Annotated in this window: 50 protein-coding genes and 1 pseudogene (2 of these 51 cut by a window edge); 4 read left to right on the top strand and 47 right to left on the bottom strand. The window is 37.9% G+C overall.

Annotation, left to right across the window (positions count from 1 at the left end):
- The 7 genes from ACSU6B_RS15520 to ACSU6B_RS15550 form a co-directional block, all read right to left on the bottom strand.
- A protein-coding gene (locus ACSU6B_RS15520; RefSeq protein WP_410886505.1) for a cytochrome P450 crosses the window boundary here: on the bottom strand, nt 1-111 show its start. Its footprint begins 1,098 nt before the window's first position; 111 of the gene's 1,209 nt are visible here — the first part of the coding sequence; its start codon is at nt 109-111; its stop codon lies off the left edge, out of view.
- A gap of 167 nt (nt 112-278) precedes the next feature.
- Nucleotides 279-980, bottom strand: a complete 702-nt coding sequence (gene bioD, locus ACSU6B_RS15525; protein ID WP_215002128.1) for a dethiobiotin synthase — start codon at nt 978-980, stop codon at nt 279-281.
- Nucleotides 977-2,149: an 8-amino-7-oxononanoate synthase gene (bioF, locus tag ACSU6B_RS15530; protein WP_410886507.1), complete on the bottom strand. Its 1,173-nt coding sequence runs from the start codon at nt 2,147-2,149 to the stop codon at nt 977-979. Before bioF ends, bioD begins: the two co-directional genes overlap by 4 nt.
- Complete coding sequence (gene bioA, locus ACSU6B_RS15535; RefSeq protein WP_410886509.1) at nt 2,139-3,497, bottom strand: adenosylmethionine--8-amino-7-oxononanoate transaminase; 1,359 nt, start codon at nt 3,495-3,497, stop codon at nt 2,139-2,141. The genes bioF and bioA overlap by 11 nt, the downstream gene beginning before the upstream one ends.
- The gene (bioW, locus tag ACSU6B_RS15540; RefSeq protein WP_410886511.1) at nt 3,478-4,263 is read right to left on the bottom strand and encodes a 6-carboxyhexanoate--CoA ligase; all 786 of its coding nucleotides are present in this window, start codon (nt 4,261-4,263) and stop codon (nt 3,478-3,480) included. Before bioW ends, bioA begins: the two co-directional genes overlap by 20 nt.
- 249 nt (nt 4,264-4,512) lie before the next feature.
- Nucleotides 4,513-4,935: a CBS domain-containing protein gene (locus ACSU6B_RS15545; RefSeq protein WP_215016824.1), complete on the bottom strand. Its 423-nt coding sequence runs from the start codon at nt 4,933-4,935 to the stop codon at nt 4,513-4,515.
- A gap of 351 nt (nt 4,936-5,286) precedes the next feature.
- Nucleotides 5,287-6,720 (bottom strand): alanine/glycine:cation symporter family protein, encoded by a 1,434-nt coding sequence (locus ACSU6B_RS15550; RefSeq protein ID WP_410886513.1) that lies wholly within the window; start codon nt 6,718-6,720, stop codon nt 5,287-5,289.
- An 88-nt stretch (nt 6,721-6,808) separates the two neighbouring features.
- Here ACSU6B_RS15550 and ACSU6B_RS15555 point away from each other — a divergent pair, with 88 nt between their 5' ends.
- Nucleotides 6,809-6,976: a hypothetical protein gene (locus ACSU6B_RS15555; RefSeq protein ID WP_215002116.1), complete on the top strand. Its 168-nt coding sequence runs from the start codon at nt 6,809-6,811 to the stop codon at nt 6,974-6,976.
- 314 nt (nt 6,977-7,290) lie between these two features.
- Here ACSU6B_RS15555 and ACSU6B_RS15560 read toward each other — a convergent pair whose 3' ends face one another.
- Nucleotides 7,291-8,583, bottom strand: a complete 1,293-nt coding sequence (locus ACSU6B_RS15560; protein WP_410886515.1) for a Glu/Leu/Phe/Val family dehydrogenase — start codon at nt 8,581-8,583, stop codon at nt 7,291-7,293.
- Between the two features lie 148 nt (nt 8,584-8,731).
- Nucleotides 8,732-9,715, bottom strand: a complete 984-nt coding sequence (locus ACSU6B_RS15565; protein WP_410886517.1) for a glutaminase — start codon at nt 9,713-9,715, stop codon at nt 8,732-8,734.
- 263 nt (nt 9,716-9,978) lie between these two features.
- Between ACSU6B_RS15565 and ACSU6B_RS15570 the strand changes: the two genes are divergently transcribed.
- The gene (locus ACSU6B_RS15570) at nt 9,979-11,298 is read left to right on the top strand and encodes an ATP-binding protein (RefSeq protein WP_410886519.1); all 1,320 of its coding nucleotides are present in this window, start codon (nt 9,979-9,981) and stop codon (nt 11,296-11,298) included.
- Nucleotide 11,299: 1 nt separating this feature from the next.
- Nucleotides 11,300-11,464, top strand: coding sequence for a hypothetical protein (locus tag ACSU6B_RS15575; protein WP_215002110.1), 165 nt, complete (start codon nt 11,300-11,302; stop codon nt 11,462-11,464).
- Nucleotides 11,465-11,573: 109 nt separating this feature from the next.
- Here ACSU6B_RS15575 and ACSU6B_RS15580 read toward each other — a convergent pair whose 3' ends face one another.
- The 14 genes and pseudogenes from ACSU6B_RS15580 to ACSU6B_RS15645 all read right to left on the bottom strand — a co-directional run bounded on the left by ACSU6B_RS15580 (nt 11,574) and on the right by ACSU6B_RS15645 (nt 31,182).
- Nucleotides 11,574-12,080, bottom strand: a complete 507-nt coding sequence (locus ACSU6B_RS15580) for an acyl-CoA thioesterase (RefSeq protein ID WP_410886521.1) — start codon at nt 12,078-12,080, stop codon at nt 11,574-11,576.
- Between the two features lie 623 nt (nt 12,081-12,703).
- A complete protein-coding gene (locus tag ACSU6B_RS15585; protein ID WP_410886523.1) occupies nt 12,704-13,669 on the bottom strand; it encodes a carbohydrate kinase family protein in 966 nt (321 codons plus the stop codon).
- Nucleotides 13,670-13,734: 65 nt separating this feature from the next.
- A complete protein-coding gene (xylB, locus tag ACSU6B_RS15590; protein ID WP_410886525.1) occupies nt 13,735-15,213 on the bottom strand; it encodes a xylulokinase in 1,479 nt (492 codons plus the stop codon).
- A 177-nt stretch (nt 15,214-15,390) separates the two neighbouring features.
- Entirely contained in the window at nt 15,391-16,293 is a 903-nt protein-coding gene (locus ACSU6B_RS15595; protein ID WP_410886645.1) for an ABC transporter permease, read from the bottom strand.
- Between the two features lie 89 nt (nt 16,294-16,382).
- Nucleotides 16,383-17,942 (bottom strand): sugar ABC transporter ATP-binding protein, encoded by a 1,560-nt coding sequence (locus tag ACSU6B_RS15600; protein WP_410886527.1) that lies wholly within the window; start codon nt 17,940-17,942, stop codon nt 16,383-16,385.
- 84 nt (nt 17,943-18,026) lie between these two features.
- Entirely contained in the window at nt 18,027-19,007 is a 981-nt protein-coding gene (locus ACSU6B_RS15605; protein WP_410886529.1) for an ABC transporter substrate-binding protein, read from the bottom strand.
- 748 nt (nt 19,008-19,755) lie between these two features.
- Complete coding sequence (locus ACSU6B_RS15610) at nt 19,756-21,174, bottom strand: NAD-dependent succinate-semialdehyde dehydrogenase (RefSeq protein ID WP_410886647.1); 1,419 nt, start codon at nt 21,172-21,174, stop codon at nt 19,756-19,758.
- Between the two features lie 40 nt (nt 21,175-21,214).
- Nucleotides 21,215-22,582: a 4-aminobutyrate--2-oxoglutarate transaminase gene (gene gabT, locus ACSU6B_RS15615; protein ID WP_410886531.1), complete on the bottom strand. Its 1,368-nt coding sequence runs from the start codon at nt 22,580-22,582 to the stop codon at nt 21,215-21,217.
- A 44-nt stretch (nt 22,583-22,626) separates the two neighbouring features.
- Nucleotides 22,627-24,000 carry a putrescine aminotransferase gene (locus ACSU6B_RS15620; protein ID WP_410886533.1) on the bottom strand — a complete coding sequence of 458 codons (1,374 nt, stop codon included), beginning with the start codon at nt 23,998-24,000 and terminating at the stop codon, nt 22,627-22,629.
- Nucleotides 24,001-24,102: 102 nt separating this feature from the next.
- Nucleotides 24,103-25,596 carry an aldehyde dehydrogenase family protein gene (locus ACSU6B_RS15625; RefSeq protein WP_410886535.1) on the bottom strand — a complete coding sequence of 498 codons (1,494 nt, stop codon included), beginning with the start codon at nt 25,594-25,596 and terminating at the stop codon, nt 24,103-24,105.
- Nucleotides 25,597-25,788: 192 nt separating this feature from the next.
- Nucleotides 25,789-27,708 (bottom strand): annotated as a pseudogene (locus ACSU6B_RS15630) (sigma 54-interacting transcriptional regulator); the annotation flags it as partial.
- Nucleotides 27,709-28,037: 329 nt separating this feature from the next.
- Nucleotides 28,038-28,286 (bottom strand): biotin/lipoyl-binding protein, encoded by a 249-nt coding sequence (locus tag ACSU6B_RS15635; protein WP_410886537.1) that lies wholly within the window; start codon nt 28,284-28,286, stop codon nt 28,038-28,040.
- Nucleotides 28,287-28,317: 31 nt separating this feature from the next.
- Nucleotides 28,318-29,616 (bottom strand): Glu/Leu/Phe/Val family dehydrogenase, encoded by a 1,299-nt coding sequence (locus tag ACSU6B_RS15640; protein ID WP_410886539.1) that lies wholly within the window; start codon nt 29,614-29,616, stop codon nt 28,318-28,320.
- Nucleotides 29,617-29,835: 219 nt separating this feature from the next.
- Nucleotides 29,836-31,182, bottom strand: coding sequence for an APC family permease (locus ACSU6B_RS15645; protein WP_410886541.1), 1,347 nt, complete (start codon nt 31,180-31,182; stop codon nt 29,836-29,838).
- A gap of 362 nt (nt 31,183-31,544) precedes the next feature.
- Between ACSU6B_RS15645 and speB (ACSU6B_RS15650) the strand changes: the two genes are divergently transcribed.
- Nucleotides 31,545-32,516, top strand: a complete 972-nt coding sequence (speB, locus tag ACSU6B_RS15650; protein ID WP_410886543.1) for an agmatinase — start codon at nt 31,545-31,547, stop codon at nt 32,514-32,516.
- A gap of 177 nt (nt 32,517-32,693) precedes the next feature.
- Here the strand turns inward: speB (ACSU6B_RS15650) and ACSU6B_RS15655 are convergent, their stop codons facing one another.
- The 24 genes from ACSU6B_RS15655 to ycaC all read right to left on the bottom strand — a co-directional run.
- Nucleotides 32,694-33,593 carry a carbon-nitrogen hydrolase gene (locus ACSU6B_RS15655; RefSeq protein ID WP_410886545.1) on the bottom strand — a complete coding sequence of 300 codons (900 nt, stop codon included), beginning with the start codon at nt 33,591-33,593 and terminating at the stop codon, nt 32,694-32,696.
- A 31-nt stretch (nt 33,594-33,624) separates the two neighbouring features.
- Nucleotides 33,625-35,250, bottom strand: a complete 1,626-nt coding sequence (locus ACSU6B_RS15660) for an amidohydrolase (protein ID WP_410886547.1) — start codon at nt 35,248-35,250, stop codon at nt 33,625-33,627.
- A gap of 27 nt (nt 35,251-35,277) precedes the next feature.
- Nucleotides 35,278-36,633 (bottom strand): APC family permease, encoded by a 1,356-nt coding sequence (locus ACSU6B_RS15665; protein WP_410886549.1) that lies wholly within the window; start codon nt 36,631-36,633, stop codon nt 35,278-35,280.
- Between the two features lie 112 nt (nt 36,634-36,745).
- A complete protein-coding gene (gene pdxS / locus ACSU6B_RS15670) occupies nt 36,746-37,627 on the bottom strand; it encodes a pyridoxal 5'-phosphate synthase lyase subunit PdxS (RefSeq protein WP_410886551.1) in 882 nt (293 codons plus the stop codon).
- A gap of 319 nt (nt 37,628-37,946) precedes the next feature.
- The gene (locus ACSU6B_RS15675) at nt 37,947-39,266 is read right to left on the bottom strand and encodes an MFS transporter (RefSeq protein WP_410886553.1); all 1,320 of its coding nucleotides are present in this window, start codon (nt 39,264-39,266) and stop codon (nt 37,947-37,949) included.
- 38 nt (nt 39,267-39,304) lie between these two features.
- On the bottom strand, nt 39,305-40,135 hold the full coding sequence (locus ACSU6B_RS15680; RefSeq protein WP_410886555.1) for an adenylyltransferase/cytidyltransferase family protein: 831 nt from the start codon (nt 40,133-40,135) through the stop codon (nt 39,305-39,307).
- Nucleotides 40,136-40,285: 150 nt separating this feature from the next.
- Nucleotides 40,286-40,633 carry a cupin gene (locus ACSU6B_RS15685; RefSeq protein ID WP_410886557.1) on the bottom strand — a complete coding sequence of 116 codons (348 nt, stop codon included), beginning with the start codon at nt 40,631-40,633 and terminating at the stop codon, nt 40,286-40,288.
- A 1-nt stretch (nt 40,634) separates the two neighbouring features.
- Nucleotides 40,635-41,309 (bottom strand): DUF2848 family protein, encoded by a 675-nt coding sequence (locus ACSU6B_RS15690; RefSeq protein ID WP_410886559.1) that lies wholly within the window; start codon nt 41,307-41,309, stop codon nt 40,635-40,637.
- Between the two features lie 25 nt (nt 41,310-41,334).
- A complete protein-coding gene (locus ACSU6B_RS15695; protein WP_410886561.1) occupies nt 41,335-42,105 on the bottom strand; it encodes a carbon-nitrogen family hydrolase in 771 nt (256 codons plus the stop codon).
- Between the two features lie 45 nt (nt 42,106-42,150).
- Nucleotides 42,151-43,611 carry a 4-hydroxyphenylacetate 3-hydroxylase family protein gene (locus ACSU6B_RS15700; RefSeq protein ID WP_410886563.1) on the bottom strand — a complete coding sequence of 487 codons (1,461 nt, stop codon included), beginning with the start codon at nt 43,609-43,611 and terminating at the stop codon, nt 42,151-42,153.
- A gap of 33 nt (nt 43,612-43,644) precedes the next feature.
- Nucleotides 43,645-44,097, bottom strand: a complete 453-nt coding sequence (locus ACSU6B_RS15705) for a hypothetical protein (protein ID WP_410886565.1) — start codon at nt 44,095-44,097, stop codon at nt 43,645-43,647.
- 66 nt (nt 44,098-44,163) lie between these two features.
- Nucleotides 44,164-44,835, bottom strand: a complete 672-nt coding sequence (locus ACSU6B_RS15710; RefSeq protein ID WP_168241904.1) for a GntR family transcriptional regulator — start codon at nt 44,833-44,835, stop codon at nt 44,164-44,166.
- Nucleotides 44,836-45,338: 503 nt separating this feature from the next.
- Nucleotides 45,339-46,181, bottom strand: coding sequence for a YitT family protein (locus tag ACSU6B_RS15715; RefSeq protein ID WP_410886567.1), 843 nt, complete (start codon nt 46,179-46,181; stop codon nt 45,339-45,341).
- A gap of 317 nt (nt 46,182-46,498) precedes the next feature.
- Nucleotides 46,499-47,080 (bottom strand): TetR/AcrR family transcriptional regulator, encoded by a 582-nt coding sequence (locus tag ACSU6B_RS15720; RefSeq protein WP_410886569.1) that lies wholly within the window; start codon nt 47,078-47,080, stop codon nt 46,499-46,501.
- Between the two features lie 141 nt (nt 47,081-47,221).
- Nucleotides 47,222-48,844 (bottom strand): amidohydrolase, encoded by a 1,623-nt coding sequence (locus ACSU6B_RS15725; RefSeq protein WP_410886571.1) that lies wholly within the window; start codon nt 48,842-48,844, stop codon nt 47,222-47,224.
- 25 nt (nt 48,845-48,869) lie between these two features.
- A complete protein-coding gene (locus ACSU6B_RS15730) occupies nt 48,870-50,225 on the bottom strand; it encodes an APC family permease (protein ID WP_410886573.1) in 1,356 nt (451 codons plus the stop codon).
- 61 nt (nt 50,226-50,286) lie between these two features.
- Entirely contained in the window at nt 50,287-51,234 is a 948-nt protein-coding gene (gene speB / locus ACSU6B_RS15735; protein WP_410886575.1) for an agmatinase, read from the bottom strand.
- 469 nt (nt 51,235-51,703) lie between these two features.
- Entirely contained in the window at nt 51,704-52,333 is a 630-nt protein-coding gene (locus ACSU6B_RS15740) for an AmiS/UreI family transporter (protein WP_215006696.1), read from the bottom strand.
- A gap of 123 nt (nt 52,334-52,456) precedes the next feature.
- Nucleotides 52,457-53,638 carry a NupC/NupG family nucleoside CNT transporter gene (locus ACSU6B_RS15745; protein WP_215006701.1) on the bottom strand — a complete coding sequence of 394 codons (1,182 nt, stop codon included), beginning with the start codon at nt 53,636-53,638 and terminating at the stop codon, nt 52,457-52,459.
- A 77-nt stretch (nt 53,639-53,715) separates the two neighbouring features.
- Nucleotides 53,716-53,856 (bottom strand): hypothetical protein, encoded by a 141-nt coding sequence (locus ACSU6B_RS15750; RefSeq protein WP_410886577.1) that lies wholly within the window; start codon nt 53,854-53,856, stop codon nt 53,716-53,718.
- A gap of 64 nt (nt 53,857-53,920) precedes the next feature.
- Nucleotides 53,921-55,222: a pyrimidine-nucleoside phosphorylase gene (locus tag ACSU6B_RS15755; RefSeq protein ID WP_410886579.1), complete on the bottom strand. Its 1,302-nt coding sequence runs from the start codon at nt 55,220-55,222 to the stop codon at nt 53,921-53,923.
- Nucleotides 55,223-55,727: 505 nt separating this feature from the next.
- Entirely contained in the window at nt 55,728-55,871 is a 144-nt protein-coding gene (locus ACSU6B_RS15760) for a hypothetical protein (protein ID WP_215006707.1), read from the bottom strand.
- 365 nt (nt 55,872-56,236) lie between these two features.
- A complete protein-coding gene (locus ACSU6B_RS15765; protein WP_410886581.1) occupies nt 56,237-56,614 on the bottom strand; it encodes a Gp49 family protein in 378 nt (125 codons plus the stop codon).
- Between the two features lie 416 nt (nt 56,615-57,030).
- A protein-coding gene (ycaC, locus tag ACSU6B_RS15770; protein ID WP_410886583.1) for an isochorismate family cysteine hydrolase YcaC crosses the window boundary here: on the bottom strand, nt 57,031-57,671 show its 3' portion. It continues 4 nt past the right edge of the window; 641 of the gene's 645 nt are visible here — the last part of the coding sequence; its start codon lies beyond the right edge, outside the window; it ends in the stop codon at nt 57,031-57,033.

Here is a 57,671-nt window from a genome sequence, read left to right on the forward strand (position 1 = left end):
CCAATAGATCGGATGAATGGAACGCAGCTTATCGTAAAATGGATAAGGATTTTTAAAAAACTCAGGAGAAGTAAATGTAAATGGTATGGTTTGATTTAAATCGGTTGTCATGTCACGCCCCCTAAAATACGATCACGATCGTTTAACCGAGCTGTGTAACTCACATCTCTGTTAAACTCTTAAATTTATCTCATCTGGACATTCTAAGATTGAAAGGGCCTCCTAATTTGTTACTTCCTTCCCATCTAACACTTGATCTGCAAGTTCCATCCATTTATTCATTTTCCTACCTCCATTTGATTGATTAGTAATGTCACATCTATGTGATCCTTTACCATTTTTTGAATGTTATCTTTTGTTATTTCTTTAAGTTTAGGTGTGATGCCTAATATAGGCACACCACATAACTCTTCAATTAGTTTCGGGTTTGTTTTTTCCGCAAGATCAGGACATTCACTTATGCCGTTGATCACGATTCCGGCAATCGTCAGACCTAGGCTTTTTGCGTATTGAACCGTTAGAAAAATATGATTTACTGTACCAAGATTAGGTCGGGCTACAAGCACAATTGGCAACTGTAACGCCTGAATTAAGTCACTAACTAAGAAATGTTCACCCAGTGGGACTGAAATACCGCCAGCACCTTCTACGATGAAAAATTCATGTTTTCCTCTAATCTTTTCCCAGTGACTTAATACATCTTCAATCCCCACTATCTTCCCTTCTAGCTTCCCTGCAACATACGGTGCAAGTGGTTCTTTAAATTCAAAAGGGGTAATCTCTTCATAGGATAAAGATGTTTGTGACAATTGCTTCAGTAAGCTTGTATCACTTTCTGGATCTTCACGTGAAGTACCGCTCAACAATGGCTTAAATACGCCAACATCCACATTTTTCTCTTTTAATACAGCTGCAAGTCCACTAGAAATAATGGTTTTTCCAACTCCTGTATCTGTTCCTGTTACAAAAAAACCGTTCATTTAATCATATTCAACTCTTTTCCGATGAAATTAAAGGACTCTAGCAAGTAATCGATTTCTTTTGAACCATGGTCGGAGGAGACTGTTAACCGGATACGACTTTCTCCAATTGGGACGGTTGGTGGACGAATCGCTGGTGCATGTATTCCTTTTTCCTGTAATTTTTCCGCAAATTGTACAGCCTTTTCGGTATCCCCAATGATTACAGGAATAATCGGTGTAAGATCCCCCTTCACGGTATAACCCATTTCTTCAAGACTGATTTTTATTTTTTTTACATTTGAAAATAACAGTTGGCGTATTTCTTTACTATCTTCAATTATCTCTATGGCTGCATACGAAGCAGCACATATTGCCGGCGGCATGGCTGTTTGAAAAATAAAGGTTCTCGCATGGTTTAACAGAAAATCAATTAACACCTTCGAACCAGCAACAAAACCACCCTCCGTACCAACAGCCTTGCTTAAGGTTCCAATCAACACATCAGGATGAACACCAAAATATTCACTTGTACCCCTGCCATTTTCCCCCAAAACACCTGTTGCGTGTGCATCATCAACAATAACGTAGGCATGATAGCGTTTAGCAAGTGAGAGCATCTGATCAAGAGGTGCAATCGTACCATCCATACTAAATACTCCATCTGTTACAATAAAACGCCGCTGATATGACGCTGTTTCCTTCAACTTTTCTTCAAGATCACCCATATCGACATGGCTATAAATGACTGTGTCAGCATTGGATAGCCGGCAGCCATCGATAATACTGGCATGATTTAATTGATCACTTAAAATGACATCCCCTTTTTCAGGCAATGACGATAGCACACCGACATTCGCTAAATAACCGCTTGAAAACAGGAGAGCTTTCTCCGTTTGCTTGAAGCTTGCAATTCTTTCTTCAAGTTTTTGATGCCATTCAGTGTGACCTGTCGTTAACCTTGAGCCACTGCTTCCTACTCCAAAATCATGTAGGCTCGTTTCTGCCGCATAAACCAATCGTCGATCATTCGCCAGCCCTAAATAATTATTTGATGAAAAGACGATCTGTCTCTGACCATCAATCAACATCTCAGGAAGCGGAGCCGTATTCATTGTTCGAAACTTTCGATACAAACCAGCCTTTTTGGTCTTGTCTAATCGATGGCTTAACCATCTATCAAGCTCCAACACTCGTCACCCCATTTGTTACCTCATTGATGGCTTCTTTCATGATCATGACCATCGCTTTAATTTCTTCCCTAGTACTAACAAGCGGAGGAAAAAATACAATGACATCACCTAATGGTCTCGTTAACATACCAAGCTCTCTCATTTTTAAAGTAACCTGATAACCTACTCGTTTATGAGCAGAAAAGGGCTCCTTTGTTTCCTTTGAGTAAACAAGCTCTATTCCACACATAAAACCAAGTTGCCTAATATCCCCAACGTGCGGAAGCGATTGCAGCTCTTGTAGGAGTAAATGGAGATACTCTGCCTTTTTGGCTACCTGTTCTACAATATTTTCAGATTCAAACAAACGTAAATTTTCAATTGCAACTGCACATCCAAGCTGATTTCCTGTATAAGAATGACCGTGGAACAACGTTTTTAACTTTTCGTAGTCATCATAGAATGCCATATAGATTTCCTCTGTTGTCAATGTAGCAGCAATTGGCAAATAGCCTCCTGTAATCCCTTTCCCAACTGCCATTATGTCTGGTTGAACACCTTCGTGTTCACAGGCAAACATTTTCCCCGTACGTCCAAATCCCGCTGCTACTTCATCAACAATCATTAAAACATCATATTTTGTACAAAGCTTACGTACACCTGCCAAAAATCCTTCTGGCATCACAATCATACCTCCGGCTCCTTGGACCATTGATTCAATAGTAAGTGCAGCTATTTCTTGGTGATTTTCAATCAGGAGCTGTTCAAGTATATCTAAACATTCATCGCGGCACTGTACAGGATCACCACTCTTAGAGTGATATGTGTTAGGAATTGGTGCTTTAAAGCTCTCAAACATTAATGGGCCGTACACTTGATGGTAAAGCTCGATTGAACCAACACTAACGGCCCCAATCGTATCGCCATGATAGCCATTTTGCATCGCTATAAATTTTTGTTTCTCTGGCCTACCAATATTCATCCAATATTGAAACGCTATCTTAAGAGCAATTTCCATCGCTTCTGCTCCACTATCTGAATAAAAGACACGTGTTAACTTTTCAGGACTTATTTCAATTAGTTTTTCAGCAAGCTCTGTTGCTGGAACATTTGTCATCCCCAACAATGTAGAGTGGGCTATTTTTTCAAGTTGTTTCTTAATCGCTTGATCCAATTCTTTTTTTCGGTGGCCATGTATATTGAGCCACAAAGCAGAAAATCCATCATAATATTCCTTACCATAAATGTCTTTTACTTTAATTCCGTTTCCACTCTCAATAATGAAAGGATTTTCATCATAATCTTTCATTTGAGTGAAAGGCAGCCAAAGATACTTTTTACTTTTTTCAATTAGCTCTTGTGTCATTCTCTTCCTCCCATTGAATAAAAATTGGCTGTTTTTCTAGGTAGTGTATGTATGAATGAAGATCGCTTAAGCCATCCACAAAGAAGATTCGACAGCCGTGTTCATCTCCGTATTTTTTTAATTTTGTAATGCGTTGATAGCCTATCTTTTTACTAGCTACATAGCCTGTTATGTACTCAGGATCATCTGACCAACATAATTCTGCGACAGTAGCTGGATGCTCATTCACCTTTGTTGCAAGTACAAGTGCCTCCCTCACTCTGGAATTCTTAGGCATCTTATAGTAGTCAGCCCATTTTTCAAAATTCGTGTCCAACCAGTCCATTCTGGAAACACGCAAGCCCTTTTCTTTCCGTTCATCAATTCGTTCACCTGAATGAATATCAATCAAAATAGCACCCCTGATTACTGAATATTCAGTCATCAGTTGATACGCTTTTTCAATGCTCTTTCTTGGGATCCCCTCTCTCTCCAAAAGTCTCCTGGCGAATGATTGCCCTTCATCTACTGATTCCACTTCATTTGTCGCAATTTGTAATGGCTTAACTAGTTTTATAGGCTCGTTAATAGATTCAAACTGAATCTGCATAAAATCTGGGTTTCCTCTTGAATGAGTTAAGCCCTTTTCCAATAAAGCATTCACTCCATGTTTCATATTGCTATATGTTGAAAGTAGTTCTCCACCGGATATATGCTTTCCTCCATGTTCATGAGGTCCATTCTTGGAAGCTCTCATTCTAATGCTATAATACTTTCCCTCTTGCATATCTTCTACCTCCCAACCTGGGTAATACTAATTGTAAACCAAAATCAACAATAGGTTAACAATTAGAATAATAAGATAGTTACTCTTTTCTGTCAATATTGTTAACAAAATTGTATTGGTAATTTAAAAGTTATTAAAGAAAAAAGGAATAAACCATTTTTAAGTACTTTTAGGTTTATCCCAATTATTGTCTTGTTTTGGTTTTTCTTTAATAGCTTTTTACAGGTGGAATGGATGTAACTAACATTCCTATTGAATCTGTTCAGAAATATGACTTAATGCTTCTCCAGCTTCGTTTACATGAATGTTGACTGTTGATAGATCACCAATAGCACAAATACCAATCATTTCACCATTTTGTACAACTGGAATGCGACGGATTTGATGGTCTGCCATCATACGAGCACATTCATGTACATCTGTATCAGGCGAGCAAGTGATTACATCCGAAGTCATACAATCATGGCAATGAACGGAATTGCAGTCTTTCCCATCAGCTACACAATTCAATACAATATCACGATCTGTAATCATTCCAACAACTTTTCTACCTTCACAAACTGGAACAGAACCACAGTTGATATCACGCATTATTTTTGCGGCTACTGTCACAGAGTCATGTGATGCACACACCTTAACATCCTTTGTCATAATGTCTTGTACCATTGTCATTGTTTTTTCCTCCTATTGGTGATTGATTTTTCCTTCTTATTTTCTCCATGTGAATCTAAATTATTACTCAAAGCAAGATTTCATTTTTACTAAAAGGAACTCCGTTTTAGAATTTTGAATACACGTTAGTAGACATTAAGATATATAAATATATAAAGCTGGTGATTATGATAAAGTATTCCCAATTAATAAAAGCCTTTGCTCTCGTTGAGCAAAGGCAACTTTTTTTTACGAGTTCCTTCTATTATATAATGTTATTTTTCTCGCCTTCACAGCTGTCATCTCTCCCGTTTTCCATCGATGATAAGCTTGTTGGCCCGTGTTCTGTATCTGAACATCTTTTTGTATTATTTACATCGCTTTTTCCTTTTTTGAACTTGAAGTAGCTGGAGTGTGCTCCCAACATTCAATGCCTTCATGATTTTTAATACAATCTTTATAAAAGACAGGATCTTTACCAGCTTTTTTCTGTTTCATGTAATCCGTTAAAGTAGCAAAGGCTATTTTTGCTAGTAATGTAATAGCAATCAAGTTTATGATAACCATAAAGCCCATAAATAAATCCGCTAAATCCCATACAAACTGGACCTTTGCAATGGAACCGAATACAATCATGGCTAACACGCTTATTCGGTATAGTATCACCCATACTTTACTTTTGTGTAAAAATCGAATATTTGTTTCCCCATAATAATAGTTACCAATTAACGCACCGAATCCAAATAGGAAAACAAAGATAGCAAGACAGCCTGATGCCCAGGAACCGATGTGTTCACTTAATGCTGCTTGTGTAAGGGCAATACCACTTAGCCCTGGTTGTTTGTAAGCATCAGAAAGCAAAATAATAAATGCTGTGCTTGTACAGACGACCAGTGTATCCGTTAATACGCCAAATGCTTGAATAAGTCCTTGTTTCACCGGATGACTTGTTGTTGCTGTTGCGGCAACGTTTGGCGCACTCCCCATACCAGCTTCATTCGAGAATAAACCACGTTTAACTCCATTCATGAGCGCTGCGCCGATTGAACCGCCTGCTATTTGTTTAAAGCCAAATGCGTTTTGAACAATAAGAGAAAGAATTTCCGGCATTTTTGTTATGTTCGTAGCTACAACAAATAATGCAACACCGATGTATAACACAGCTAGAATCATTACCTTGTATTCAGCCATTTTTGCAATACGCGTCACACCGCCAAAGATAATCGCAGCGAAAGCAAGTGCCATGATAATCCCTACAGTTAAACGATCTGTACCGAATGAGTTCTCAAAAGCAATTGTAACGGTATTTGATTGTACAGAATTGAATACAAGACCGAAAGCAAGCGTAATTAAAATGGAGAATAATACTCCCATCCAACGTTTGTTTAATCCTTTTTCCATATAATAGGATGGGCCGCCGCGGAAACCATTTTTATCTTTTACTTTATATACTTGCGCTAACGTACTTTCGATAAAGCTGGATGCTGAGCTAATAATAGCAATAATCCACATCCAGAATACCGCTCCAGGACCGCCTAATGCAATCGCAATCGCAATTCCTGTGATATTACCTGTTCCAACCCGAGCGGCCATACCGATACAGAACGCTTGAAATGGGGAAATGCTGTCTTTAGAGCCAGTTTTCCCTTCCATTAAAACACGGACCATTTCCTTTAACATGCGGAATTGTACAAATTTCGTTTTAAATGTGAAATAAATCCCGCAAGAAACAAGCATAATAATTAATAATTTTGACCAAAGGAAATCATTTGTTACACTAACCATATTTTGTAGTAATTGTTGCATTTTACCACCCCTTTTTAAAATTTAGTAGTTTATATTGAAGTAATTAGGACATCAGTTTGATAGAAATGGTTCGAATCGAAGTAGGTCAGTGCCGGCGATGGTGCCACCTGCTGCTGGAATCTTAATAAAAGATCATTTTTTAACAGGGTTTATTGCATCAGCATCATTTGCAGCGTTAGCTGATCTCCGTATAGACATGGATGCTTATGCAGCGGAAGAAAATGTTTCTTTTTTCGCTGTGGAAAGAAACCATTGAAAAAAAGACCCCATTTTGTTAGCTTAATGGGCATGTGAGATGACCCTCTAACCTAACCAATTTGGGGCTCATTGATTTGTTCCCTTTAATATAGTCTACAAAACTTGTCTTACGTTGAATATCTAGACCCGCTAGTGGATCTTCGACATTTAAAGGATCTCAGTAAGAATTTTAGAGCCCTTCATTTTTTCGAAAGCTTCTTTTGCTTCTTCTTCAGTGTCAAACTCAAACATGTTTAGATTGTTTTTTGAATGGACAGTGATAATCCACAAGAAAATCTCCTTCTTCCATATAATTGTAAAAAATCTCGCATTTTAGATCCAGCCCCGGAAATGTGAGGCTTCAGCCAGTTTTCTTATACCAACCATATACGCTGCTAGGCGCATATTAACTTGATGGTCATGTGTTGTTTGATAAATATTTTCAAAAGAATCGACCATTACTTTTCGTAATTTTTCAGCCACCTCTTCCTCTGACCAATAAAATCCTTGATTGTTCTGAACCCATTCAAAGTAAGATACGGTGACACCACCTGCACTTGCCAATATATCCGGAACAAGGAGGATTCCTCTTTCATCCAAAATTTTGGTTGCTTCAAGGGTTGTTGGCCCGTTAGCTGCCTCCACTACGATGGAAGCTTTAATACGATTAGCGTTTTGTGCTGTAATTTGGTTGGAAATGGCAGCCGGCACCAGAATGTCACATTCTTTTTCCAGTAATTCTTGATTCGTGATAACATTGTTAAATAAAGTTGTTACTGTACCAAAACTATCGCGTCGATCGAGCAGGTAATCAATATTAAGCCCTTGTGGATCATAAAGAGCACCATATGCATCCGAAATACCAATCACTTTTGCTCCAGCATCATGCATGAATTTGGCCAAAAAGCTTCCTGCATTCCCAAAACCTTGAATCACTATGCGGGCACCTTGCAATTCAATGTTTTTTTTCTTTACCGCTTCTTCAATACAAATGGTTACACCCCGGGCGGTTGCCGTTTCACGTCCATTTGACCCCCCTAAAACAAGGGGCTTGCCCGTAATGAATCCTGGAGAATCGAATTCACGAAGGCGGCTATACTCATCCATCATCCAAGCCATGATTTGAGAGTTTGTATATACATCGGGTGCCGGTATATCTTTTGTAGGCCCGACAATTTGGCTGATGGCACGAACATAACCACGACTCAATCTTTCCAGTTCTGCAAACGACATTATTCTCGGGTCACACTTAATGCCGCCTTTTCCACCTCCGAAAGGGAGGTTCGCAATGCCGCACTTTAAACTCATCCAAATAGACAAGGCTTTTACCTCTTCTTCGTTCACTTCTGGGTGAAAGCGGATGCCTCCTTTTGTCGGACCTACTGCATCATTATGTTGGGAACGATAACCGGTAAACACTTTGATCGAACCATCATCCATTTTTACAGGTATGCGGACAGTGAGCATTCGGAGAGGTTCTTTGAATAATTCAAATTCATTATTTGAATAACCTAATTTATCCAACGCCTCTTTTATGACCGTTTGTGTAGAAAGAAATAAATCTAGAGATTCCTTTTCTTTTTTCTGTTCTTCAGCTAGGTTTTCTACAGTATTTGTTAATGCCATTAATATCACCCCATAATTTAAATAATAAAAGTTTTATTGCATCGTTTTCTTAGTTTCGTATAAATTTTTCAAATGTCCAATGAAATCTTCCATGAACATTCGTATTTTTATACAATTCGACGATTACATCTTTCTGATAAGAATGTTTTTAGAAAATACACAGATTCCATTCTTGCGATAGATGTTTCAATAGCTTAACACCCGTCAGGCTATTGCCATACTGATCAATAGCTGGTCCATAAATACCAATTCCACATCCATCTTGAAAAGGCAGTTCTCTTTTCATACTTGGGGGAACTGTTGCTAAAATACCTCCCGATACCCCGCTTTTGGCTGGTACTCCTACAAATGCGGCAAATTTGCCTGAAGCATTGTACATTCCACAGGTAAGCATTAAGGCTTTGGAAAGTCTGGCCACTTCAACAGGCAGTACTTGTTGTTTTTGAATTGGGTGATATCCATCATGAGCAAGAATCATTCCAATCAGGGCTATATCTTCCGTATTTACTTCTAAGGAACACACCTTCAGATAAACTTCTAAAGCTTCATCCACCTCTGATTCTAAAAAACCTGTCTCTTTTAAATAATAGGCTATTGCTCTATTTCGATTGGCAGTCTGCCATTCTGACTGAAAAACCTCCGCATTGATGTTCGGACGTTTCCCTATCATTTTTTCGATAAATTTGTAAAGAAACTCCAATTTATTTTTTGATGATTCTCCCGGAAGCAGTGATGCGATGGTAATTGCTCCTGCATTGATCATGGGATTAAACGGCTTACCTGGTTTATGCATTTCAAGGCGGATAATGGAGTTAAAGGCATCTCCAGTTGGTTCCACATCGACCCGATCTAACACATAAGGAATTCCGCGACTTACACATGCCGCTATAAAGCTGATCACTTTTGAGATACTCTGTAATGTGAAAGGGACTTGCCAATCACCCGACTTGACCACTAGTCCATTTGATCCTACGATACAAATACCTAATTGTGACGGGTTTGCCTTTCCCAAAGCAGGAATGTAGCTTGCACATCGTCCTTCTGTACCATAGGAACGATAATGATCCACCCATTCATCCAACCAATCCTGCTTTTGGTTCCCGATTTGATCTTTTTCCTTTTTTTTAATCATGTGAATCAACGCTTCCAACCCTCTCTTTCTAAATTCTTTTTTAGGGAAAACATTTCACGCTCAAAAGAAAACGCTTTCTATTTTCCGATGAAATGATATTATTGATTCTATAATTAGAACTACAAAAGATAACAAAAACCTACAGAAATTTTTTTATCTTTCGTTTAATTTTTTACTCGAACAAAATTGGAGTATCTAATAATAAAGTTTGCATTGTATTGTGGCCAATCTATCTGTATACTAATTTTCAGAAAAATTAGGAAGTGATCTGCTTGAACATCAGTCCTTTAGTAAAAAAAGACCTATTCATTCTGGTTTTGATGATGATAACAGTCCCTTTGGCGGGTGAATTAAATTTCTATCCGATTAATGAAACGTTCCGGGTCAGTTTTGGTGTACCAATATTTTTATTCTTTTTGTTATTGTTCCGAAAAATTCCTGCTATTTTGTCTGGTTTATTGACAGCTATACAAGTTGTGGTCTTTCGCATTTTACTAGAATTCATCAACCAAGGTAATATGAATTTGACTTCCTCTTTTGAAGCTAATTTTCCTAGTTTTTTCTTTTATTTTGCCTATGCTTGTTTATTTTATTTGGCAAAAGTAAACCGATTTTATCACCGTCCTATTTTAATTGGATTGATTGGCATCACCATCGAAATATTGTCGGATTTGACAGAGATACTGATGCAATATTTTGTATTGGGAATAACGATTAAATTGGCAGCACTTAGCGAAATTCTGATTATGGCGATTTCACATAGCTTTCTGGTTGTCAGCTTTTTCACGATCATGCAGTTATATGAGGCACAGGCAAGGGAAAAACATATAAGAAAACAAAATGAGCATATGCTCATGCTCATTTCCAATTTATACGAGGAATCAATTCATTTAAAAAAAACATTGCTAGATGCTGAAAACATCACAAAAAAATCATATGATCTATACAAATGCTTAAATGTTTTGCAAATCGAAGGGACGACTGCCCATACAGTCAAGGACCTCGGCAGGCAGGCATTGACAATAGCCGGCGAAGTCCATGAAATAAAAAAAGATAACCAACGTATTTATGCGGGACTTTCAAAACTTATTTCTGATGAAAGTTTTACAGATTATATGAACCTGGTTGAACTAGTTTCCATTACCAAACGAACAAATGAAAAATATGCCAGTATCCTTGGAAAAAATATTCAAGTTGAATATTCCATTACAGGAGCTCATCCCCCTTACCATGTTTTTACCCTTTTATCGATTATCAATAATATCGTCACTAACGCCGTAGAAGCCATCGATAAAACGGGCAAGATTACCATTAGTATTGAAAGGGAAAACCATTTGGTTAAATTCCAGATCAAAGATAATGGCCCTGGTTTTATCCAGAAACATAAAAATTTAATTTTCAAGCCCGGGTTTACCACTAAATATGATTATTCCGGAAATCCATCAACGGGAATGGGATTATCCTTTGTAAAGGAGATAGTTGAACAACTTGAAGGTGATATTACAGTGCAGAATAGATTAGAAGGAACAGGGTCCATTTTCACTATCCGTTTATCGGCCAATCATTTAATGGAGAAAGGCTGATTTGTTACTTTTTCATATAATAGATGATGATGAAGCCGTTCGTTCGATGCTGGCTCAATTCATCGAAGACGAGGGCTTAGGGGAAGTGGCCGGGGAGGCAGCAGATGGATCCTTATTGGATGGAAACAGGTTAGACATTGATATACTTGAGAGAGTCCTTGCATAGTCTCAATGACGAAAAAACTTCACTGAACCGTTGTTTAGTGAAGTTTTTCTGTTATAAGAAGAGAAAAATATACTATTCGTTAACTAAATTAACATAAGCTTTGTTGACCTTAAGGATAATTTGTTGTTAAAAAAGCAGCTAATTTTTTGCTCTTTTGTTTTCTTTCTTTGCGAACTCTTGCTCGCTCTGGTGCGGTCTCATGCAATTTTTTCTCTTCTTCTGTTTCCGGAATAACCTGTGGAACATGTGTTGGACGTTTATGTTCATCAAGTGCGACAAATGTTAATAGAGCTGTTGCTGCAATTGTACGTTCACCACTTTTTAAATCTTCAGCAATAATTTTCACAAAAATCTCCATAGACGACGTCCCTGTCCATGTCACATATGATTCAAAACAAACCGAATCTGTTGTACGAACAGGATATAAGAAGTCAACTGAATCGGTTGAAGCAGTTACACATTCCCTGCGACTATGGCGAGCCGCAGAAATAGAAGCTACCTGGTCCACATCACTCATTAATTTTCCTCCAAATAATGTATGGTGATTGTTTACGTCATTTGGAAATACACGACTTGTTCTTATAACTCGTGATTCTTTACAATATTTTGCTTCCATAATATACTCCCCTATTTAACTACTGGCACCATCTTCTACGAGATAGCTTTAATTGACACACACTATAAAGGCTCTTAGTCTTCTAATAATTAAGTTTCTGGATCTTACATATAACTAGTTGACAGTGAAAGAAACTAACGACTTCATTTTCCATCCCAATACAAAAAATGTTTTATGGAACCATTTACATAACCCAAATTTTCCATTTTATAGCCAAGATTTGGACCATGAAAGTATCGACAAGAATTTTTTTGGGTTTTCTGTATTTCCATGCACAATATCCCCCATGATTCTGTTTCTCATTAGAGAAGTATTTATATGTCTAAGAATAATGTAATTATTGAAATAAATAAAATGATATAAAATTATAACCACATATAAAAAACTTTTATATCGTATAAATTTAGGGGTTAATAATGGATTACCGTTATAAAAAAATAGTAAAAAAAACCAACTAAATCGGCACGGCATTTTTTTATTTCTCAGCCTTCATTTAAAAAGGAACCACGGCAGATCATGCCACGATTCCTTTCTTTGCTGAATATAAATGTCACTGCTTTAAGAATGACTCTATCTTATTCTTGTAATCAGACTCTTTAAACTTACTGCATGAGTAAAAATGACTAAATTTTTAATATATCCTCTTCGTTTGGTAAGGAAGATATCGCTCCTACCCTTGTACATACAAGTGCCCCTACTTTATTTGCAAATAGAATGATCTCTTTCAGTTTACTAAAATCATTAAGAATTGTATTAATGGACTCCAAGTTTGCAAACTGATATAAAGCAGCACCGACAAATGCATCACCAGCACCGGTAGAGTCAATTGAATTTATTTCTATACTGTTTATTACACCCACATCATTTCCATTTGAAAGAAGAGTTCCTTCACTTCCAAGAGTCACAGCCACAATTTTCGCTCCCAAATGATGGAGCTTCTCTATTCCTTCATACCTATCCATTTTTCCTGTGATAAGTTCAAGCTCCTCTTCACTTACTTTTACAAAATCAGCCATGGATATACCTTTTCTAGCTAAACTAATAAATTCTTCTATTCTATTTTTCCATAAATCCTTACGGAAATTAGGGTCAAATGATAGGAATATTCCACTATTTTGCGCAAAGTTCATTGCATTAAAGTAGGTTGTTTTAAAAGGGTTATCAAGTAACGCTGTTGCGGATCCAAAGTGTAGTATTTTTGCTCTACTTAGTCTATCTAAATTTAAGTTTTCGTCTGTTAGATGTTGATCTGCTCCTCTATTGAATACAAAATCCCTTTCACCGTCTGCTTGGAGAGAAACAAATGCTAAGGTTGTTGGTGCTAAATCATCGGTAACAACCATCGATGTATCTACACCCACCTCGTTTAAAGTTTCTATCAAGAATGATCCAAATGGGTCATTTCCTACTTTCCCAATAAGACTCGCCACCCCACCTAGCCTTGAAATTGCAGCTGCTACATTCGCTGGGGCACCTCCAGCCTTCTTTAGGAAATGATCACCTTCTTTTAAATTAACATCAATATCTGTACAGAAAAAATCGATTAACAGCTCTCCAACACACATAACTGAGCGGGATGTTCTATTCATTTATTTTCCACTCTCCATTCTTACCGCTTCTATTAATTTAGAATACAAAGTATCTAGATCTAGATCTAGATCATAAACAGTTCCCTATTTTGTATATAGAGAGATTTAAATAGCTCATATTGCTCATTATATACATATCCATTCTTTTCATTTGGCTCTACTAGTCTATCACTCTTTTTTACCATTTCACTTACAGCTTCTTCCATTGAATTGAAGACTTTTGTACCTACAGCTGCCATAATTGCTGCTCCTTTACAGGCATGTTCCTTCGTCAAGGTAGTACATATACTTTTTTGAAAAACGTCTGCTACAATTTGCATCCATAAATCACTTTGGATAAATCCACCTGAAGCGATAACCTGCTCAACAGGTATTTGCAGTTCATTAAAAATCTCTAATGAATCACGCAATGAAAAAGCAACACCTTCCATCACCGCTCTCAACATGTGGTAACGATTGTGCTTTAATTGAAGTCCAAAAAACATCCCTTTAGCATTAGCATCCATATGGGGTGTTCTGTCTCCATTTAAATATGGTAGGAAGAGTAACTTTTCACTTCCTGATGGAATCTTACTAGTTTCTTTGTTTAACTTAGTAAAGTCTGCGATATATAAAATATTTTCCATTAACCATTTTAATGATAGTCCTGCACTTAAATTAGCACCTAATATGTACCAGTTTTTCACATGACAGAATGTATTTGTTCGATATAGTCTGTCATGAACTGGTTGATTTACAGGTGAAAATAACTGTCCTCCTGTTCCAATCGTACAGGAAATTGTCCCCGAAGAAAGGATGCCATTCCCAACAGCCTGCATCGGCTGATCCCCTCCACCATATACGACAGGGGTTGCTAATTTCAATCCAGTTTCATCGGCTGCAATTCGAGTTACGTAACCCGCGATCTCGTATGGCTCACGGCATAGTGGAAAAAGGTTCCTATTTATCCCTAACTTTTTAATTAGATCTTCAGCCCATTCTCTTCTTTCTATATTAAATATTAATGTTCCACAAGCATCTGTTGAATCTGTACCAATCTCACCAGTTATTCTGTAACGTATATAATCTTTAGGTAAAACCACTTTATCTATTTTTTCATAATTAAAAGGTTCATGTTCTTTTATCCACATTAAAGAAGGCAGTAAAAAACCAGGAGAAAGTGAATTCAGTGTTTGCCTTTCTACTTCTTCCTTATTTATTTTATTATGTATGGAGTGGATTTGCTGCTGACTTCTTTGGTCACACCAAATGATCGCTGGTCTTATTACTTGTTTGTCTTTATCAAGTATTACTAAACCATGCATTTGTCCAGAAAAACCAATTCCAGTAATTTCAACCTCATATCTCCCCACTTTTTGTAAACAATGCTGTATGGTCTTCTTTGTAGCTCTCCACCATTCTTCAGGATCTTGTTCTGCCCAATTTCTTGCTGGAGTATTTATGCTATATACCTCACTATCTGAAAAACACTCTGTTCCAGTATAGTCAATCAGGCATGTCTTCACACTAGATGTTCCAAGATCTATTCCAAGCAAGTACTTCATCAAATACCCCCTTTTTGATCGCAAAATTGCATGGAGAATGAAGGCTGTCGATCATTCGACAGCCTTTAAAATGTCTTACTTCCAATGAAAAAATACACTTAATGGAAAGATATTTTATCTTTTTTTACCTTTATTACTCTTGTACTCTACATTATTAAATACATCTGTTGAATTCCATTAAGCTGCACTATTTCCACGTAAGCGGTCTAATAATACCGCGGCAACAATTACTCCACCTTTGACAACAAGCTGCCAATAATAGTTAACGTCCATTAGAGTTAAGCCATTACTAATAACGCCCATAATTAATACCCCAATGATCGTTGCTTGTATCTTTCCTTTACCACCTGTTAGACTAGTTCCACCCAAAATAACCGCGGCAATTGCATCTAACTCATACATTTGTCCTGCAGTTGGTTGACCAGAATACAACCTGCCAGCTAAAACGACCCCACCTAAACCTGCTAATAATCCACTGATGGAATACACATTAATTAATGACTTCTCAACCTTAATCCCTGTTAATCGTGCTGCTTCTTCATTGCCACCAATGGCATAAATATGGCGGCCAAACATGGTATACTTTAAAACATAAAACATAACGATATAAACAAAAAACATGATATAGATAGGAGTTGGTATTCCGAAGATAGCTCCGCCGCCAATGAATTTGAACGTTTCATTTTGTAAAACAATCGGATAACCACCACTAATGACATAAGCAAGACCTCGAACATAGGTGAAACTACCTAATGTAACAATAAATGCTGGTAATTTTGTTTTAGCAGTGAAAAATCCATTTATTAGTCCTACTGCATACCCTACAGCCACACCTGATATCATGGCAATAACGGGGTTAACTCCTGCTGAAGAGACCATAACTGAAATAACGCCGGATAAAGCAACTGTTGACCCGACCGACAAATCAATTCCACCAGTTAATATCACAATTGTCATTCCAGCAGCTAGCACAGCAATGATGGAAACTTGCTTTAATACATTTAACATATTGGCCGTTTCTAAGAAATTAGGCGCGGTAAAAGAAAGGACAACGCATAATAAGATTAAAATCATGATCATACCCAATCGATTCCATAATCCGTGAAGGACCTTCCCAACATGAAGGCTTTCTCTTTGTGATATTGTTTGAGTATTTCCCCTCATTTTCTTTACTCCCCCCTAGTAGCTAAGTACATAATTTTTTCCTGTGTGGCTTCTTCTCTCAATAGTTCTCCTGTTAACCTTCCTTCGCACATGACGAGGATTCGATCACTAACACCTAATACTTCAGGAAGCTCAGATGAAATCATTAAAACTGCCAAGCCATTTTCGGCAAGCTTCGAAACAATTTTATGTATTTCAGTCTTTGCCCCAATATCCACACCTCTCGTGGGTTCATCAAGCAGTAATACTTTAGGTCCGATGGACAGCCATCTAGCGATCACAACTTTTTGTTGATTACCTCCACTTAAGTTCGATACCTGCTGTTCCGGTGAGGCAATTTTTATGTTTAGTTCTTTTATATAACGATCAGCGGTAGCATTCACTTCTTTCCAACTAACAATTCCAGCCTTCGTATGCTTTTTCAACTCTGCCATTAAAATATTCTCTTTTACAGACATAGATAAAAATAATCCTTGCTCTTTCCTGCTTTCAGGTACATGTGCAATCCCATTAGCCATTGCATCTATAGGGGATTGTATTTTAACAGACTTTCCGTCTACAAATATTTCGCCACTTACTAACTCAGATGCACCAAATAGAGCCCTAACTAACTCTGTTCTCCCCGCACCTACAAGCCCTGCTAAACCAATAATTTCACCTGGATAAATTTTTAACGAAACGTTTTTAACAATGGTGTTATCTGAAACATTTCTCAGTTCTAGAACAGGGGAACTGCTTTTTGAAAGTTTTTTAGGATCAGAAGACTTATCTCGATTAAACAAATCTTTTAAATCACGACCTACCATAAGCTTCACAAGATGATCAGGGTTTGTCTCTTCAATGGGGCCACTTGCAATCCACTCACCGTCACGTAAGACAGTAAATCTATTAGCAATTGTAAAGATTTCTTCCATTCTATGAGAAATATAAACGATGGCAACACCCTGTTTTTTTAAATCCTCAATAATATCAAATAGTTTCATAATTTCTTTATCTGTTAAAGAGGCTGTTGGTTCATCCATGATAAGAACCTCTGCCTTAAAGGATAATGCTCGGGCGATCTCCACCATTTGTTGTTGAGCAACGCTTAGGGTTGAAACCAATTGGCGTGGGTCAAGATTAGAACCCATTGAATCCAACACCTTTTGTGCACTTTTATGCACCTCTCCCCACTTAACCATCCCTAACCGATTTCTCGGAAAGGTTGAACCCATTAAGATATTTTCACTAATCGTCAAATTGGGAGAAAGGCTTAACTCCTGATGAATAACATTTATTCCTTTGTTCCTTGCATCAACAGGATCCTTCCACAAAGTTGGCTGACCTTTAAAATAGATCTTTCCACCATTATTATCAGGTGTATAGATCCCTGCTAATATTTTCATAAAAGTTGACTTTCCGGCTCCATTCTCACCCATTAAGGCATGTACTTCACCTGGATAAAGTTCAATTTTCACATTGTTTAATACGGTTACACCTGAGAACGTTTTACCAATTCCCTCCATATTTAACACTGGATTTTTATGACCATGCTGAACCTTCAATAACCTTTCTGTAACAGCCATACTTTTATCTCACCCCTTTTTTTAATTTTATAAAAAGGCTGAATAAGGGGTCTTTCCTTATCAGCCCTTTTGATTAGAGGAGGCTTACCACCCTTGGTAAGAATCTAATTTATCTTGAGTAACAAGTTTAACCGGAACTTTAATAAGATCTTCTACATCTTCACCATTTTTCACTTTCATTCCAATTTCAACAGCCTTTTTCACCATATCGCTTGGTGATTGCGCGGAAGTTGCCTTAATAGTACTTCCCTTTTTTGCCATCGCTTCTGTCACTTCAGGAGCACCATCTACACCCACAATGAAAAATTCATCTTTACGATCAGCTTGCTCTTGAGCAATTTCAACACCGATTGCTTCAGGGTCATTGATCGCAAATACGGCGTCAATAGAGCCTGATGGATTCGCTTGTAAAATACTTTCCATAACGGTTAATGCCTTTTCACGATTTCCTTCGCCGTTTTGCTTCGCTACTATTTTAATTTTAGAATCTTTAATAGCATCCTCAAACCCTTTAATACGGTCTGTTACTGCTGAAACAGGTGGTCCATCAATAATAGCAATGTTTCCTTTTCCACCTAATTGTTCAATGACATATTCTCCAGCTAGTTTACCAGCTTGATAGTTATCCGATGTAACAGTAGCATCGACACCACCATCAGCATTCGTATCTACAGCGATTACAGGAATACCAGCGTCTTTTGCCTGTTGAACAGCTGCTGCAATTCCTTTTGTATCAACAGCATTTAATAAAATAACATCTACTTTTTTTGTAATGAAGTTTTCAATTTGAGAAGTTTGTTTTGCGAGATCATATTCAGCACTTTCAACAAAAACATCTGCACCTAATTTTTTCCCTGCTTCTTCAACTCCTTTTGACATGGCAACAAAGAAAGGATTGGCCAAAGTACCCACAGTTAATCCAATTGTTAACTTTTTGTCACCTTTTTGCTCCTTGTTATCTTTCGTAGATTCACTTGATGATTCACTAGCACTAGTACACGCAGTCATCACAACCATTACAAACATTAAAACTAGTAATAATAGCATTTTTACATTTTTTCTCATTATGATCCCCCTAGTTTTTATAAACTTAAAGATTACTTAAAAAAAGTTAAATTTGTTATCGCTTTCAGTTTTAATTACATCACCTCCTTAAAAAAATTTTTAGGTTGTACAAATAGATCTATAAATCCTTTCTACTAGATTATTAGGTATAAACCCCTCTGTTACCGTTTTCATCTCTTTGAAAATAAAATCATTTCAATGATTATTTTTGAAGGTTTATTTGAACGTTATTGGTGATTTATGATTGTTTTTGAAAGTTTTAAGTTAATTCAGATTATATTATGGCTGTTTTTAATTGTCAATAATTCCATATTTCGACAAAAATATATTAATATAGCTAAATATGAACTATTCAAATAGAAGTTCTCACAGATCGTGGCATATATTTCAATGATGTTTGACAATCTTTTCTATAAAGAAAGGAACATACTTTTTATGCTTTTTTATTATATTGGTAAAATGCAACAAAAATAAAAAATGGTTACCCGCAAGGATTCGAAAAAAAACAATGCTATTTTACTTGAATTTCCATTGTAGAAATAAAGCGAATCTCCATTTTTCACTTTTGAGGTCATTTTAGAGCGAAACGTCAAAAAAACGCCCTCAAAAATGACTTTTGAAGGCGTTTTTTGCAATTTTGGTGATTTTTATCCTTTTTTGTGTAAGGCGTGGTTCCCAAAGGCCTGAACGTTTCATCGCTTTCGCGCAATGAATACTGCCAAACAGGGCGAGTTAAAAGCGAATGCTATTAATCCAAACCAATGGATATATATTTCACTTCTAAAAACTCTTCGATCCCGTAATGACCGCCTTCACGACCGAGGCCGCTTTCTTTATAGCCGCCGAATGGAACTTGAACAGCTGAAGGCAAAGCGTCATTAAGTCCAATAATTCCGTACTCAAGCTGCTCTGTGATTCTAAAGGAACGATTTAAGTTTTCTGTATAAACATACGCTGCCAACCCATAACAAGAATCGTTGGCCCGTTCAATGACTTCCTCTTCCGTTTTGAAGATCGAGATTGGAGCCAGTGGCCCAAAGATTTCATCCTTCATACATTCCATATCATCGTTAATATCAGTCAATATCGTAGGGGCATAGAAATAGCCGTTTTCTTCAGCAGGTTTGAGCCCGCTATAAGCGACCTTTCCACCCTTTTTCAGCGCATCAGTGACAAGCCCCTCTACTTTTTTATATGCAGCTTTATCGATTAAAGGACCGATATCCGTTCCCTCTTCCAATCCGTTGCCGACCTTAAGCTTTTCTAATTCTGCTTGGAAAAGTTTAATGAATTGGGCAGCTATTCCCTCCTGCACATAAACTCGATTGGTACAAATACAGGTTTGACCGGCGTTGCGGAATTTCGATTGAACAAGTCCTACAGCAGCTTTTGCTAAATTTGCATCATCCATAACGATAAATGGGGCATTCCCTCCAAGCTCAAGCGATACCTTTTTTACATTTTCAGCAGCACCACGCATCAGCGTTTTTCCAACCTCTGTCGAACCAGTAAAGGTAATTTTCGTCACACGCGGGTCCTTCAGCCATACTTCACCAATTTCTGACGATCTACCGGTAATCACGTTTAACACCCCGGAAGGAATCCCTGCTTCATGGGCAAGCTCCACCATTTTCAAAGCCGTAAGCGGGGTTTGGTTTGCTGGTTTCACCACAGCCGTACACCCTGCAGCAAGCGCTGGGGCTACTTTTCTAGTAATCATCGCTGCTGGGAAGTTCCACGGAGTAATCGCTGCAACCACACCAACTGGTTCTTTCCTAACTAATATTCTTTTATTAGGGTGAGAGGCTGGAATTGTTTCACCGTAAATCCGTTTGCCTTCTTCTGCATACCAAGAGATAAACCCATTCGCATACTGGACCTCTCCAAGAGCCTCATTTAATGGTTTTCCTTGCTCTATCGTCATGATCCTAGCAATTTCATGTTTGTTTTCTTCTATTAATTGGTACCATTTCATGAGGAGTTTATAGCGCTCCTCCGCGGTTTTTTTCGACCAGGTTTTGAAAGCCTTGTGGGCAGCATCGACAGCCTTCTTCGCTTCATAAGCACCACCCAGTGGCACAGCCCCGACAACTTCCTTTGTTGCCGGATTTATGATTTCAGTATAAACTTCATAATCATTTCCAACCCATTCTCCATTAAGATACATAGGATAGATTTGAAATTTTTGCCCTACTTTATCCATTTCATTACCTCCCACCAGATATGACATAATCATTCACCAAAACTGCTTCAAACGCTTCTTCAAGAATTTGCAATCCTTCTTCAAGCTGATCGTCCGTTATCGTTAACGGCATCAGAATGCGAATGACGTTACCATAAAGCCCGGCACTAAGTAACATAAGCCCCCGTTCAGCTGCAGCTTTTACAATTTTCCCAACCGTCTCCTTATCAGGAGTTTTCGATTGTCCGTCCTTAACAATTTCCATCGCGCACATCGCACCTAAGCCTCGAACATCTCCAACGCATTCGAAGCGTCCCGCTAAAAACTGCATTTTTTCAATTACCCTGTCTCCCAATATTCTTGCTCGATCATTGAGATTTTCACTCTCAATGATATCTAAAACAGTCAACGCTGCACGGCAGCCGAGCGGACTTCCTGAATAGGTTCCACCAATTTCTCCAGGGTCAACGGCATCCATAATTTCCGCCCTGCCAATCACACCACTGATTGGCACACCCGCTCCCATAGATTTCGAAATCGTAATTAAATCAGGAATGACATCAAAATGTTCAATCGCAAAATACTTTCCAGTTCGGGCAAATCCCGTTTGAATTTCATCGGCAATAAACAAAATTCCATGCTGACTGCAAATTTCTCTTACTCGTTGAACAAAGGCGGTGTCAGGCACTATAAATCCACCTTCCCCTTGAACTGGTTCCATCACGACAGCTGCTATCGTCTCTGGAGCCACTTCAGCTAGTAAAAACTGCTCAAATTGCTCAATGATCATCGCACTATATTGCTGTTCGGTCATTCCTTCAGGGCGTCTGTATACATATGGATATGGAGCCTTATAGACCTCTGGTGCAAATGGGCCGAAGCCGAACTTATATGGTTTTACTTTACTTGTCATTGTCATGGTCATTAACGTTCGGCCATGGAAGCCACGGGTAAATGAGACGATTCCTTGGCGTTTCGTATATTTCCTAGCAATTTTCACTGCATTTTCAACGGCTTCCGCACCACTGTTAAAAAAAGCAGCCTGTTTATCAAAATTTCCCGGAGCAAGCTTGCAAAGTCTTTCAGCTAAATTAATATATGATTCGTACATCATGACGTTAAAGCACGTGTGAATAAATTGACTTGCCTGCTCTTGAAGCGCCCTTACTACTCTTGGATGCGTATGCCCGACGTTTAAAGTACCAATCGCACCAGCAAAATCAATATACGAATTACCATCTACATCCTCGACAAGGGCTCCTGTTGCTTTTTTCACAAAGGAATGGCAATTATTGCTGATTCCTTTTGGTACATATTTATTTCTCCGCTCCAACAGATCCTTTGATACCGGCCCAGGTATCTCTGTTTGGAGCTTAATAAATTTCTTTTCCACTTTTCATGCTCCTCCCTAGTTTTGATTTATCTAAAAAATTAGCGTTATTTTTTCACTTGTGATAACACTTGTTTAAATGTACTAACCACTCTATCTACATCTTCATAACTAATTGTTAAAGCAGGCTCGATACGAATGGTCTTCGAGTTAATCAATGTTCCGGCAACAAGAATACCGTGATCAAACATCCCTTTTGAAACCTCATAACCGATTTCATCTTGATGGAATTCAATCCCAATCATCAGTCCTTGTCCTCGAATCTCAAGAACCTTATCCTCTTGACCTTTAGCAGCCTCTTTTAACTCTTTAAGGAAGTATTCACCAACCTCTGCTGCCCGTTCTGGTAATTTTTCTTCAAGCAAGACTCCAATCGTTGCAATCGCCGCGGCACACGCAAGTGGATTGCCACCGAAGGTTGTTGTGTGCATAAACGGATTATCAAACCAACTCTTGAATACATTTTCTGTCGCCACAACAGCACCAGCAGGCATGACGCCGCCGCCAAATGCTTTTGCCAGACAGATAATATCTGGAACAACGTTATACAATTCAGCTGCGAACATTTTTCCAGTCCGGCCCATACCCGTTTGCACTTCATCAAATATCAACAAGGAACCGTATTGATCACAAAGCTCCCTAACTTCTTTTAAGTAGTTTTCTGGAGGAAGAATGATTCCACCTTCACCTTGAATCGGTTCAAGAATAACGGCAGCCACATCTTCTCCAACTGAAGAACATACCTCAAAAGTTTTTCTCATCATATCGATATCCCCGAATGGGACATGGCGGAAGCCTGGAATTAACGGAAGGAAAGGTTTACGGAACATTCCTTTTGCCGTTCCTGATAACGATCCTAAGCTTTTCCCGTGGAAAGCACGAGTTGTCGAAATAAAAGTCGTCCGCTCACTGTACATTTTAGCAAGCTTTAATGCAGCCTCAACACTTTCTGTTCCACTGTTTGTAAAAAAGGCATATTTCAAGTCGCCTGGGGTAATCTCACCTAAAATTTTAGCCAGCATAGCTCGAAGCGGATCAAGTAAATCTTGACTATGAAGGGCCTGACGTTTCAATTGATCGGTAACTGCCTTTACTACTTTTGGATTTCGGTGTCCGACATTATAAATACCAAAGCCACCAAGACAATCAATATATTCCTTGCCATTTACATCCTTAAAGCATGATCCATTATCTGACCATTCCACCGAAGCAAATTGACCGTCCTTTGTTACCGTTTTACGATAAGCCAGAAACCCAGGATTTACGTTCTCGCGGAAGCCCTCGACCGTTTCCTTTGTAATCCAAGCAGCTTCTTCTTGATTTATTTCCTCTTTTTCTATTAAACTTAAAACTTTATTAATGTATTCACTTACATTTTGATCCTGCTTATTCTTCAATTCTTGTTTTAAATCGATACTCATGATTTTGTTCCTCCTGAAAAAGTAAATTTTGAAATTTAATAATTGTCGAGCGCAAGCAGCCCTTCGGCTAGAGTACTTCGTTAAACCGGCGCTTACGCTTTTCTATTTTGAAAACCAGCCTATTGGCTCTACCTGTAAGTTGATATTAATTTGTTTAATTTCCTGGAATTCCTCAAGACCAAACGTTCCAAGGCTGCGACCAATTCCACTTTGCTTATAGCCACCCCATGGTGCTTCATTATAAGTAGGATGATAGGAATTAATCCAAGTAATCCCGGCACGAAGCTTTTTAATGACCCGAAGACCTTTTGCACCATCATTGGTAAACACACCACCTGCAAGCCCATAAACAGTATTATTTGCAAGCTTTATAGCTTCGCTTTCATCCTTGAACTTCTGAATGACAACGACTGGGCCAAATATTTCTTCTTGAACAATTCTCATGTCTTGTTTCACATCGACGAATACCGTTGGTTCAACAAAGTAACCATTTTCTAGTCCATCTTTAACTATTCGATTTCCACCGCATGCAAGCGTTGCGCCTTCCTGCTTACCAATTTCAATGTAAGAGAGAACCTTTGCAAGATGCTCCGCACTTACAAGCGGGCCCATCTCGGATGTAGGATCATTTCCGGGGCCTACTTGAATTTTCTTGGCCCTTTCGACAAAACGTTCCACAAATTGATCATATATCTTTTCTTCGACTAGGATTCTTGAACCTGAGGAACAGACCTGACCTGCGCCAGCATAGATTCCAAATAAAGCATAATCAACCGCGGTTTCAAAATCAGCATCGGCAAAAATGATATTTGGTGATTTCCCGCCTAACTCCAGAGAAACCTTTTTCATTGTGTCAGCCGCAGTCTTCATGATATGCTTCCCAGTTTTCGTCCCACCTGTAAAAGAAACCATGTCTACTTCAGGGTGGGAGGCGATTTCATTTCCTACAACGGAACCCGCTCCCATAACCATATTGGCTACTCCTTTTGGCAAGCCCACTTCCTCAAAGATTTCAAATAGCCTTTTCGGAGTAATTGGTGTAACCTCAGACGGTTTATAAACAACCGTATTGCCGGCTGCTAAAGCGGGTGCGAGCTTCCATACACTCATTAATAGCGGATAATTCCAAGGAACAATCAGACCACAAACTCCAACTGGCTCACGGACAACCATGGCTTGCATCGGGTCTGCAACATGATAGGTCTGGCCATCAGGCTGTGTAATCATCCCCGCATAATAGCGGAAGCATACGGCTGCATCACCCACATCATACCCCGCTTCTCGTAAGGTTTTTCCGTTATCCATTGTTTCAAGCTGAGTCAATTCATCAGCATACTCATCAATTTTGTCTGCTATTTTTAATAAATAGGAAGCTCTTTCCTGTGCTGAAATGCCTGACCAGACACCCTCTTCGAAAGCTCTACGGGCAGCATAGATGGCCGTGCGAGCATCTGCAACTGTTCCTTCAGGTGCATAGGAAATGACTTCTTTATTTGCGGGATTAATTACCGGACGCGTTTCTTTATTTTCAGAATCTCTCCACTCTCCATCAATATACATCTTAAGGTTTGTAACAAGTTTTTTTATCTCGACCATTTACTTATTCCTCCTTTATATCCACTTACTATCTAATATTGCAAGAAGTGTGCCAAGTTTTAAAAATTGCTAACTCACTAGTTTCCCTTCATCTTTTTAATAAAGTTATTCATTTTTGCATAACTTTATTAATCTGTGCATAATTGAAAAAAGCTGTTTCAGATCGAGGCGATCCAAAACAGCTTTTTATGATTAAAAGGTAGACAAGTTTTCGATTTTAATATTTTTCTCACTTAATATTTTCTGATATTTTCTACTCACTGAGGATTGACTAATTCCTAAAGCTTTTGCTGCCTTTGTGGTTGTTTTGTATTGACTCATCGCCAGTACTATCAATTGTTCCTCCACATGATCGATGGCCTCCTGTAAAGGAATAACCCTTGTAATAACCGGCTTCATTTTTTTATTTTCATAGCCTAATGATAAAAATTGACTGACAAATTCGGCGTCAATAGCCGGATGGTCGGCAGTAACAACTAATCTTTCAATAATATTTTGTAATTCCCTGACGTTACCCGGCCATGAGTAGTATTCAAGTACATTGACCGCATCGGGCGTTAAATGATAATTTCGGTCGTATTTTTCATTCAACTTCTGTAGGAAATGAAATGCCAGTAGCGAAATATCCTCTGTCCGTTCCCTTAACGGAGGAATGTGAATAGGAATAACATTTAAGCGATAAAATAAATCCTCACGGAAGGTCCCTTCTTCAACCATTTTTTCCAACCTTTTATTCGTGGCCGCGATGATCTGGACATTTACCTTGATTGGGGTTGTGCTTCCTATCGGAATGACTTCCTGCTCTTGAAGGATTCTGAGCAGTTTTACCTGCAGATGCATTGGCATTTCGCCGATTTCGTCTAGAAACAAAATTCCTTCATCAGCCTGTTTAAAGTATCCTTCTTTACCATTCCTATCTGCACCGGTAAAAGCGCCTTTTGCATATCCAAACAGTTCACTCTCTAGTAAATTTTCAGGAATTGCCCCACAATTTAATTTTAAAAACGGCTTTTCGGATCGTTTTCCTAATTGGTGAATCGCTTGAGCAATCACTTCTTTTCCTACTCCAGATTCTCCATGTAGAAGAACTGTGGAGGAAAAATCAGCAATTTTTTTTGCCTGGTTGATAATTTTTTCCATCTTCGGACTACAGTAGATAAGCTTTTTCAAAAAACGATCCTTGCTTTTAAAATTATCTAATTCTTTCTTATATTGCTCCGATATTTTTCTGATTTCTTGCAGTTCGCTTTTCAATCTAGTTGTTTCGGTAATATCCCGTGATGCAATGATAATTCGGTCCAATTCATTTTGTTCATTATAGACTGGATTACCAACCGCAAGAATTTTTCTTCCGGTTTTTGTTTCTTGGACAACGGATACTTTTTTTCCTTTTTCTATAACAAGTCTTGTTACAGAAGGGGTAAAAAGGCCCTGTTCCTCAAGTTCAAGAATATTTTTTCCAATGAGCTCCTTTAAATCAACCTTCCAGAAATCCTGAATAATATTTTCACTAAACCTAATTAATTCCCCTTTTGCATTCACAACGAGAATTTCATCATAAATACTAGACAAGATTGCATGTAAATCCATATTTAAGTCTTTAATATATTCAATTTCCATTGCCATTTCTTCAACCATTGGCAAATCTTATGCAACGATGATGATTCCTTCCACTTCATTATCATAGTTCAAAATAGGGCTATAATCGACGAGAACCCCCATTTCGTTCGTTATTTCAAGATGATTAAGAAGCGTCTTTCCGGTTGCAAACACATTATTAATATGAGAACTACTAAATATATTTTCTGCTGGAAAATTCATTACCTGCTCAGCAGTGGATCTAATCATTTTCAATCCGGATTCATTGCAATTAATTATTCGTTTTTCCTTATCCAAGACAAAAATCCCCATCGGGATCGAGGTGAGAATGATTTTAAGCAAATCTACACTTTTACTTTCCTGTTTAAAAAGCTCTGCCAGAACATCTTCTCTTTGAATATAGCCTGATGGTTTGCCATCTTCACCCCTTATGATTGCAAAAGGTTCACCAATAATTTGGAATAAAACGGGTAGGGAGATATGCTGGTTGAGATAACAGATACTTTCTATTGATTGGGCATGTTCAAGCAAGAATTCAATCGAAAAATTTTGTTTTTCTAATCTTTCTAGAAAATGATTATTTAAAGCCACAAAGGCAAATAATTTATCGTGTTTTTTTAAAATAAAAAGGGTTCTTTTAGATTGTTTAGGGTTAATCGTAAAACTTCCTCTTTTTCATCCACTGTGACTGAAGTAATCGGCTTAATTTTTTCTTTTGCGACGGAAAACATAGTTTAATCCCCCTTAAATCCTATCACCTTATACTACTGTATTTTAAGAATCTTTTAAATAAAAAAAATCCTTAAAAAAGAAGATGTACGTTCCATCTTCTTTTCTAAGGTCTAGTCACTGCCAGTAACAAATAGGTCTTCCTTAATATATGCAAGGACCATCCCAGGAATAACGTAATCCCCTTCTTGTACTTCAAGTGATTCTACTTCTCCACTCAAACCCATTTGTATCTTTTCAAGATTGCCTTCTTCCGTTTTAATCTGAAATAATGTTTCCCACTCATAAATTCTTGTATCACTTTTAATCGAAACCTTTTCAACCTTCCCGTAAACAGGACTAAGAACCACTCCAAAATACATGAATATTTCCCTCCCTTTTCGTTTTAAGGGCTTAATATTTCAACCATCCTCTTAACCTTGAGGCTTCCGCTAATTTTTGAATCCCTTCAATATAAGCAGCAATTTTCATATTCACACCATACCTTTTGGATGTGTTATAAACATTTAAAAAGCTAGCAGTAATTTTTTCCTTGAGTCGAGTATCAACGATTTCTTCGGTCCAATAATAACCTTGATTGTTTTGACACCATTCAAAGTAAGAGACAATAACACCGCCTGAATTCGCTAGAATATCAGGGACAACAAGAATTTCCCTTTCATCCAAGATTGTTAGTGCGTCTTTTGTAGTTGGTCCATTGGCCGCCTCGATAATAATGTTACAGTTGATCCTGGCTGCATTTTGTTTATTGATGACTCCAGAAATTGCGGCAGGAATGAGGATATCACATTCCTTTTCTAATAATTCCTGGTTCGAAAGAGAGCTATTAAACTGATTGGATATGATCCCAAAGGAGTCCCTTCTATTTAGGAGGTAAGGAATTTCTAAGCCATTTTCGTCATACAAACCGCCAAGCACGTCACCAATTCCGATTACTTTTGCCCCTAGTTCATATAAATACTGGGCAAGGTAGCTTCCGACATTCCCAAATCCTTGAATAATCACGCGGGTATCTTTTAAGGACATTTTCTTTAATTCGCAAATCATTTGAAGCGTATACAAAACACCCTTAGATGTGGCGGTTTCCCTTCCTTTCGATCCCCCAAGAGCAAGTGGTTTACCTGTTATAAAGCCTGGGGAATCGAATTCTCGAATATGGTCGTATTCATCGAGCATCCAGGCCATTATTTGCGAGTTGGTATACATATCGGGTGCGGGGATATCCTTTGTCGGTCCAACAATCTGACTAACCGCTCTTACGTAGCCCCTGCTCAATCTTTCTAATTCATCTAAGCTCATTTTACGAGGATCACAGACAATGCCGCCTTTGGCCCCGCCATATGGAAGTTCTGTAATTCCGCACTTTAAACTCATCCAACCCGCCAAGGCCTTTACTTCTTCAGGTGTGACATCCGGATGGAATCGTATTCCACCTTTTGTCGGCCCTGACGCATCATTATGCTGAGCCCGGTAGCCTTGGAAAATCTCTGTTTTTCCGTTATCCATTCGAACCGGGATACTTACTTCTAAAAATCTCATCGGCTTCTTTAGAAATTCAAATACTTGGGGTGGGTAGTTAAGGATGTTTACTGCTTCTCTTAAAGTTTCCTGAAACTCAATAAGGGAATTATCTTCTTCCTTTTCATTTAACTTTCCCTTTGTATTCTTTATATCTAGAGATTCGACTGCCATTAATAACACCTCATTTTTTATTGTTACTAAGGTTATAAGCAAGTTTCGTGCCAACTTCCTAAAACCTGCTCCCAGTATCTTCATTCAAGTTAATTGAGCAAAAGAGTATGGGTTTTATGAAAAAATGACTGGAATTATTCAATTTTGCATAATTTTAAAAAAGATAAAAAAAATGCATCCTACAGTGAATGTAGAATGCATTTTTCACTTATATATCTTTTAAATTTCTGATCCTTCCGCCACAAATTGAGGAGGTGCCGCTCGAAAGGCCTTTGTTAGATAGGCTAAGTAAACAAATCCAACCGCAAACCATGCGACCCCCATGAGGATGGAACTAGCCTCAAGATTGATCCACAGGATACCAATCGAAGCGGCTCCCAGTAATGGCATAATCACGTAATTAAAAAATCCCTTAGGAGTCCGGTACATTTTTTGACGGACGGCAAAATGACTAATAACGGAAAGATTTACAAACGTAAATGCCATTAATGCGCCAAAATTAATTAGTGAGGTAGCTGTCACTAAATCAAAGAACCAAGCGGATAAAGAGATGACACCGACGATTGCTACATTAATCGTAGGGGTTCTCCATTTTGGATGGACATATCCAAACCACTTCTCGGGAAATACTTTGTCACGCCCCATTACATACAATAGGCGCGAAACACTTGCATGTGAGGCAAGCCCGGAGGCTAGCGTATTCACAAAGGTTGTACATAGGAAAATCGATTGGAACAGCTTTCCCCCGACATATAGAGCAATTTCTGGAAGAGCAGCGTCGGGTTCCTTGAACCTTGATATATCTGGAAAAAATGATTGAATAAAAAACGATGTTGTGATAAAAATAATCCCGCCCCATAAAGCTGTAAGCATTATCGCTTTTGGAATCGTCTTTTCTGGATTGGGTGTTTCTTCAGCTAGAGTCGTAACCGCATCAAAACCGAGGAAGGAAAAACAGAGAATCGTTGCACCTGTAATGAGAATTGGCATGTTCATCCCTTCAATAAAAAACGGTTGTAAACTGAAAACTGTACCTGTTCCCTCACCTGCATTTAACCCTTTTATAACAAGGATAATAAAAACGATCATGATGAGAATTTGAATAAGAACAAATAATGTATTAAAATTTGCCAGAACATTTACGCTTCGCAGGTTTAAGAAGGTAACAACTCCTACAAACACTAACACCCAAATAAAATCCGGAACAGACGGAAATAAAGCATTCAGGTAAAGTTTTGTTAACAAAGCATTTACCATTGGCAAAAATAAATAATCAAGTAGCGAAGACCAACCAACCAGAAAACCGAGATGCCTGTTCATTGCTTTTTGAGTATAGGTATAGGCTGAGCCTGCCTGAGGAAAAACCTTTACTAGCTTCCCGTAGCTAACAGCAGTGAATAGCATCCCAATCAATGCAACAATATAGGCAGTTGGGACATGACCTTTCGTTATACCAGAAACAATTCCAAATGTGTCAAATACCACCATTGGTGTCATGTACGCTAACCCCATGATAACAATTTGCCACAGCTTTAACGATCTTTTCAGCATTACGCCATTTTCCACATATCATACCTCCCCTTTATTTTAAACCGCGTTCATTACAAGATAACCCCTTTTTCTTCTTAAAATTTTTTACTCCCCCTTACTTTTTTGAAAATTCAGTATGTATACTTGCATTTTTTGTGCCAAACTATATCACTTTTATTAATTTACTGTTTTGTTAAACTACCATTAAAGGAAAGGGATAATTTAGAGGATTTAGAAACTTTGGAATTATTCGTCCGCGCATACATTATTCCAAATTAAATAGAATTTGTCATTATAAGAAAAGTATACTTTCATATCTACTAACAAAGTTCCCACAAATTCATCTGGCACAAAACTTGCATTATTATTTTTGAAAATAAAAATTGGGGGAATAATAAATGCAATATCCATTATCACCAGATGTTAAACCAGAATTTTGTACTACCGGAACCTTTATGAGGTTACCATCTCATCGAGAAGATGCTAAACTGGCCATCGTCGGGGTGCCATTTGATACAGCAGCCTCCTTCCGTGTCGGGGCCCGGTTTGCACCACAAGCCATTCGTCAGGCTTCTATGACGCTTTTCCCTTATCATCCGACACACAAGGTTTATCCATTTGAGGATTGTAATGCTATTGATATTGGTGATGTATCCGTCATTCCGCATAATATCCATCGAAGCTACGAAGTAATTGAAAAAGCTATGATGGAATTGATGAAGAAGGGAATTATCCCCATTGGACTTGGAGGAGATCATTCCGTAACATTAGCCCATCTTCGTGCTGCTGCTAAAATACACGGTCCTGTAGCCTTAATCCATTTTGATTCCCATACAGATACATGGGATACGTATTATGAAGAAAAATATTGGCATGGTTCGCCATTCATTCGTGCATACGAAGAAAATCTACTCATTCCAGATAAAGTTTTTCAGATTGGAATTCGCGGAACACTTAATCATCCAGGTGACATTGATGCAAGCACGGAATTGGGATACCATGTGATTACAACACCGGAATTAAAAGAACGCGGTATGGAAAGTGTTATTAAGGAAATAAAGGAAAAAATCGGTGATACTCCATGTTTCCTAACCTTTGATATCGATTTCGTTGACCCATCATGCGCACCTGGAACAGGAACACTTGAGGTCGGTGGCTTAAATAGCTTTGAAACCTTACAAATCATCCGCTCTTTAACAGACTTTAACTTTGTCGGCTTTGATTTGGTCGAGGTTTTACCTTCCTATGATCCAACTCAAATTACGTCCTTACTTGCTGCTACGATCATACATGACTTTGCCAGCCTTGTAGCACTTAAAATTCATAAGGATTCATTAATCAACATTTCTGACTTAAATAGTTCCTTATAAAAGACAAAAAGCAGCGAATTCCAATTTTTTCAGGAATTCACTGCTTTTTTGTATAAATAATTACTGAAAAGGTTAAGGAGATTGGGGAAATTCCAATCTCTCTTTTATTGCTTATCGTATTTTCAATTTACACTGTGTTGTTATCTGTTGTTTGATGTACTAAAGCCCCCTTTCGCCTTAGTCAAGTTTAAATTTGTTTGTTCCCTTTTTTGAAGGGGATGGGGTTGGAAGTATTTCTTTTTGTAATATAGGGTGGTATGTGTCGACACGACGGTCTCTAAAGAATTGTAGAATTTTTCTAGTCTCTTCTATTTCTTTTAAATCAATCTCTTGTACAATAATTCCTTCTTCATCATCAAGTGAAGCTAAAATATTTCCTAATGTATCACTAATGAATGAACCGCCGTAAAAATTCATATCCTTTTCCTGGCCTACTCGATTTGTCGCAGCAACAAATACACCATTAGAAATACCATGAGAAGAAATTGCCTTTTCCCATGATGATCTTGTTGATATCTCAGGATGATCTGGCTCTGAACCGATAGCAGAAGGATAGAATAATATCTCTGCACCTTGTAAGCACAAAATTCGGGCAACTTCTGGAAACCACTCGTCCCAACAAATCCCTACTCCTATTTTTCCATAAGCAGTTTCATAGACAGGATACCCAGTATTGCCTGGAACGAAATAATATTTTTCATGATACTGCGGACCATCAGGAATATGATTTTTTCTTGTAATGCCTAAACATTCTCCATCAGCATCAAATACCGCTGCACTGTTAAAATAAATACCAGCACCTGCTCTTTCGTAAAAAGGAACAATCAAGACAATTCCTAATTCCTTTGCTAATTCACCCATATCGGCTAATGTACCGCTATCTACATCTTCTGCTAAATCATAATTTCCCACATTAACCGTTTGTGGAAAATACTGCGAAGAGAATAATTCCTGTAAACAAACGATTTGTGCCCCTTTATTTACCGTTTCTTTAATTTTCTCTTTCGTTTTTTGAATATTTTCCTCAATATGTTCTCCACAATGAATTTGAATAAGACCAACTTTTACTTTTGACATTACTTCTACCTTCCTTTTTTATATTTTTATCTTATACGGTCGGAACGACCTGGTTTTCATATACAACCTTTCCATCCATAATCGTCATTTTTACTTCAGTTTCAAGAATTTCCTCTGTTGATATGCTGAATAAGTTTTTATTTAATACTACGATATCCGCTATCTTTCCTGCTTCTAATGTACCTAATTCTTTTTCTCTAAAAGACCCAAATGCCGGTGTAGCTGTGTAGAATTTTAATGCTTGTGCTAATGTAACACCTTCTGACTTTTGCCACGCTTTTCCGTTTAAATCTTTTCTCGTAATTGATTGATAGATACCCATCATAGGGTTTAGAGGTACTACCGGAAAATCTGTACCAAAGGCAGTTTTAGCACCAGTATCTACTATTGTTTTGATAGGATAATAGAGTGGTTGTTGTTTTTCACTAATTCTAGCTGTATATGCCTCACTTTCCATTAATTCAATATGTTTGGGTTGAAAGGAAGCGATTACACCTAAATCCTTAAAGCGATGGACATCGTCTGGATGCAATACCTCCACATGTTCAATGACATGTCTAGCATCTCTTTCTCCATTTACGTTTCTTGCTTCTTCAAATGCATCCAATGCTAAGCGGACAGCACCGTTACCAATAGCATGGAAACGAATTTGAAATTTTTCCTTATCTGCCTTTTTTACTAATTGTTTAATTGTATCAGATGGATAAGTGGTTCCACCTTTTGTTTCTGGACGGTCTTTGTAATGATCCAATAAAAAAGCAGTATGACTTGTCACAACACCATCTATAAATTGTTTTAATCCAGAAAAGGTAAGCTTGTCTGACTGATAATTTATTTGTAATTCCTTTGCTATAGCTAAATCCATTTTTAACTCTGGCGAAAAGTGAATTCTAGTTGTAAGTAGCCCTTCTCGATCAAATTCCTTAAAAATTTCAAGATCATCTAATTGGTTTGGTGCAATTTTAGCCCCATATAAATCATTAACGGATGTGATTCCCAATTTTTTTGTTTCATTTAGAAAACCTTGGAATAGTTTTACACGTTTTTCTTTCGGTAATTTGTATGCATGTTCTGTTGCATGCCCAATTGCATGTTCAAATAGAAGGCCTGTTAGTTCACCATTTTCATCTTTTCCAATTTCTCCATATTCAGGATCTGGAGTATCTTTCGTTAATTGAATCAATTCTATTGCTTTACTATTGATCCATGCGTAATGCACTTCTGCATTGAATAATAAAACAGGACGATCAGAAATATACTTATCTAATGTTGTTCTACGTGGCAGCGCTTTCTTTTTCCAATTGGTATGATCCCAACCAACACCAAATATCCACTCATCATTCGGTCTCGTTTCTGCAAATTTAGCTACTATTTCAGCTACATCTTCTTCTGAAGTAGCATCAAATAATTTGGCACTATCCTTTTGTAAAATGCTCCCCATCATTATGTGCATATGAAAATCATGAAATCCCGGAATAATTAGTTCCTCTTCCATGTCAAACACTTTTGTTTGGTCCCCAATGATTGACAATAATTCTTCTTTAGGGCCGATCTCAATGATTTTATTATCTTTAATAGCGATAGTTGCTTTTATTGGCTCATCTTGCAGCCCAGTAAAAACATGTTGACTAGAAAGAATGATGTCTGCTTTTACCATTTTTATCCTCCTCGATTGATCTAGCTTTTATGCTTGAATTTCATTTACCTCCGCACTATCAATAGAAAGCTCTGGCGGCCGTTTACTAAACATTTTCGTATTAGAAAGGAGCATGATGAAACCAATTCCCAACCATCCTAGTCCGAGTAAAAGTGCCTTTGAATCAAGACTAGTCCATAACCAAATTGTGAAACTAGAACCAATCAGCGGCAATATTAGATATTTTAGTGTGTTAATTCCGTTTCTCTGTTTCTCTCTAATAAAATAATGAGAAATAACCGAAAGATTAACAAATGTAAATGCAACGAGCGCTCCAAAGTTAATAAAAGATGATGCTGTCACTAAATCAACAAATAAAGCAGATAAAGCAAAAATACCCACTAGGATAATGTTGTTTGTTGGAGTTCGAAATTTTGGATGAATATGACCAAATATTTTCTTAGGAAGAACTCCATCTCTCCCCATCGCATACAAAAGTCGCGAAACACTTGCGTGAGCAGATAAACCAGATGCTAGCCCCCCTGTAATATATCCTGCTAGAAAAATAGATTGAAATAAATTCCCCCCGATGTATATAGCAATTTCTAAAGCAGCAGAATCTGGATCCTTAAAGGCTTGGAAATTAGGGTAAACAAGGTGACTGATGTATGAGATGGTGATAAACAGACCTCCTCCTATTAATGCGACGAGGAAAATAGCCTTGGGTATTACTTTTTTAGGATTAATGGTCTCCTCTGAAAATGTAGTAACAGCATCAAAACCTAAAAAAGATAAACATAAAATAGAAGATCCTGCTAATACTAAAGATAGTGGTATATCACCATTCACAAATGGAGAACTCATAAATAATGTTCCTGAACCCATTCCGTTAAGCAGCCCTTTAATTGAGAAGAATGTGAATAAAACTATTATTAAGAATTGACAGGCAACTAATAAAAGATTTATCTTTGTTGCTATTTTTACTCCGATTATATTTACAGTGGTGATTAAAATTACAAAGGCAATTAACCAGACGGAAAAAGGAACGGATGGAAAATATGCGTTTAAGTAAATAGCGATTAGTAATCCATTAATCATTGGCAAAAATAAATAGTCTAATAGTATAACCCAGCCTACTAAGAATCCAATATGAGGATTAAGAGCCTTTTGAGTATATGTATATGCAGAACCAGCAACAGGGAAGGCCTTAACCATTTGACCATAACTATAGGCTGTAAACAACATACCAACTAAAGCTATAATATAAGCAGCTGGTACCATCCCTTTTGTTATTTCTGCAACAACCCCATAAGTAGAAAAAACTGTTGTAGGTGCCATATAAGCCAATCCAAATAGCACTAAAGGAAATACTGTTAACGACCGTCTTAATTTTGCATTCTCCATGTATCACTCCACCTTTAATCATATTTAAATTAACTTATAGGATGGAAGGAGCATCCTATAAAATCCGCTCCTTGTAATCCCAGAACACCTATCTTCACCCTTGTTTTGCTCCTTACCAACCCCGTTCCTGCATACGTGCTCCAGGAACAAGCGTGGAAATTTCAATTCCTTTCATTGGAACACCAATGTTTTTAGAAAGGTTCGCAATCAATTCATAATCTTGATAATGAGTAGTTGCTTCTACAATTGCACGGGCAAATTTCGATGGGTTTTCAGATTTAAAAATACCTGATCCAACAAACACACCATCAGAGCCAAGCTGCATCATTAGGGCAGCATCAGCTGGAGTGGCCACACCACCAGCAGCAAAATTAACGACTGGAAGTTTTCCAAGTCGTTTGATTTCTAATAATATTTCATAAGGAGCCCCTAGAAGCTTTGCTTCTGTCATAAGCTCGTCCTCATTCATGCTAACCACTTTCCGTACTTGTGCATTCACTTGGCGAATATGACGAACCGCTTCAACAATATTACCTGTTCCCGGCTCACCCTTTGTACGAAGCATAGATGCACCTTCTCCGATACGACGTGCAGCTTCTCCTAAGTCACGGCAGCCGCAAACAAAAGGAACCGTATAGTCTTTTTTATTTAGATGGTACTCTTCATCAGCTGGTGTTAAAACTTCACTTTCGTCAATGTAGTCTACACCCATCGCCTCTAAAACACGCGCTTCCACAATATGTCCAATACGAGCTTTAGCCATTACAGGGATTGAAACTGCCTTAAGAACCTCTTCAACTATACGAGGATCAGCCATTCTCGCAACCCCGCCAGCTGCACGAATATCAGAAGGCACTCGTTCTAAAGCCATAACTGCTACTGCGCCTGCTTCTTCAGCAATTTTAGCCTGTTCAGCATTGACAACGTCCATAATAACGCCGCCCTTTTGCATTTCTGCCATTCCTCTTTTTACTCGATTTGTTCCTGTTTGCATGGAACTTTTCCCCCTTAAAGTTGAGTGATTTTATTATTCCAGTATGTATACTTGCAATTTTTGTGCCAAACTATAACATTCCTAAAACTTTTACTGATTTGTTAAACTACCATTAAAGGAAAGGGCTAGGATGGATAATCCAGAAGGTTCAGAAACCTCTGAATTATTCATCCACGCATACACTATTCCATATTGAATAGAATTGCATTATAAGATAACTGGAGCCCCCTTCTAGAGACGCTTCAAGAACAAAACTTGCTTAAAGGTCTTCTATTTTTTTGAACCCTTCAGTTCTCTTTCTATGTGAAGATTCACTATTTCACAGCAATTTGGTTTGAGGCACGGAAATGTCAACAGGAGTAGCCTTTTGAGTTCCGCGAAGTAATGTCACCGAAATAAAGGATGTTACACAAAGAATACAGATAAAAATAGCAAGGGGGGTCCATGAACCGTTGTAGTTCTTTAACAAAACAGTCGCAATCATTGGAGCCGTTCCACCAAATAACGCAGATCCTGTTTGGTAGCCTAAGGTAATTCCCGTATAGCCAACATTCGTACTGAACATCTCAGTGAACATGGTTCCAATAATACTTGCGATTGAAGACCAGAGAATTCCCAAAGCTATAATAGAGGCCGCAAAGACCCAGAAAGTAGACTTTAGTGATAGTAAATAGAAGTATGGGAAAGCAAATAGAGCTAATCCAGCTGCACCCAAAAGGAAAACACGTTTACGGCCAATTTTGTCCGATAATATGCCCATTAATGGGATACAGAGTGCGGTGACAAGAGTCGAAACAGTAATAACATTTAATGCAGTTGTTCTTGAAAACCCAATGGTACCTGTGGAATAAGCGATAAAGAATGTAGAAAAGATATAGAACGGCCCAACTTCTACACATTTTGCGCCTAATGAGATTAGAACCGCTTTCCAATGATAGCGAAGGGTCTCAAAGAGTGGAACTTTGACCACATTCCCTTTTTGTTTTTCTGCCTTGAAGGCCGATGTTTCTTCAATTCCACGGCGAATCCAAATACCGATTGCTACCAAAAGGGCACTTAGTAAAAATGGAACTCTCCAGCCCCATGCTAGAAATTGTTCATCGGGAAGCAAACTCATCAATGATACAGAGAAGGTTCCTAGTAACATACCGAGCGGAATTCCCATCGCCGGGAAGCTTCCATAGAAACCGCGTTTTTGTTTAGGTGCAGATTCTACCGCCAGCAGAACGGCCCCTCCCCATTCGCCGCCAAGGGCAATCCCTTGAAGGAGGCGCAGAAAAACAAGTAAAATCGGTGCCAAGACTCCAACCGAATTATACGTCGGCAAAAAACCTATGAGTACCGTTGAAATCCCCATTAGCATAAGGGAAATAACCAGCGTATTTTTTCTGCCGAATTTGTCTCCCATGTGACTAAACACGAGACCGCCAAGAGGACGAATGAAAAACGTCACACCGAAAGTCGCATATGCAAGCAATAAACTTACAAAGGGGTCAGAATTGGGGAAAAACAATTGGTTAAACACGAGTGATGCTACGGTTCCATATAGAAAAAAATCGTAAAACTCTATGGTGCTGCCAATTAAACTAGCGAAAAGTATTTTTTTGGAGCTTGTCGTTTTATTTTGTTTCCCTTTCATATTTTCCCCCCCAATAATAATCATCTTTTTGATAAACCCTATACTGACACAGTCCTGATCAAAGCAGCTTGGTATAAGAATTTAACCGTAATCTCCCCGCTGTAAAGCGAGACCCATGCACTACTGCTTAGATGGCAGCTTTCATCACCGCATCTAAGAAAACCCTTAGTACCTATCGTCCCTGATATGATCTCCACTTTATAGAGACCGGGTTTCGGCATCAGATATTTATTATGGATATGAAATGCAGTATTTTGTATAGGAGATTCGACTAATGAATCCAAACTTCCAGTGATTTCATAATGTTTTCCTAAATAACGCGGTATCAGATGAACATCGCCGTCACTGATTAATTTTCGAATGAGTGTGGAACTGATTTTTTGGTTATTTCGTGTCTTTTTAGAAATTACGGTTACTTCAAATGAGCTGTTTTTACTCAAATGGCGTAAGTAATCGACATCCCCCTGAGCTTTATGGCCAAAAGTGAAGTCGAAGCCTACTACAACATGTTTGGCATTAAGACCGACAATATATTTCTGGATAAAATCATCAGCTGGAAGGGAAGCAAAAGGAAAATTGAAATTCATCACAAAAATTTTGTCTGCACCTAAAGCAGAGATTCTCTCCAGCTTCGAATCCGGTGGAGTAATATATCTCCTATCGGACTCACGTTTAATGATCTCATTTGGATGCGGATCAAAGGTCATCACGGTTAACTTAACATTCTCCTTTTTTGCTATGGCTTTCGCCTGCTGAAGTAAGGATTGGTGACCTAGATGAACACCATCAAAAAAGCCTAATGCCATGACATGGGGTTCATTCATCGATAAAGTTACATCCAATGAGTGTGTTATGTATTCAATTTCCAAGTTGCTTCACCTTCTCCTTTAAGCAAAAATTAAAAATAGTCCATTACTTCTTTGAACACTGTATTGTGTATACACAAAAATTCAAAAAAATAATTTTTAAAAAGCTATACCCTATTTCTAGTTTGATAGAGATATAGCTCTTTTTCTCCTTTATTGGCCTTTGGAATAGTACCGAACTTCAAATATTTTACAGCCCTTTGGGGATATCCATGGACCATGTTTCATCCCTGGAGGACGACAAGCTACCGCACCTGCTTTAAACTCTTCATTCAATTCCAGATCAATAATGGAACCTTCAATAATACACAGTTCCTCCCAAAAATCATGAATTTGAACTCCATTTGGAGAAGTATCGGTGCCAGGTTCAAACTGAAGAATACGAGTCGCTACTGGGCTGCCCGGAATGGATGCAATAACCCTCTGTGATAGGCCTTTAACAGGAAAATGCTCTACTTCAAAATTGGTGAAATCTGTAAATTCTAACTCTTTTTTTGACATCTTAAACCACCTCAGAATCGATTAAAATTTTTGTTTGATAGGACAATTCTAGTTTTTTATCATTTCTCGTATCATATAATTCTGCGCGAAATCCCTCTCCGAAAAGAAATTCATTAGATAGGATTGGGAGAGTGCCGCAAAATAACGCAGTATTTGCAGTGGTATAGCCGCGAGCTTCAATAATTTCTAAAAGCTCCTTCGGCGATAAAAAAGCCTCCAGTTTTCCAGATTGGTATAAGTGCTCTTCACCATTAACTGAATACCAGCTCTTCAATTCAAACTCATCCCAATGATCTTCCATACTGCTTAAAGGCCATAACTCTTTTGAAATTGGCTTGGCACAGACTTGTTTGGATTTTTGTACGGATGTTGCTTCCAGAACTCGATCTGTATGGTCACTTCCAATGCCCACATACCATTCCCCTTCGATATTTAGTAAAACCACTTCTGCTTCACCGCTGCCATCGTTCCTTACAGTAGATATGACTCTTTCCGTACTGAGTAATTCTGGGGACAACTGATAGATCATCGGTACTGCCTTCGGAGCAGCCACTCCTATTTTTTCTAACTCTTCTATATGTGCTTTTAGTGCTGCCTGATCTTTTGCTGTGTAGCCTGCAATAATAAAGTTTTGTGGTTCCCAGCTGATTTCTTTCCCATTCACATAAAAATTCATTTTGCCATAGCACTCCTTTCAGTTCTTATAAAATACGATGCTTTAATTGCGGGAACTCTTCTCTAATGACAGCAATCTCCTGCAAGTCAATCTCCGCAGTCAAGATCGTTTCCTTTTCACCAGCCTGCGCAATCACAACTCCCCATGGATCGACAACCTGGCTATGCCCCCCAAATAAAACACCATGATCTTTTCCTACACAGTTACTGGATATGAGAAAACATTGATTTTCTAGCGCTCTTGCCACATTAAACAACTTCCAGTGTTCGAGACGCTGATGGGGCCATGCTGAAGTGACTAATAAAATCTCTGCACCAAGGTCCACTTGCTTTCGATAAAGCTCGGGGAATCGCAGGTCGTAGCAAGTCGATAACCCTACTTTTCCAAAGGGTGTATCAATAACAGTAATATCTGATCCACGGGTAAGCAACTTACCTTCCTCGGAACCATATCTGAACAGATGAATCTTCCGATAGCTCCCGATAACCTCACCTTCTGGATTAAACAGGATACTGGTATTAAAGTAGTCATCCCCTTCCCTTTCCACAAAGCTTCCTGCAAAAAGGTGGACATTTAAAGACCTTGCCATTTGCGAAAAATCCTGAACAAATGGTCCATCTATTTCTTCCGCTTCCTCAACGTAACGGTCAAAACCAAAATATCCCGTCGCCCATATTTCTGGTAAAATGATTAAATCGTACCCTTTCATCTCGGCTAACATGTTTTTAACTCTTTGAATTCGCTCTTGTTTTGATTCATCATCTTTAATTTCTAGTTGAATCGATCCAATTTTCACCCAAGTAATCCTCCTTCTTAGTATTGAAAATTCAGTAAATTATGTTTATATTAAACATTCTTTTGGAATGCTATAACCATTTAAGCACTTTGCAGCTAAGGCTTCCGCTTCCTCATATCCGTAATTTCGATAAGAATAACCTTTGGCTACAAATGGGGCACCGGCATAAAACATTTCATACTGCTGGTGACGTCCTCCAAATTCACTGCCGATCACATCCCATGCAAGCTTGAACAATTGAATCTTTTCCTCGGAACGCACAGTGGCTGAACGAATATACCTTTGCATATCATCCTTCGTTTCCGGGTTCACCAACTCATTAAACGAAGATGGTACTTGCAGAACCCCGCCGCCAACTAACTCTCTGAAAATCGATATCACTTTTGGATACAATTCATTTTGCAATCCCATTGCCCCATATAAGAACCTCGGGTTTGGAACAGCTGTACCATTTTTATCAATCGTGCATTCATATTCGGATGCAAGGAGCAACCCTTCAGCCGTTGCCGCAAGTGATGCCAATTCACCCAGTTTTTCCTGCACAGCTGGAATTTTGTCAATTCCATTTGCAGCAGCGATTTTCTTCGCCAAACCGATCACAAATTTTAACTTGCTAGTAAATCGGGTTTGAGCCTGACTATTCCCTAATTTATGGGCAGGTGTTTCCTGGAATTGTGCCCGAACAAGATCAATGTCTTTATAGATAAAAACATGCTCCCATGGAATGAATACATCATCAAAGACCACTAACGCATCACTCTCGTCAAATCGAGTGGAGAGTGGATAATCAAAAGTGCTAGGCTTGTCTGCAGCATAGCTTGGGCGCGGATAAAGCTTTAATCCCGCCGCATCCATTGGCACGACAAAAGAAACAGCGTAGGTCTCATCACCTGGGCGAAGCGGTGTAATACAGCTTACAAACAAATAATTGGATACGGCTGCACCTGTTCCAAGCATCTGCGAGCCTCTAATCACAATGCCATCCTCTCTTTCTTCATAAACACCTGTCGCCAAGAATTTTTCCTCCTGCTCATGGGACGCTTTACTGCGATCAATTTGCGGAGGAATAATCACATAGGATAAATACAAGTCATTATCTCTAGCAAACTTATAAAAATTTGCGGCGTTATCTTTTAGTTTCGAAAGTCCGCGTTCAAATACTTCAGGAGAGCTAGCGAACCCTGCAAAAAAGGAAGCAACATGGTCCGGAGACCGTCCCACAAACCCATATGTAGAATCAGACCACGTTTTAATCGCTTCACGGCGATCTCTTAAATCCTCCCGGCTTTTTGGAATCATATAAATTTTATTAGCGAGCGTTCCATCTTCAGTTTGATAAATCATATTGTTCTTTTCATCTGACGCAATATCATAAAGGTTGGCTATTGTTTCGGTAATCCCCTTGAAAGCCGGATGAGTCGTTACATCATCTACTCGCTTTCCTCCTATATAGATATTTCTATTATCCCTAATCGACTCTAAATATTCTTTACCTGTCCTAACCACAATGATCTTCCTCTCTATTAAAAAATGATAGATTTAAAGATTAAAAATAGCCTCTTTCACTTCGTTATCCAGCTTCTTGATCAGTGATTCTTTGTAGGTTTTGATAAATTGCGGCTTTTGGGTAATTTGCGCTCCATAGAAGGTAATATCCCGCAGGTCCTCCACTTCAATTTCAATAATAGCCATCTTTAAGGTCATATCTTGAGTTTTCTCCACTCTGACTCTCGAAGGGCCTGACAAGGAGTAAACGCTTTCACTCCCAACAAAACTTAATGTGATTTCACTTTTATCATTTACAGCTTCCACAATTTTTGATTTAAAGTCTAACGCAAATCTTACGGTCTTACTATCTATTGCAAACACCCAAGACAAGGCAGTTGAAATAACTTTGCCCAAACTTTTACTGTAAGTATGGCAAAGGACCAAGGTTTGCCCTTGAAGCAGCTCTTCCATTTCTTGACTCAAGTTTGTTTCTACGGTTTTCATGTTTTTCATCCTTTCTTTGTTGATATTCCTTTTATGAAGCACCCTAATTCTAGGATAGCCCTAGAATTAGGAATTTGCTAAATCATTCAAAGTATCTTTTGTATTATCTAAATGATTTAAAATCACTGCTGATACCAACTCTGAATTTCTCGTTTCTAAGGACTGGATAATTTCGCTGTGTTCTTTTATCACGTTTTTCATTCTTCCTTGTTTCCTGATTGCTTTAAGACCCATAAGCTGAGTCAGATTATGAAGATTTTGCAATACTTCTTCCATAATGCTATAGTTTGCTAATCTTGTTAGTGAAAGATGAAATTCATGGTCCAGCTCAATAAACCTAATAGCATCCTCGTTTTCTAAAGCTTCCTTCTGCTGCTCAACTATTAGTCTTAATATCTTTAGCTGATCGGGCGAGGTAATCACTTCTGTTAGTTTTTTCACCACTTGTACTTCTATAGAACTGCGCAGTAAAAATATTTCATCCTGTTCTTCTTGTGTAATCTTTCTCACTGTTACTCCTTTCCGTGGAATTGAAACGAGTAATCCTTCTTTTACTAAATCTTGCAGAGCAGCTCTTACCGGCGTCCTTGAAGTATTTAACGTTTCTGCTAATTGAACCTCTGTAAATATTTCATCTTGGGAGAAACCACCAAACAGAATCGCCTTTTTAATTTGCTTGTAAACCTTATCTTGTGTTGTTCTCTCTTTCTTAATTGGTTTTAAGCTTACAACATCCATAACTACTCATTCCTTTTTTTTATTACTTGTAAAATTCTGAATTATACTCTATGTATACATAATACACAATACAGAGTTCACAGGTCAACTTTTTTTTAAATATTTATATTAATTAGAATATTTCCTTGTTTTTCATGTTGATATTCTTCTATACAGGGTAATACCACATACCTATGATAGATAATTGCACCATCAATAATAGTTGATCATTCCCTTCTCGTTTCCGAATGTGATCTCGTTTTTCTACTTCTAATTTTTTGATAACTTCTAATTTTTGACCTTCTTTTTGATCTTTTCAAATTGGGAGTTTAGGGTATCTTGCCCCGAATCGTACCATAAGTAAACGAGGCTTTTTATAATAAAAAAAGGTATCCCGACAATGATTTGGGGATACCTTTTTCTTATGCCAATCTTTCCTCATTGACAGGTCTATTGGAGTCTTAAAGCACCTAGTCGATAATCGGGCTTGGAACAGGGCAGGCCTTTCCTTAATAAATTTTTATCTAACGTAAGTGTTTATTATCGGTAAAACCTTTACCAAGCACTTCGTACACATCATTAACACTAACAAATGCATTTGGATCAGTTCCCTGTACCAATATTTTTAGTTTTCCTATTTCATTTCTGTTCACTACACAGTAAAGCACTTCCTTACTCTCTCCTGTGTATCCCCCTTTGCCGTTAAGTATTGTAACACCTCGTTCCATCTCCATCGTAATTTTCTTCGAAATCTCAGCGGTTGCATTCGATATAATCATTACGGCTTTGGCCTTATATGCTGTTTCTTGAACATAGTCAATGACTTTTGCTCCAATAAAAACTGCCACAAGGGTATACATAGCACGGGTAAGATCAAGGTAAATAAGCGAAATAGCAACGACGATTAAATCAGAAAAAAACATCGTACGTCCAATGCTCAATCCCATGTATTTATTCAAAAGATGTGCGATGATGTCGATTCCATCTGTTGCCCCACCAAAACGAAATACAATCCCTAATCCAATTCCGACCGAAACGCCAGCATAAAGAGAAGCGAGCAATGGATCATGTAACGGCAAAGAGAAAATTTCGAAAACGCTAAGAAAAACAGATAACGATACGGTTCCCACTATCATATAAATAAAGGCAGTTCTCCCCAGTGTCTTCCAGCCAAGAAACATAAGCGGAATATTTATCAATAAGTTGACTAACCCCGGATCCCAATTAAACAGTAATTTCAATAAAATGGTTATACCTGTAATACCGCCTTCTGTTAAACCGTTACTTATGTTAAAGCAATTAACGCCAAAACCCATAATAGCAGATCCTACAATAATAGCGATTATCGGTTTTATTTCAAGCTTCATTTAACTCAACCCCCAATGATCAAAGCTTTAAGCCACTCATTAATTCCCTCATAGTTCCTAGAACTTCAAATTGACTTGATTAAAACATTAATGCATGTTTTATGCCAAATTATATTACTGGTTTTTAGGGAAATTTAACTAACAGAGGTATTTAATTTTGAATAAACTATCTGTAATTGAATAACCATTATTGGGTTAATCTATCTTTTTTCACTTGGGCTAAATAAAACGCATTTCGATTGAATAGGGTGAACAGGGCATGAAAAAAGCATTCGTGCAATTCCGCATCGAATGCTTCAAATTATCGAAAAATGAACTTAATGGTTTTGAATACCACACCAAAAGTTTTTCCATATATTCGGAATTCTTGGAGTCATCTTTTCCTCACCATAATACGATAATTCAATAAAAATCCCATCAATTAAACAATAAAACGAAATAATAAAATCCTCTATGTTCGCCCTTCGGATTTCTTCTTTTTCCATTCCGTCTTCTAAAATAGTATGTAGAATCTCCGATAAAGTTTTTTCAGATAATATAAACTGAGTATTTAACTGTTCTTTCAAGGTATTTGGGGGGAAAATCAATGCTCTGTTCAAGAAGGCTGTTTGTTCCTTGTAGTCTAAATTATATTGAAAAGTTAATGAAAGAATTTGAAAAAGTTGTTCTTCAGTGGATAATTCCTTTATTCTTTCCATCAGTTTTTTTACTTCTTGAACATGAGCCCATAAAATATTTTCAAAAATTGTTATAAAAATTTCCTCTTTACTTTTAAAATGGTTATAGATTGATGGTTTTTGTATCCCCACTCCTCTAGCTATTTCTGTTAAGGTTGTTCCTTCATATCCATTTGTAGCGAAAAGTGATAAAGCCACTTCTAAAATCCTATCTTTCGTCATGGTAACCTCCCTAATAAACCTATTATTAAAATTATAGACCGCAATTCCTTGTAAGTCTAAATATTGTTAATGCTCCTCAAGAGAAAAGTCCTATATTTGCCTTCACAGCAAAATACAGGACTCTATAAATAAAAATGCCTATTATATTTCCGTTGGGATCCTTTGCCCATTAAAAACAATCTTCCCATCAATTATCGTTAGTTGGACCTTTGCCTGGACAATGTCCTTTGGTGTGATGTCAAAAAGATTCTGATCTAAAACGACAATATCAGCTAGCTTTCCCACTTCCAATGTCCCAAGCTCATGCTCTCTAAATGTTCCAAACGCCGAACCATAAGTATAAGCCTTTAGAGCTTCACTAAGAGAGATTCGTTCTTCAGCATTCCATACAACCTCTCCACCGCTATCAATTCTAGTTACCGCACGATATATTTGCTGCAAAGGATTAAGTGAATCAATCGGAAAATCGGTCCCTAATGCTAATCTTGCACCTGAATTTATTAATGAATTTATGACAAAAACATATTTTTCTCGCTCATACCCAATACGCTCTGTATAGGTTTCCCTTTCAGACAAAGCAAGGTGATCAGGTTGCATGGAAGCAATTACTTTTAAAGACATGAAACGAGATATATCTTCAGGATGTATCACTTCAATGTGTTCGATAGCGTGTCGGGCGTCCCTTTCGCCATTAACCTTTTGCGCGTTCTCATATGCATCCAAGGCAAAACGAATAGCTGCATCTCCGATTGCATGAAAACGAATGCTAAATCCGTGTTGATCAGCTTCCACTACCCAATCTTTAATTTCCTCAGGAGAACGTGCAGGCATCCCATATGTTTCTGGCTGGTCACTGTAGGGCTCAAGCATATAAGCGGTGCGGCTAGTTACAACACCGTCAATAAACTGTTTCAGTCCAGAAACTCGCAATTTATTAGTCTTATATTTATCCCGTAGCTTAATAGCTTCTTCTATATCACCATCAAGAGCCGGAAAAAGGTGCATTCTGACAGTGAGTGCTTCCATATCTTCAAATTCCCGAAAAACCTCAAAATCATCCAATTTGCTTAAGGTTTCTGTTCCATATAAATTGTTAACAGAGGTCACACCGTAACGTGCTGCCTCGTTTAGAAAACCTTTAAACAGATTTCTTTTTTTCTCTTTCGGAAGATCGTAAGCATATTTCGTAATTAGTGACGAGGCTTCTTCAATTAAAATGCCTGTTGGCTCACCATCCTCCCCCTTCTCAATGACGCCATTAGGAGGATTTTGGGTTTGACCATTGATTTTAGCAATTTCTAATGCTTTCGTGTTAACCCATGAATAATGACCTTCTGCATGGAATAAGATAACGGGCTTGTCTGGAAATACTTCATCTAATGAGAATCGGTTAGGAAACCTTTTGTCTTCCCAATAGCTTGAATCCCACATAAATCCAATAATCCAGTCTTCCTCCGGTTTCGTTTCAGTGTACCGCTGCACCATCTCAACCGCCTCTTTTTCAGACCGAGCCTCAAAGAGATTAACACTTTCCAAAGAAAGACTACCCATCATTGCATGGACATGGAAGTCGTGGAAACCTGGCATAATTAATTGGTTGCCATAATGATAGACTAATGTGTTATCTCCTACGTATGACTCAATTTCTTCACTAGAACCTACAGCAATAATTCTGTTACCTCTAATAGCAATAGCCCCTGGTTTTGCTGAATCCTCCAGGCCAGAAAAAACGGCATAACTTGATAGAACAATATCTGCTTTCATATAAATCTCCTATCCTACAATATTTTTATATTTGCATATCAACTTGTGATTCATCAAAATCTAACTCAGGCGGCCGCTGCCTAAAAAATTTGGTTAAGTACAGGAGATAAACAAATCCAACCAACAGCCATGAGCTCCCTAAAATCATCGAATGAATATCTAATTTTGACCAAAATAGTGCTGTGATTGTTGAACCTATTAATGGTATAACAAAATACAAGACAATATCTTTAAGCGTCCGCTGTTTTTTCCTGCCATAGAAATGAACAATGACCGAAAGATTAACAAACGTAAATGCGAATAATGCCCCAAAATTAATAAATGCAGCCGCTGTATTTAAATTTAAAAACAAAGCACTCGTCGCTATGAAGGCAATGACAATAATGTTATAGACTGGAGTCCGGAATCTTGGAGATAAATAGCCAAAAACCCGGTTAGGAAGGATGTTTTCTCTGCCCATTGCATATAACACCCTGGCCCCACTCCCGCCAGATGCGACTGCTGAAGCAATGGCAGCCGTTATAGTTACACTTAAAAATAAGGCATTTAAAAAATTCCCTCCAGCATAAATTAATATGTCTACTGCCGCTGATTCTGGATCCTTAAAGGAAGTAAAGTCCGGGAAAATCGATTGAGCGAAATAAGTAGATGCTACGAATAAAACCCCACCAATAATCGTGATAAGATAGATTGCTCTTGGTAATGTCTTTTTTGGATCTTTTGTTTCCTCAGCTAAAGTGGTCACAGCATCAAAACCTAAAAAGCTAAAGCATAGAAGAGGAACAATCGCTAAAATACTTGAAAAATGAACGTTAGAGTCGAAAAATGGTGTGATAGATAGTAAATCCCCCGAACCTTTTCCATCGATTAATCCTTTTATACAAAAAAAGCAAAAGATTAAAATAAAAAGGATTTGAAAAGCTAATAATACAGCGCTTACATTAGTAGCAAGTTTAACTCCTAGGATATTAATAACAGTGATGATTAGAACAAAAGTAATGATAAGTACAGGTATAGGAATAGATGGTAAATACGCATGTACAAAGATTCCAAATAATAAGGCACTGATCATTGGACTAAGTAAGTAATCTAGCAAAATAACCCACCCTACAAGAAAACCCATAGATGAATTAATACCTTTTTGGACATAGGTATAGGCCGAACCGGTTGTAGGAAATTCTTTAACCATTTTCTCATAACTGTAAGCCGTAAATAACATAACAACTAATGAAATGATATAGGCAGTGGGAATCATTCCTTGTGTACTTTCAATTGCAATACCATAAGTAGTAAAAACAGTGATGGGGGCCATAAAGGATAGTCCGAATAAAATAACATGGCCTAATGTTAATGACCGTTTAAGTCCAGGAGATTTATTCATTTTATTATCAAACCCTCTCTGAAAAAAGTAAAATACAAATTGAAAAGCCTAGATTAATCTTTTACCCAGTAACACTTAATTGGTTGATTTTCAAAGAGGCTAAACTGGCAAATTCGTGTACAAGCGTAGCTGCTAATAGTGCTGTTATTTGTGTAGGGTCATAAGAAGGCAAAACTTCTACCAAATCAAAACCGATGAAATTAAAATCAGTTAATGATCGAACCATCTTCAACGTCTCAAGACTGTTGAAGCCACCCACCTCAAGTGTTCCTGTACCTGGAGCACAAGAGGGATCAACAAAATCAATGTCAAAAGTCAAAAAACAAGGCGTATCGCCGATTACCGCTGTCATTTCTTGCAAAATATCTTCAAAACCTCGTTCATAGATTTCTGGAGTGCTAATGACGTGGTAGCCTAAATCGTCGCTTGCCTTCAAGTCGCCCGGATGATTTAATGTCCCTCTTATACCTAATTGAAATACTTTATTGGGTATTAATAATCCTTCTTCATGTGCACGGATAAATGGCGATCCATGCCAATATTTTTCATCATAGTAGGTATCCCAAGTATCAGTATGAGAATCAAAATGAATTAACGCCACAGGCCCGTACTTTTTGGCGGCAGCCCGAAGATTTGCTAATGTGACGGAATGATCTCCACCTAGGCCAATTGGAATAATATTTTTATTCATAAGCGCAATCATGGCCTCTTCAATTATGTTAAAACTACGATGAATATTATGTGGTATTACAGACACATCTCCAATGTCAATCGCATTGCAATCATCAAATGGATATACTTGATGGATTGGGTGGTACGGGAATAATGTCATGGACGCTTGACGAATAGCTTGAGGCGCAAAGCGTGCTCCAACACGAAAGGAAGCCGCCGTGTCAAAAGGCATACCTACAATTGCCAATTTAGCATCTTCTCTCGAAGAAGGCAGCCTCATAAATGTACCTGTCGAACAAAACTCTGGTTTTACATCGGGTGACAGCGGATATTTCAAGCCATTCATCTCCTATTAGAAAAAAATATAATCAAATTAAACTAACTACCGGTAGTTAGTTTAATTTGATTATAAGTATGGATTTCTGAAAAGTCAAACTATTATTAATAATGTTTTCTCTCTTTATTAACAAATTCACCATATGCAACTTGTTCTTTTAGGTATGTATAGGCAGGTGGATATTACTCTAGGTTATTAAAACCATGTTCATTTTTTTTCATTTTCATCCTAGAATAGTTGTAATCTTCCTGTACATTCGCCCCTGCCTTAACTCGATAACTGGCACACCCCAGAAAGTTTTATCGTTTTTGTCGAAGGATATGACAGACAACGATAAACAAAAAACACCCTCTCCAACCAGAAAGGGTGTTTGGTTTATTTCTTTTGGGTTCCCAACGCACAGGCACCGTTCTCATAAAAAAACCTGTTTAGATTAAATCTACACAGGTTTTTGAAGCATATATTTTAATCATATCACTTGAATTTCTTGTCCACTATTCTCTTTTTTAAATGAAAATTTCATTTTGAAAAGACTTACAACAAAATAGACAATCGCTAGAATTAAAACGAGGGTCCAGATTTGAGAGACAAATCGTGTATTCCAGACACCTAAGAAATACAGCAAAGCTGGAATGGTCAGCGTTACCCATGACTGTACGAAAGCAACAATCCCAATGTAGGTATCTATTTTCTTTTTAAGCGCATTTGATAGAAAGAACAAAAACCATAATAGTGCCCACATACCCCATGTTAATGCATTGACAACATCGTGAAAGTGAATAATCGATGTTAACGTATAGACGACTGCAATAATAGCGACCCATAAACTAAACCAACCGAGACCGCTGCCATCAAGCCCTTTCAATACGGTTACCCCAACATATAAATAGGTTAAGCCAAATAGAAAAATAGATGCAACATTATAAAGTTCCCAATTATTTTGACCCGATGCAAACATTAAGTAAGATGGGATTATAATTTGAATAATTCCAATGAATATATTAAAAACACCTACACTTTTTGCTTCTGCCTTCCCCAATAGCATAAGACTGTTTAAAAATAATACTGCTCCTGAGAGAAATAAACCAACAAAACTCATATTAATAGTTGTGAAAAACTATTTTCACAACCTCTCCCTCCTTTTAGAAAGCAATCCCCTCTCAACTAAGAAAAGAAATTGCTTTTTCAACATCATTTATTGTCTTTACGAAAACAACCTCATTTATAACACGATACTTACGATCACGGATGATAAAACACTAACTAATGTTGCTCCAAATAAAAGTTTTAGACCAAATCGTGCGACAGTGTTTCCCTTTTTTTCATTTAAGCTTTTTACGGCTCCTGCAACAATTCCTATCGAGGAGAAGTTTGCAAAAGAGACAAGGAAGACAGAAATAATTCCTAATGTACGCGGGCTAAAGCTCTCCTGTATTTTTGCTAAATCCATCATCGCTACAAACTCATTTGTGACAAGCTTCGTTGCCATAATTCCCCCAGCTTGGACAGCTTCTGAAAATGGAACTCCCATGATAAAGGCAAATGGTGAAAAAATATATCCTAAAATTTCCTGAAATGAAATTCCGAAAACCATATCAAAAACACTATTGATACCAGCCATTAAAGCAACAAATCCAATCAACATTGCACCGACAATGACGGCTACTTTAAATCCATCCATAATATATTCGCCTAACATTTCAAAGAAGCTTTGCTTTTCCACATCTTGAATGTTGAGAATATCTTCGTCTTCTGGCACAGTATATGGATTAATAATCGATGAAATAATAAATCCGCCAAATAGGTTTATCACAAGTGCTGTCACAACATATCTTGGTTCAATCATTGTCATATACGCACCGACAATGGACATCGAAACCGTTGACATCGCGGAAGCACATAATGTATATAAGCGATGGGCAGGCAGCAGGCCGAGCTGCTTTTTAACCGTAATAAATACCTCTGATTGACCAACGATCGCGGAAGCTACGGCATTGTATGACTCTAATTTACCCATACCATTTACTTTACTTAACAATAAGCCTATTGCTTTCATAATGATAGGGAGTATTTTAAAATGCTGGAAGATCCCAATTAATACTGAAATGAACACGATTGGAAGTAATACATTAAGGAAGAACGACATTTCACCTTTATTCGCAAGCCCGCCAAACACAAAGGAAATACCGCTGGCTGCGTATTCTAATAATTTACTAAAAACGTCAGCAAATCCTTTAACTAAGACTAAACCAAATTTTGTATTTAATAATAATGCCGCTAATATTACTTGAATGATGACCATTAGGATAATCGGTTTGATTTTAATATTTTTCTTATTATTACTCGCAACAAAAGCAAGTCCAAAAACAACAAGTAATCCAATGATGGCTATGATGTATTTCATGATTTCCTCCACAATGATGTATTTTATTCTAAGATGTAAATGATTCCGAACCTGACTACAGGGCTATCCCAAACAGATTACTTCTTTAAATCCTTTGAAGAAAAAGATACCTGGTTATTCTTTGTTAATATAGCGGCAATGACATGAAAGCTTGAATATGGCGAATAGGCCTGTTTCCGAGCCCAGATCGCTTGATCAATTAATTTATTATTCTCCATTCATGATTTTTCTATAAGAAAACAAAAAGCCTGAGACTGACCAACAAGCCACCCTCGTTAGGGATTAATGGATTTCTGTATAAATAAGTGTTGGTTGGGCTACTTTTTCTTCAACTAGTTTGTAGGCTGCGTAAATTTTCTCAATGACTTCTTGAACATTCTCAACATTACTGTGGATTGTCACAAGTGCGTCACCCTGTTGGACAAAATCGCCTACTTTTTTGTGGAGAATAACGCCTACTGCCAAATCAATGACTGATTCTTTAGTTATGCGTCCAGCTCCTAACATCATTGCGGCAATCCCAATCATCTCGGCAGTGATTTCAGCAACACATCCTGTTTTTAGGGCTGGTACTTCGATCGTATATTTAGCTGTAGGAAGTTTTGTAGGATCATCAACAACAGAAGCGTCTCCACCTTGGGCAGCAAGGAATGTTTTAAAGGATTGTAATGCTTTTCCGTTTCGGATCGACTCTTCCAACATTTCACGCGCTTGTTGCAAATCGGCTGCTTTTTCTGCTAGGACGACCATATGGCTGCCAAGTGTTAAACATAATTCATGTAAATCCTCTGGACCTTGTCCACGAAGGGTATCAATTGCTTCTTTCACTTCTAAAGCATTTCCTACGGCAAACCCGAGCGGTTGGCTCATATCAGAAATGATCGCTTTTGTCTTCCGTCCCACACCATTTCCAATGTCCACCATTGTCTGTGCCAATTCTTTCGCATCGTCGAGATTCTTCATGAAAGCCCCACTGCCAGTTTTCACATCAAGTACAATCGCATCTGCTCCTGCGGCAATTTTTTTACTCATAATTGAGCTTGCAATAAGCGGAATCGAATCGACTGTAGCGGTTACATCTCTTAAGGCATAAAGCTTTTTATCTGCAGGTGTTAAATTGGCACTTTGGCCGATTACAGCAATTTTATTTTTGTTCACAAAACGAATAAACTCGTCATTTGTAATTTCAACATGAAAACCTTTTACTGATTCTAATTTATCAATCGTGCCGCCGGTGTGCCCAAGACCTCTGCCAGACATTTTGGCAATAGGTACCCCAACAGAGGCGACTAATGGCGCTAACACAAGTGTGGTTGTATCACCAACACCGCCAGTACTATGCTTATCTACTTTAATTCCTTCAATTCCGGATAAATCGATTTGATCCCCAGAGTTAACCATCGCTTCCGTCAAATAGACGCGTTCTTCTTTGGACATTCCTTGGAAAAATACCGCCATTGAAAATGCAGACATTTGATAGTCAGGAATACTTCCGTTGGTAAATCCATTTATTAAAAACTGAATTTCTCCGTTTGTTAATTCAAGACCATTACGTTTTTTCTCAATAATATCAACCATTCTCATATCGTTTCCCCCTAAATTTAGGTTAAAGTCTTTTTATATATTTTAAAGAAAGTTTAAGATCATTAAAGTTACAAACTGTTCAGCTGCTAAATACTAGTAGAAATCTGACTAATAACTTCCTGAAATCTTGGTTTGTGTTTTCCCGAAGCGAACGCTTTCATCTATCCACTTATTATTTCAAAATAACTATAGCACAGATAGTGAACAAATGTTAAGTAACATTTGAACAAAATTCAAACTTATTTTTTACCATATCGCCATCTTCGTCCTAAATAACATTCATATCAGCAAATATGCACTATATTTAAGAATTTACTGAACTTTTGTAAAAGTACAATAGAAAAATTGTAAAGATTGGTAATATGCAATAACCCTTGCCATTTCATCAAATAATTCAACTGGGTTTACAAAACAATTGGAGTTAAAAGCGGGAAATGGATGATCTACCAATATATCCGATCGCGGAAAGATGGAGATAGATAAGAAATGAGGTGACATGGGTGTTTTAGCTGTAGATAGGAAAAACACTTCTCTTTTTTTCAGGTATATTTTCTTTCGCTAATTTAGGTCGGTTCCTTGCCGCTAGTACCACTACTCCTGTAACCACTCCTGATAGCAATAAAGCGGCAGTTACAATTCCTGCAACCAAATGAATCACCGTCCTTACTTTATAATAGTTTAATACGTGTTAGAATTTGCGAACAGTGACTGTCACTGTCGCCTATGTGGAGTCCTAAAAATAACCCAAAATTAAACCTATTGAGGCTTAATTTTGGGTTTTGATTTTATTCGGCCCATACGTACCAAGGATTCCAGCGATCCAATCAAACGTTTGATTAGTTTTTTTAGACCTTATGTACCAATGACAAACAGTGCAGTCACTATTTACCAACCGAAATCTACCACTTAACCTTACAGTCCCTCCAAGCGAGCGACTTAACCAAGAGGATCTTCTCGATACCGTTAAGGAGTATCGCCATTCTAAGAGTTCTACTCCTTTTGAATAATTTGCTATTATACTAGGTATGCCCCTAAGGCCACCATCGCTTTCTTTAATGCTTGTTCATAGGCCTTATCCTTACCCACTACAGTACGAAAGTCTGCAACATCTCGAACTGTCGAACGTCCTTCAATTTCATACCCATTATTAAAAATAAGAAGACATATCGTTGATTTATCACTCATACGATGGAATTTTTTCTCTATGAGCATTTCTTCTAATTTAATCCGTTTTTCATCCTTAATCGGATGGATTCGAGAATACGGGATGACGATATGGTCATACATATGGTGATTCTTACAAGTTACGATAAGAATTTTTTCCCCTTTATGTTCCACTTGATTGATCTCTCCGCATTTTGGACAAATACTATCTATGAACATACTTACCATTTACCGCACTCCCTTTAAATTATTTGGTTAATAGGATGAAAACATCTTAGAACAAAGGTTGTGTTACTTTATATATTTCATTTCCGAAAAAAAAATACCTTCTAATATTGAAGGTACTTAATTTTTCTTACATTGGATTTACGCCTTATAAAAGCAGAACTACTTTCCAATATTGGTTTAAAAACCATATCTAACTAAATACACCAAAACACTTCAATTAGGGTTTAAAGGAAGGTTATTTGGAATAAACATTTTAGTATATCACAAGGTTATTAATCTTTTTATAGAAAAATGTTGACAAACTATTAGCTGGTTTAGTTGAAGAAGGGGTCCTGATGGCAAAACGCGAATTTCGTATGAAATCCGCGTTTGTTGGTGAGGTTGGCTAAATATATGTCATGTTGACCTTTGTTGATCTAGTCATTCTGCTTGCCGTGATCTCTCTGCGCTTCCCTATAGCTTCCAATTAAATTTTGATAACCAGGAAGTTGACTAGAGAGTAAAGCGCCAAAACCTTCAACGTCGTTGCGCCAATCGCGTTGTAATTCGCACGCTACGCTAAACCAGTTCATAAGCTGTACTCCACCATGGGCCATACGCATTAATGACGCGTTCGCTACTTGTTTGCTAAACGTTCCGGAAGCATCAGTGACTACAAATACTTCGTAACCAGCATTTACAGCAGATAGTGCCGGGAACGCAACACAAACATCAGTAACAACTCCTGCTATAATTAGTTGTTTTTTACCTGTTGCTTCAATGGCTTTAACAAATTCTTCATTGTCCCAAGCGTTAATTTGTCCAGGCCGAGCTATTTTTGGCGTATCAGGAAAGAGCTCAACCAATTCTTGCATTAGTGGGCCGTTAGGTCCGTTTTCAAAGCTTGTTGTTAAAATAACTGGTAAATCAAAAAACTTAGCGGTGTTAGCAAGAGCCAAAACATTGTTCTTGAATTCATCCACACCATAGTCACGCACTAGGCCGGAAATAAGGCCAGTTTGATGATCCACTAGAAGAACGACAGCATCCTCTTTGGAAAGACGAGAATAGAGATCAG

The sequence above is a fragment of the Neobacillus sp. C211 genome, assembly GCF_051842875.1.
Classification (GTDB): domain Bacteria; phylum Bacillota; class Bacilli; order Bacillales; family Cytobacillaceae; genus Neobacillus.

Coding starts and splice junctions, on each gene's coding strand:
- bioD (WP_215002128.1), bottom strand. CDS start 980: ATGAACGGTTTTTTTGTAACAGGAACAGATACAGGAGTTGGAAAAACC.
- bioA (WP_410886509.1), bottom strand. CDS start 3,497: ATGACACAAGAGCTAATTGAAAAAAGTAAAAAGTATCTTTGGCTGCCT.
- bioW (WP_410886511.1), bottom strand. CDS start 4,263: ATGCAAGAGGGAAAGTATTATAGCATTAGAATGAGAGCTTCCAAGAAT.
- ACSU6B_RS15545 (WP_215016824.1), bottom strand. CDS start 4,935: ATGACAATGGTACAAGACATTATGACAAAGGATGTTAAGGTGTGTGCA.
- ACSU6B_RS15550 (WP_410886513.1), bottom strand. CDS start 6,720: ATGCAACAATTACTACAAAATATGGTTAGTGTAACAAATGATTTCCTT.
- ACSU6B_RS15560 (WP_410886515.1), bottom strand. CDS start 8,583: ATGGCATTAACAAATACTGTAGAAAACCTAGCTGAAGAACAGAAAAAA.
- ACSU6B_RS15565 (WP_410886517.1), bottom strand. CDS start 9,715: ATGATTAAAAAAAAGGAAAAAGATCAAATCGGGAACCAAAAGCAGGAT.
- ACSU6B_RS15580 (WP_410886521.1), bottom strand. CDS start 12,080: ATGGAAGCAAAATATTGTAAAGAATCACGAGTTATAAGAACAAGTCGT.
- ACSU6B_RS15585 (WP_410886523.1), bottom strand. CDS start 13,669: ATGAATAGAACATCCCGCTCAGTTATGTGTGTTGGAGAGCTGTTAATC.
- xylB (WP_410886525.1), bottom strand. CDS start 15,213: ATGAAGTACTTGCTTGGAATAGATCTTGGAACATCTAGTGTGAAGACA.
- ACSU6B_RS15595 (WP_410886645.1), bottom strand. CDS start 16,293: ATGATCATGATTTTAATCTTATTATGCGTTGTCCTTTCTTTTACCGCG.
- ACSU6B_RS15600 (WP_410886527.1), bottom strand. CDS start 17,942: ATGGCTGTTACAGAAAGGTTATTGAAGGTTCAGCATGGTCATAAAAAT.
- ACSU6B_RS15605 (WP_410886529.1), bottom strand. CDS start 19,007: ATGAGAAAAAATGTAAAAATGCTATTATTACTAGTTTTAATGTTTGTA.
- ACSU6B_RS15610 (WP_410886647.1), bottom strand. CDS start 21,174: ATGTATCTTAATGGAGAATGGGTTGGAAATGATTATGAAGTTTATACT.
- ACSU6B_RS15620 (WP_410886533.1), bottom strand. CDS start 24,000: ATGAGTATCGATTTAAAACAAGAATTGAAGAATAAGCAGGATCAAAAT.
- ACSU6B_RS15625 (WP_410886535.1), bottom strand. CDS start 25,596: ATGGTCGAGATAAAAAAACTTGTTACAAACCTTAAGATGTATATTGAT.
- ACSU6B_RS15635 (WP_410886537.1), bottom strand. CDS start 28,286: ATGTATTTTGGAGTGGTTCTTAGTCCTGTTTACGGGAAGGTTGAAAAG.
- ACSU6B_RS15640 (WP_410886539.1), bottom strand. CDS start 29,616: ATGGCAGTCGAATCTCTAGATATAAAGAATACAAAGGGAAAGTTAAAT.
- speB (WP_410886543.1), top strand. CDS start 31,545: ATGCAATATCCATTATCACCAGATGTTAAACCAGAATTTTGTACTACC.
- ACSU6B_RS15655 (WP_410886545.1), bottom strand. CDS start 33,593: ATGTCAAAAGTAAAAGTTGGTCTTATTCAAATTCATTGTGGAGAACAT.
- ACSU6B_RS15660 (WP_410886547.1), bottom strand. CDS start 35,250: ATGGTAAAAGCAGACATCATTCTTTCTAGTCAACATGTTTTTACTGGG.
- ACSU6B_RS15665 (WP_410886549.1), bottom strand. CDS start 36,633: ATGGAGAATGCAAAATTAAGACGGTCGTTAACAGTATTTCCTTTAGTG.
- pdxS (WP_410886551.1), bottom strand. CDS start 37,627: ATGCAAACAGGAACAAATCGAGTAAAAAGAGGAATGGCAGAAATGCAA.
- ACSU6B_RS15675 (WP_410886553.1), bottom strand. CDS start 39,266: ATGAAAGGGAAACAAAATAAAACGACAAGCTCCAAAAAAATACTTTTC.
- ACSU6B_RS15685 (WP_410886557.1), bottom strand. CDS start 40,633: ATGTCAAAAAAAGAGTTAGAATTTACAGATTTCACCAATTTTGAAGTA.
- ACSU6B_RS15690 (WP_410886559.1), bottom strand. CDS start 41,309: ATGAATTTTTATGTGAATGGGAAAGAAATCAGCTGGGAACCACAAAAC.
- ACSU6B_RS15705 (WP_410886565.1), bottom strand. CDS start 44,097: ATGAAAACCGTAGAAACAAACTTGAGTCAAGAAATGGAAGAGCTGCTT.
- ACSU6B_RS15710 (WP_168241904.1), bottom strand. CDS start 44,835: ATGGATGTTGTAAGCTTAAAACCAATTAAGAAAGAGAGAACAACACAA.
- ACSU6B_RS15715 (WP_410886567.1), bottom strand. CDS start 46,181: ATGAAGCTTGAAATAAAACCGATAATCGCTATTATTGTAGGATCTGCT.
- ACSU6B_RS15720 (WP_410886569.1), bottom strand. CDS start 47,080: ATGACGAAAGATAGGATTTTAGAAGTGGCTTTATCACTTTTCGCTACA.
- ACSU6B_RS15725 (WP_410886571.1), bottom strand. CDS start 48,844: ATGAAAGCAGATATTGTTCTATCAAGTTATGCCGTTTTTTCTGGCCTG.
- ACSU6B_RS15730 (WP_410886573.1), bottom strand. CDS start 50,225: ATGAATAAATCTCCTGGACTTAAACGGTCATTAACATTAGGCCATGTT.
- ACSU6B_RS15740 (WP_215006696.1), bottom strand. CDS start 52,333: ATGAGTTTTGTTGGTTTATTTCTCTCAGGAGCAGTATTATTTTTAAAC.
- ACSU6B_RS15745 (WP_215006701.1), bottom strand. CDS start 53,638: ATGAAATACATCATAGCCATCATTGGATTACTTGTTGTTTTTGGACTT.
- ACSU6B_RS15750 (WP_410886577.1), bottom strand. CDS start 53,856: ATGGAGAATAATAAATTAATTGATCAAGCGATCTGGGCTCGGAAACAG.
- ACSU6B_RS15755 (WP_410886579.1), bottom strand. CDS start 55,222: ATGAGAATGGTTGATATTATTGAGAAAAAACGTAATGGTCTTGAATTA.
- ACSU6B_RS15765 (WP_410886581.1), bottom strand. CDS start 56,614: ATGGTAAGTATGTTCATAGATAGTATTTGTCCAAAATGCGGAGAGATC.